This is a genomic window from Paenibacillus sp. AK002, assembly GCF_053903045.1.
This window is the reverse complement of record NZ_CP096377.1, coordinates 2,321,545-2,379,215: the sequence shown is the minus strand read 5'-3', so window position 1 is coordinate 2,379,215 and position 57,671 is coordinate 2,321,545. Positions and strand designations below refer to the sequence as shown.

The following is a 57,671-nucleotide window of genomic DNA, read 5'->3' as shown; positions in this document are numbered from 1 at the left end:
TCCGCCGTCTCGACGCGAGCCAGCTCGGCCCTCCTCTGATAGACCGTCGGAAACATGACGCTAGTATCATATCCGTCCTGATCCTCTACCTCGAGCTGTCCTGTCTGGTCGTACAGTTTGACAGAACCACCCTCTCGGCCGAACATCGACTTCGATACGAAATTGCCGGAGAACACGGGTTTGTTGTATGTCGGCAGCATATATTTGACGATCGCTTCGCGTTCTTGCTCATCGAACAATAGGCCCAGCTCATACATGCCCCACATGGCGGCCAGCAAGCCTTTGGACTGCAGCAGAATGCTGTGCGGCGAGTTGAACAGCTGGAGTCGCCCCGTCTCGATGGCATAGGCAAGCGCATCTCCGCCATCATCGACGGACATCCATTCCTTCGGATAAAGAGCAAACATCCGGTGAATCTCCCGGCCTTCGCCGTCCTTCAGCATGCCTTCGTCCACCCATAGATCCAGGCAATCCACCAGCTTGATATCCAGCCCGCTGTGCCGGACCAATGCTTCGATCGTGCCGGAGTCCTCCAGATGCTCGCCGTAAGCAATGCATGCGGCCGTATCCGGACGCTCTGCCGCCCACGCTTGTGCCACCAGCTCTTGCATCCGCTCATTGGGAGAATAGACGCCGGCCTGAGCGCACATCCACGGCGTTGCAATGGAAGCCTCAACATACCCTGTGGGTGTGTCCGCATTCAGCTCCAGCAGCTTGATGCTGCCGTCATGGGCAATCGCAAAGTCAAATCTGGCATACCGGCTGATCAACCCTTCCTCCGGCAGCGGACATTCGTCCAGCATCTGCCACAGGATCGGCGGAATGCCGATCAAGCTGTAAATATGATGGTTGCGATGGACGTAACGAACGGTTTTGTCCAGCGTCGCCCACAGTACCGCAGCGGCTTCTTCCAGCTCGCGATAGGTCTCTTGACGTATGGTGACGATTTGGTCTATCCAGTAGGCTTCCCCTTCCAAATTCGCCCAGGTAAAGCCAAGCTCTGCGAGCTCCGATACCCGCCCATCCCGATTGGGGTCAGGCTGTCCCGAAACGGTAAACACGCTTTCGCGGCTCATCCGCCAAAACCGCCGGATCTGGAACTGGATTTCGAACCCGAGGAACTGAAGCCGCTGGAATTGCCGCCAATGCCGCCGGACTTGGACGATGTGGAGCGGCGCGTTATCGTGCCCGAAGAGGACGTTGAGGTCTTGGGACGGACATTGGAGTTCACCACCGGTTTGTTCTGGAACGTACCGCTCGAATACGTGCGGGGTTTGTAAGGCTTGCCGTTATTCGCGTAATATCCGCGATGATTGTTGTACCATCCGCTGGAGGAATAGTAGGAGCCGTTGTTGAACAGCATGTGGTAGAGCAGCAGATCATCCCAGCCGAAACCGGAATTGTAGCCGCCATAGTTATTGATTACCGTCGTTCCCCCGCCTGATCCTGCAGATGCTCCTTCCGCCGGCTCTTCCTCGAATTCTTCTGCGCTAGGGAACGGGATGTTCCAGTCCACGTTCTTGTCAAAATACTTCTTTACTTCTTCCGTCGACCAGGATACCAGCTGCGGCTCTTCGGATGAGGTAACCGCTTCCGAAGCGAGATCCTTCGCTGCCGCGCCCGACACCAAAAACGCATTCGCCAACAAGGCGATGCCGAGCGAGCTTGACAAGACTCGAATCGGTTTGCCTTCCGGCGTCAGCCATTTGGAAGCGGGCTGGTCTTTTTTGTCTTTTTCATTACTCAAGATGATGTCTCCTTTCGGACAGAATTAATCGTTCCGCATCGGAACGAGCAGAAGCTCCAGTTTGCCCGTGTCCACGTTTAATCTGCCTTCGATCGTTTCATATTCCCTGCCGCCCGCGACGATATAATTCACGTGCTCCAGCGCAGCGACCATGTTCATCGTCCATGCCCGCTCTTCAATCTGCACCAGCTCACCGTCCGGTCTTTTTTCAAACAAAATAACGTTCATTCCATAATCCATGATGACAACCCCTTCCATCTAAAGCAGTGAGTATTGTTACGCATTATATTGGGAATCGTTTCAAAAATCTATGATGGGCTCTCGGCGCTTGGACGAAAAATTTGCTGCAAAAAGACACAATCCATATAATAACATCGCTACTGATTATTTACACCTTCGAATTACCATTAAAAAACTCTTGAAAACGAACATTCTAGACGCGCAATGCCTGATTATTTACGTTTTATAAGGTGTAGCATCCATTTTCATGATCATCGTCTCTCTTGACATTATCACTAGTGTCATACTTTAGGATGGGTATCATCCCAAACCCAGAAAGGGGTTATACCGATGAATACAAATCCAAAGAGATTTTCTAATGTTAATCATCATGACGATGCGCAGTCGGACGGCTCTATTCTTGCTCCGGTAACCGTGATCGGATTAGGCGCCATGGGCTCCAAACTGGCCCGCACCTTCGTGAGCAACGGATATGTCACCACCGTCTGGAACCGCACGCCTGAAAAAGCCGCCGAACTTGTAGGCTTGGGTGCCTCCGGCACTACGGACATCGCGGATGCCATCGCCGCCAGTCCCCTCTTGATTGTGTGCGTACTAGATTATGATGCCGCCCGCCATATTCTTGAACCCATGAGGGAGAAGCTTTCCGGCAAGGTTGTCGTAAATCTGACAACCGGCACTCCCGAAGAGGCCCGCGCGATGGGGACCTGGATGAGGACCCAAGGCGCCGAATATCTGGATGGCGGCATCATGGCCGTTCCTTCCCTGATCGCCACGCCTCATGCCGTAATACTCTACAGCGGTTCACAAACAGCTTACGAAACATATAAACAAGCTTTGGAAGGCTTAGGTACTAGTCACTATTTAGGGACCGATCCAGCTCTCGCTCCGCTGAATGACCTCGCACTGCTAAGCGGCATGTACGGCATGTTCGGCGGTTTCATCCATGCCGTGGCGCTTGCAGGCACCGAAGGAGCGAAGGCTTCAGACTTCACGACCTCGCTGCTGATGCCTTTTCTGCAGGCCATGATGTCCACTCTGCCTGAGATGGCGAAGCAGATCGACACCGGCGATTATACCGCCAAGGATGCGAGCCTGGCGATGCAAGCAGCTCACGACACCATCGGGGAGGTCAGCAGGGCACAGGGCGTCAGCGCCGAAACATTCGCGCCGATTTTCGAACTGATGAAACGACGGGTAGAGGAAGGTTATGGCGGGGACGACTTCGCCAGCGTGATTGAGCTGATCCGTAAGCGTCGATCGTCTTAACAGGAAGAAGAGAGCTATTATCGGCATCGGCAGGAACTGGCGACGACGTACGACCTGACCTGCATCGAACTTTGGTAACTCTGCGAAGCGATTCTTATCCTCCATACAAATGAAGCATGGATCATCCGGCGAGGACCGATCCATGCTTCTTTTTTTATATCCATGAACCTTGCTTATTTAATCAATTCCCTGATTTCCTGAAAGTTATCGGCAAATCCGATAAATACGTTGTCGCCGATAACGATCGTAGGCACGATCTGTTTTCCAGTCAGACGTCTCACTTCTTCCGGATATTCCGGATTCTGCGTGCAATCAAATTCCGTGTACGGAACCTGCTGCTCCTTGAAGTAACGCTTGGCATGATGGCAATCGCTGCAAGTGGGTATGGTGTAGATTTTCAATGGCTCTGTCATGTCGATCACTCCTTAAACGACAATTATTTTATCTCAATAACAAAAGGCACGGTTACCACTTCACCTTGATGCTGAAATTGTCCCCAGATTTTGTAGATGCCGCTATGCGGAAAGGTAGTCGCAAACTCCGCTTTAGGACCAGTGCTCGATTCGTCAAGAGGATGCACATGGATGTACTTCTCGGCGTCTGCGGACAAAATGACAACATGACCGACCGCGCCTAGGTAAGGCTCCAGATTGCTGATTCCCTGCTTCGTCTGCGCATCCTGAATATGATAGGTGAGCACGGTCTCTTCATTCGATAAGGCATTGCTCAGGCTCAGTTCGATTTCCTTGCCGTTGACTTGTTTGATCAGGCTGGAGTCAGGCTCAATGGCCGAAGTTTCTCCTTCTTCTCCCTCCACCTGAACCCATTCGCTGAGCGTGCTCCCTCCAGCGCCCTTCGGCACGAAATCCGCAATCAATTTATATTCGCCGCCGGCGGGAAACGTGGTGTTCACGGTAAACTCGCCGTTCTCCTTGTAATCGGGATGGATATGGTTGAAAAATGACAAATCGCGATTCACGATGATCAAATGCAGCAGCTTCTCATGATTGACTTCAAATTCCTGGACGGGTCCACCGTTGTTGTCCGTGATCTGAATCGTTAACTCTGTTTCGGTGCCTGCGCTTGCCGGTTCATTCCATGTAAATTCAGCCTGGTAGTTGTTCGAGGCCGTCTCATGCCCGCCTCCGTGCCCACTGTGCCCGTTCTCTTCCGGATTTACGGCTTCCTGATTATGGTTCCCGCCGTGGCCGCCTGTATCCGGGGCCTGCTTCGCATTATCGCATGATGTCATTAATCCAATTGCAAGTATGCTCGTTAAGGTTAGCACAGTACCCTTCTTATTCAACATGCGCTATCACTCCATTCACTTGGATATGTTGTAAGATGACTTATCATCCGTTTCTGAAATTAGTATACCCCCCTATCCTATAATTAATCAACTTTTTTCTAAAATAGCACCTGATCCATTCGCGTTCTCCACGCAAATAACACCATGCCGCCCGCATGGTGTTATCCTCCTACTCTTCACTATCGCCCAAACTAAAGGATCTATTCCTTATGGCTATCGGTGCGTACAGCCGATGATTTCATAAATCTTCTCCATATCCACATGATTCCGCACGATGTCCGCCACACGGTCGTATTCTGCGAGTTTGCGTTCTTCCGCTTGGAACGTTTCCCAAATGGCATCCAGTCCCTTATTTATCCGAATGCCGTTCAGCCAGGACCTGCGAAAGGCATCGTTGTCAAACAAGCCGTGCAGATAACAACCCCAGATGCGTCCATCGGCGGTGGCTAAACCTTCAGGATATGCTTGAATATCTTCTCCGGCTTCCAAAGAATCCCCCGAATCTGCTTCAATCGAAAACAACGTTCGGTGTTCTGATCCGCCAGGCTCCGTGCTCCTTTCGGTGACGCCCATATGGATTTCGTAGGCCCCTATTGCCGAAATAGCCTTCGTATCCGATAAAACGAGCTTCAGAGGATGTTCCTGTGACAAATCCCCTCTTACGCGAACGGTCTTTTTTTGCTTTGAAAAAGCTGTCCGCATCGGCAGCAGTCCAAGTCCCGCCGCTTCCCGTGCGCTGCCTTCCACCGCATGCGGATCCGATAACCGCTCGCCCAGCATTTGATATCCTCCGCAGATGCCAACCAGCTGCACATCCCGCGTCTGCGTCAACCTTAAAATCGCCTCCGCCAGGCCCCGATCCCGGATGAATCCCAAATCGCTGATCGTATCCTTCGTACCGGGCAAAATGATGACGTCCGGCGTGCCGAGCTCATCCACCGATTGGACGAAGCGAACGACGACATCCTGCTCCCAGCGAAGCGCATCAAAATCCGTAAAATTCGAAATGCGCGGATACCGGATAACGACAATATCAAGGTCGCGTTTTTCCTGTCTCTGATATTGAAGCTCATCCAGCACTACGGAATCCTCGGCCTCGATCCGCATGTCCTGAATGTAAGGAAGGACGCCAAGCACCGGTATGCCTGTCCGTTCTTCAAGCCAGTCCAGTCCCGGCTTCAACAGCGCCAAATCCCCGCGGAATTTGTTGATGATAAACCCTCTGACCCTGGCCGCCTCATGGGGCTCCAGGAGTTCGAGCGTTCCTACAATCGAGGCGAACACGCCCCCGCGGTCGATATCCGCAACCAGAATGACCGGAGAATCCGCCCATCCAGCCAAATTCATGTTCACGATATCCCGATCCTTGAGATTGATCTCTGCCGGACTTCCCGCGCCTTCCATGACCACGATATCGTATTTCTCCCGGAGCCGGTCCAGCGCATCCAAGACGATCCCCTTGGCCTTCGGCAGAAACTGCGTCCTGTAATCCATCGCGCTCATCTGCATTTCGGGCACGCCGTGGATCACGATTTGGGAATGCATATCTTTAATCGGCTTGATCAGGATCGGATTCATGTCCGTTGTTGCGGCTATGCCGCAGGCTTCGGCCTGCACGCCCTGCGCTCTGCCGATCTCCTTGCCATCAAGCGTCACGTAGGAGTTAAGCGCCATATTTTGCGACTTGTATGGAGCCGTGCGATAACCATCCTGCAGAAAAATACGGCACAGCGCGGTCGTTACGATGCTCTTGCCTACATCCGAAGCCGTGCCCTGCAGCATGAGCACCGCTCCTTGTCCTTTCCCGATTATCGTGGGTGTTTCCCTTATGTATTCCGTTTCCGTTTCATTCATCTTCTTCACCCTTTTCCCTTACTTAAGCCGTTTACTCACATCATTATAGCAAACCGTTGATGAAGGAGTTCTTCCTGCGTGAAATCAAATAAATCTCCTTGAAACTTTATCAGCCTGAAAATGTTAGCTGTATACTGAATAGTTGCATAACAAACAAGCCGATCCGGAAGGATCGGCTTGTTTGTTATGCCTGTAAAATCAGACGCGGCCTAGGTATGCTCGCTAAGGGATAATATTATCATCACGAGGGATATATTCATCCAGCAATATACTTTTTTAGTTAAATTTGTATTATCTTGGATAAGTGACTAGAGTTGGTTAAGGGAGGAACTTATTGAATGGTAATGCATTTCTCCAAGATTAGCAACATCTATATTCATGTCAAATGGTTCACGGACAATTTTGAATGGGTCCCTCTGCCCTTTCCCCGTATCGTTACGCTGACGTTCCTGTTTTGGTTAGCGTTTACATTGCTGATCTTGTTGCTCACATGCGCAATACACGATCCCTTGGGAAAGATGCGGCCCCTCGTGCGAATCCACGGATGGCTGCACAGGCTTAGGCCCCACACCGAGGTGATTCTGCGTATTGGGCTGGCGATCGGGCTGGTGCTGCAGCTTCTGAGCGGCTCCTACCTCGCCCCCGAATTCCGAACCAATTCCATGTGGATCATCCTCGGCCTATCCGCAGCCGCAGCGTGCCTTCTCTATAAACGCACCTTGCCGGTAAGCGGCGCCATCCTATTCCTGCTCTATATTCAGGCGTCCTTATCCTACGGTCTTTTTCATTCCATCGATTATTTGCTCTATCTCGGCATTGTTTATTATCTGTTTGTGTGCGGCACTCCCATCAAAAGAACGGCAGCCCCGGTCTTGTATATATGCACAGGCATGTCCCTCGCTTGGCTTGCCATGGAAAAGCTGACCATTCCCGAGCTCGCTTGCACGGTTATGGGCAGCTATGGACTTCCTACCTTCGGTTTTACCATTGAGCATTTTGTCATGATTAGCGCTTTTGTTGAAATCGGACTGGCATGGGCGTTCATCGTAGGTATCATGAACCGGTTCACGGCACTGCTGGTATCCGGCATTTTTATTATGACAAGCCTTGTATTCGGTTACAAAGAAGTCATCGGCCATATGATCATTCACACGGTGCTGATCCTGTTCCTGATCGAAGGCACGGGGGAAGTGCGTACCCCTTTTCAGTTCCATCGCTCGCCGGTTAAACGCGGATTGTTTGTGGGCGTTAACTTCTGCCTGTTTCTGTTCAGTTTGATGGCGCTCTATATTTGGATGGGCAAGATGTTATGACAAACTCTGAATCCGTTGGCCGATGGATTTGCCCAGCTCAACCACCGTTTTGGTCTCGCTTGACCTGACGACTGCATCCAGCACCTCTTGATTCCGGTATCCGTCCATGAACCCGGGCACTCCGTCGGCAGGCGCTCCCCGCAATATCGCGGCAAAATCGGCATACTGCTTGACTTTGCAATGCTGCGGCACTTCCATTGCCGTTCTGGCGAGCTGCCCGGGCTCTTCTTCGCGAATCCACACCACCCGCTCCGGATCCAATGTGCTCGCGTGGACCGTGCCGTGGTCGCCATAAATGGACACTTCATGCTGATTGCCTGAACCGAATGCATTGCGTGACGTCTGGAATACGCCCATAATATCACCCTCCATCCGGGCCTGAAAGCTGGCAAAATCATCGACCTCGATCTTGGCCATGGCTCCCGTCACCGGGTCCCGGCGTTCCGGGATGATGGTATGTAGCTGGGCCGTAATTTCTTCGAACTCCCCAAACAGAAAACGGGCCATATCGATCATATGCGAACCGAGATCTCCCAGCGTTCCCGTCCCCGTGATGGCTTTGTTGTATCTCCACATGTAGGGAACCTGCTGGTTCGGCACGCCAAACCCCTGCAAATACTGAATGGAGAAATGACGGATCGTACCCAGCTTGCCCGTACGGATAAGTTCCCTGGCATAACGAAAAGCGGGCGTATATCGGTACGTAAATCCGATCATGGCGGGAACGGGCTGTTTCTCATACAACTCCAGCAAGGAGATGGCTTCTTCGAAGACTCGCGTGAATGGTTTTTCTGCCAAAAAAGGCTTGCCCGCTTGCAAGCATGCGCTGATGATATCAGCGTGCACGTTGTTGGGCGTGACCGAAATGACGGCATCGACGTCAGGATCATCAATTAAATCCTTGAAATCCGTATAGCGTTTCCCGTCCTCGATCCCCAGCTGATCGCCTACTCTGGCCACCGCTTCCCCGTTGACGTCGCTCACGGCCACAAACTGATAGACATTCTCTGCATTCATCCAGCGGATGTGCTCCTGCGCCATCCCGCCCAAACCGATTAAGCCGATTCGAAATTTATTCATCGTTAGAACACTCCTCATATTAGGTCTCTCATTAGGATTGTGCGACAGGAGCGATGGGCGCCACCCGCCCGTAAGCCGTTTTAGCTCCTTCAACTGGAGCGGCCCAGAACACGCCATTGGTAATCACCTGCAGAATTTCGGGCTGGTGGTAGACCGGAAACATTTCGTGGCCCGGACGGAAATAAAACAGCTTCCCTCTGCCGCGCCTGTAACAACACCCGCTTCGGAACACTTCCCCGCCTTCAAACCAGGAGACGAACACAAGCTCATCCGGCGCCGGAATTTCGAACCGCTCTCCATACATTTCTTCCCGCGGAATCTCGATATATTCACCCAGCCCCTGCGCAATAGGATGGCTCGGTTCAACGACCCATAAACGCTCGATCTCGCCGTCGTCGCGCCATTTCAGCATCCCGGTGTTCGTGCCAAGGAGCCTGGAGAAGATTTTGGAGCCGTGACCAGAATGCAGCACGATCAATCCCATGCCGTCCAGTACCCGCTGCCGAACCTTCTCGACAATGTCGTCGCGGACCTCATCATGTGCCAGATGGCCCCACCACAGCAGTACATCCGTGTTCGCCAATCGCTCATCGGTCAATCCGTGATCCGGCTCATCCAGTACGGCGGTGGCTGCTTCCAAACCTTCCACCTGTTCGAGATGATCCGCTATCGCACGATGAATCCCATTCGGATATATGCCGGCTACCTGATCATTATGTCTCTCATGCCGGTATTCATTCCATACCGTGACTTTGATGTTCCCCATGATTGCTCCCTCCTGAGTTCCCTAGTAGTCGATTCAATAAAAGCTTAATCATCACTTCGAGTGCGGATCATACTTACGATCCCTGTTGCCCCCCGATTTTTTTGCGCTTTGTTATATGGTAAAAATCCGGGGACAAAGGGGACCGCTTCGCTTCTCCAATATGATTCCGCCTTCTCCGTTGAAGTCTGATACATGAATACTGATCATAATCCTTTTTCATCCCATGTCGAAATCACGCTGCCCCGCAGCATTTCGATCTGCGGGGCAGCTCATGACGATTGCTATCAATCCTTATTTGACGCTGATATACCGCTGATAGGCTTCCTTGCGGATCTGTACCAGCCGCTCCAGCCCCATATCGTTCAGCTTCTTGACGTATGCGTCCCATTCCGCATCGATATTGCCTTCGGATATCCATTTTGCGCGGGTCGTGCCGACAAAGCCATCGATATCCGTAGTCAGCGTAGGCAGCTCCTGGAATTCTTCTGCGCTGTACATGACGTTCGGGAACGGCGTCGTCACGTAATCACTGCCCAGCTTGTCGATGACCAGCTTCAAGCCGTCGCCCGTGGTCTCATCCAATATGATGTTTTTCTCGAAGCTCGGGCTTACGTACTTGGGACCGAAATCCCTTACGGATTGCTCCCAGTACCAGGCATCGGCACTCGTTCCCTCCGGCGGACTCATGAGCGTAAACGTTCCGTCGTCGTTCTTCTGAATCACCGTGCCGATGGCTCCCCAGAAATTCTGGATGCTCGCTTCATTGGTGTAGAACTGATCCGCCCAGCGGGCCGAAATTTCCGGATGCTTGTTCGACGTGGTGATGAGAAACTCGTTTCTGCGCAGGCTCATGCCCTCAGGCTCGCCGCCCTGGTACCGTTTACCGTCAGGACCGGCAATGGATGGAATCGCGATGTATTGATCCTTCCATTTTCCGAATACCGCGTCCGGTACCCATTGGTTGGAGAAACCGATCAACGCCGCATCCGGGTTCTGATGTTTTGCCGTGGACATGGTGCTGTCCTGCGTGAAGATTTCTTGGTCTATGAGGCCTTCGGCGTACAGCTTATGGGCCCACTTGATCGCTTCTTTGTAGTTCTCCGTCACCGGGTAGAATACGGGCTCGTTATCGATGACCATCATGCTGTTTCCGTTGATGTCGGTGATGCCGAAGGGATTCAGCAGGTCGATGCTGATGTTCCCCGATCCGCTGACCGGAATTTCGTCGGCCTTGCCGTTGCCGTTCGGATCCCCTTCTTTGAACGCTTTGAATACGTTATACAATTCGTCCGTGTTGTCCGGAACGTCCAGTCCGAGCTGATCCAGCCAGGCTTTGTTAATGATCGGCTGGATCGACGCCTTCGGCCTTGACGGCAGCCGCGCCGGCAAGGAATAGATTTTCCCATCCGGGAAGGTGCTCATCTTTTTCATCTCGGGCGTTTCTTCCAGCGCCGCCTTCAGGTTCGGCATGTATTGATCGATGTAGTCGTCGAGCGGACGGAAATACGACAGGTTGTTGACGATGTCGGAATCGCTGAATACGATATCCCCAAAAATGATATCCGGCAGCGTACCGCTCGCCAGCATGATCGATTTTTGCTCGCCCCAATCATTGGAGGACATGATCTGCCAATTGATTTTGACGTTGGTCTCCTTCTCCAAATCCTTGAGCCACTGGTTCTGGAGGAACGTATCCCCCATGTTGCCCCAGCGAACGGTCAGCACGTCCAGCGTAATCGGTTCATTCACGATCGGCAGGCCTTCTTGGTTAAAAGCGGCCTCGGCATCCGACTTGGCGTCCTCCTTCTTGCCGCCGCTGCAGCCCGCCAGGTTCAACAGCAGGATTGCGGTCAACATGATGACGGCAGCCAGCTTGAGGCGATGTCTCCTCTTTGCATTGTTTGTTCCCATTCCACCATTCCCCCAATACTTATTTTTCATCAATTCATCGCGGTGTTACGACTTGACGGCTCCGATCATCACCCCCTGATTGAAATACTTTTGCACAAACGGGTAGATGCACATGATCGGCACCGTGGCGACGATAATGACCGCATAGCGCATAATATTGGCCAGACGCAGCGCAATGGCCGCGGCTTCCCCGGTACCCATCGCGGACTGCATCTGGTTGGTGACCAGAATATTGCGCAGTATGAGCTGCAGCGGGTACAGGTTCGTATCTTTTAAATAGATCAGGGCGTTGAAATAAGAATTCCAATGACCCACGGCCGTCCATAAGGCGATGACCGAGATGACCGCTTTCGAAAGCGGAATCACGATGGTCACGAAATATCGGAGATTTCCGCAGCCATCCAGCTGTGCCGCCTCCCATAAATCCTCCGGGATGCTGCTCTGGAAAAAGGTCCGCGCCACGATGATGTTGAAGGCGGCAACCGAGAACGGCAGCACCATGACAAGAAACGTATCGTACAGCTGGAAATCGCGGATCGTCATGAAGGTCGGAATCAAACCGCCGTTAAAGAACATCGTAAATATAAAGAGCAGCGATATATACTTGCGGCCCACGAGGTCTTTGCGGGACAGCGCGTAAGCTGCGGATATGTTAACCACCAGGCCGATGGCTGTACCCACGATCGTATACACAATCGTATTTCGGTACCCAATCCATATATTAGAGTGCTTCAGCAATTCTTGATAGCCTGCCAGCGTAAAATCATTAGGCCACAGCCATACCTGTCCATTCGCGACCGCTGCCGGCTCGCTGAACGAAGCGATGATGATGAAGTACAGCGGGTAAATCAGCACGATCAGCATCAAGACGGCGAATACATACAGGCCGATTTCCAGCACCCTGTCGGAAGATCGGGTGTTCCTCTGCTGCGGCCCCGTCTTCTCTCTTACTTCCACTACGCCCATAGAACCCTTCCTCTCTTGCGTTACCACAAACTGTTTTCGCTGTATTTTTTCGAAATCTGGTTGACCAGAATCAGCAGAACAAAATTGATGACCGTATTAAACAAATTGATGGCCGACGAGAAGCTGTATTGGCTGCTCAGCATCCCGATTTTGTACACATACGTGGAGATGACCTCGCTGGAGGTTATATTGAGACTGTTTTGCATGAGATAAACCTTCTCGAAGCCGACGCCAAGCAAGCTCCCGATCCGCAAAATGAGCAGCGTTACGACCGTTGGCATCAGCATCGGGATGTCGATGAACCGGATTTTTTGCCATCTGCTTGCCCCGTCCATGGTGGCCGCCTCGTACAGGCTGGGGCTCACCGCAGACAACGCCGCGATATAGATAATGCTGTCCCAGCCCGTATGCTGCCACACGTCCGACCATACGTACACGCTGCTGAACAAGCCGGCCGATCCCATCAGATTCGGCGCTTGTGCACCGAAGAGCCGGAAGATATTCCCGATCAATCCCGAGCCCGGCGAGAACAGAATCAGCATGAGTCCCACCATCACGACCGTCGATATAAAATGCGGCATGTAGGTTACGGTCTGGAAGAAGCGCTTGAACCAATTCTGGCGCATTTGATTGACCATCAAGGCCAGCATGATCGGAATCGGGAACGTCGCAACGCTGTATAAGCTGATGACCAGCGTATTCGTTATGGTGGTCGAGAATTGATAGGAGTTAAAAAACTTCTCGAAATACTTCAGACCGGCCCAGGGGCTGTCCATAATCCCGAGAGCGGGACTGTAGTCCTTGAATGCGATCAAAATGCCGTACATCGGCACGTAAGAAAACAACAAAACCAGCACTACCGCAGGCAGCAGCAGCAAATACAGGCCCCAATTTTTTCTGATCCGCCCGAGGGTTGGGTGTGTGGTTCTATTCAGTTGGCCTGCTTTCAAATCGATTCCCCTTTCTGTTCGCGTCGTCATGAATCCGGTATGTCACGTAAGCAATTTCAGTATACTGCGTTCCGGCGTCATGATTTGGACCTCATGGTGCGCTATCCGGACCTTTGCCATATCCTTTTGCCCGCCGTCCCCGAATCGCCGATTCGATCATGCTAGTATTCGGACTTTACGATGTGTTATCCGGACTTTATGGAAAATGCCCGAGCGTTCGCTCCTGTTTTTTTCGACGTTTCCATTTATAATATCCTTACTGATATAAAAACGCTTTCATAATATAGGCGAACTGAAAGGAATCAGGAAATCCCTATGGTTAAAGCATTGAATAACAAGCCTTATCCCATCCGTCACTATGTGAAAATCATGCTCTTCATCTCGATCTTTGCCCTCGTGGTGGATTTGGTGATCAGCTTCGCCTCCATCTTCATCGTGAAGCAGCAATCCACCCGCTATTTGCAGGATACGGCGAATCTGTACATCCGGCAGATCAATCATGACTTCTCGTATATCAACCACTATATGGGCTGGACGCTCGCGAATGACGAAAGCGTCAAGAACATGGATACCCCCGGCACCGATTACGTGAATTATATTAAGTCGAGCGAAAGAGTGCATAAACAGTTTAATGAGCTTCAAAAAAACTATGGCCAGGAATACAACTTCTTCTTCTATTTAAAGGAACAGGATTTCTTCCAGAACTATGCCCCCATGTCCCTTTCGTATACGGAGTTCCTGGAGCTGAAGGAACAGATCGTCTCCCTCACGGATTCCAAAAACGTATACGAAACGTTCTACTCGAACTGGAACCCGATCCTTGTGCAGGACACGCATTACGTCATTAACATCGTACCCTATCACAACCGGTACTTGATCTGCCTCATCTCCGCAGACGACCTGGTCCGGCCGCTCCAGGAATTGGATTTGGGCGAGGACGGGTTCGTCTCTCTGGTGGATGCCCAAGGAGCAGCCCTTACGAGTCCAGGTGCCGGCGAGGCCGGGGCCAAGCCGCTCGAAGGCGCCAAGGCTTCCTTGTTCAGCCTGTCACAGCCGCGGACTACGGTCACGGAGGGATTCTCGAATGCCTCCTTCAACGTGCAGCTGGTCATCCAGTTCGGCGTGTTCGAGACCATCATGATCGCCCAGCTGCTCATTATGCTGCTGTTCGTACTGCTTACTTGCACGCTCAGCGTGGTCATGCTGTATTTCAAGAAGAAGGTGTTAAAGCCCATTCAGAATTTCTCGGAAAACGTAAGGCGCATCCACGAGGATAGCGAAAATCTGGATTTCATGAGCAGCGAGATCATCGAGCTCGAGCAGGTCAATTCTCAATTCAAACACCTGATCGAACAGATCAAGAAGTTTAAAATCGATATTTATGAGCAGGAGCTCGAAAAACAAAGAATCCAGCTCGATTATATGAAGCTGCAGATCAACCCCCATTTTTTCCTGAACTGCTTGACGAACATCTACAGCATGGCGCAAATGCAAATGTTTAAGGAAATCGAATATATGTCGCTGTCCACGTCCAAATATTTTCGTTACATTTTTCAGAGCGGCGATAACCTCGTGCGGCTTGAGGACGAAATCGAGCACGTCCGGATTTATCTGGAGATTCAGAAGCACCGCTACCGCGATGCCTTTTCTTATCACATCGGGTATGAACAAGAGCTTGCCGGCCTCACGATTCCCCCCCTGGTGCTCCAGACCTTTATTGAAAACGCGGTGAAATACGCCGTATCCAGAGATCAGGTGCTGCAAATTCGCCTGACCGTCAGCTTGCAAGTGGAGGACGATAAGCCTTATGCGGTCATCCGGATCTCCGATACCGGTCCCGGCTTTCCGCAAGACGTATTGGATAAGCTGGCAAACGGCAGGCCGCTGGATCAAAGCGAAGGGAAACACATCGGGATCATGAACACCCTTCAGCGGCTGGAGCTGCTCTACCATCATCGGGCGCAGGTGGAATTTTCAAACCCGGAAGGCGGCGGTGCCAGCGTCGCACTAACGCTGCCCCAGCCACTGCAGGAAAGGAGAGGAGACATTCGATGAATGTATTGCTGGTTGATGACGATTATTTTGTCGTGGCCGCGCTGGAGAAGAAGATTGATTGGAAGGCACTCTCGATCGAACAAGTCCATACCGCTTACAGCGTGGCGCAGGCGAGGGAGATTCTGCAGGGTCATTCCGTTCAGATCCTCATTTGCGACATCGAAATGCCGCAGGGCAGCGGACTGGAGCTTCTCGCCTGGATACGCGAGGAACAATACGGCATACAGACGATCTTCCTGACTAATTACGCCGATTTCAACTATGCGCAGAAAGCGATTGAGCTGCAAAGCTTCGACTATTTCCTGAAGCCGATTGAATTCGACAAGCTCAGCCTCATCATCTCCAAGGCCGTGTACAAAGCTAAGGAACAGCAAAGCGATCAGGAGGCGATACAGGACGGGCAGCTGTGGAAGAAAAACCAAAGAAAGCTGCAAGAGCACTTCTGGAGTAAGCTGATCAAGGAAAAAAAAGCTTCGTCGGACCGGGCCGCCATCGCCGGGTATATCGCGGAGCAGAATCTGTCCTATGCGATGTCGGATCTGTTTCTCCCCCTGCTGATCACGATCTTTCCGTATGATCAAAGCTTGGGCAAAGAAGACAAGGATCTGTTTGACTATGCGTTTCTCAACGTGCTGTCGGAATTGTTCCAGGACCCGCTCTTCACGGTTGAAGCCGCTATGGAATATAAGGATTACAATTGGATGGTCATGCTGAAATGGAATTATCCTCCTGATACCGCAGTCATTGAATCCATCTGCACGTCCTTCATCGAGAAAGCCAACCGGTTCCTTCGGAGCGATGCGTGCTGCAACGTATCGGTTTCGGCGGCTTTGGAGGGGATCAACAAATCCATACGGGACCTGCTGCAAATGAACGAGGACATGATCAAGAAGCGCAACCAGATCATGTTTCTGGAACGGCATTCGCTGCAAGAAGCCGCGTATACCCCTCCCCCGCTTCAAGACTGGGAGGCGCTGCTTGCCGAAAACAACCCGGCCGCCTTTCTCGAAGAAACTCGCCGGTACCTGCAGAATTTGGCCAAGAGCGGCGTCCACAGCGCTTCGGTGCTGCGTTTATTCCGCTTGGATATGGTGCAGCTCGTGTACTCCTACCTGAAGGGCAAAGAGATTCAGGCTCATAAGCTATATACCGGCAAAACCAATGATCAGTTATTTCTGCAGTCGTTAAACTCGATTGAAGACATGGAAAAATACATGGCGTATCTCGTCCGCACGGCAGCCGAATATCATGCTTACGCCGGCCATTCCCATACCGTCGTAGAGGAAATCAAGCATTATATCGGGTGCCATTACGGGGAGGAGCTGACGCGAACGACCCTGGCGGAAATCGTCTTTCTGAACCCGGATTATTTGGCCCGCGTCTTTAAGAAAGAAACGGGCGTATCTTTAGGCACTTATATCATTCAGGCCCGCATCCGGGCGGCCAAACATCTGTTGGAGTCGACTCCGTTGTCCGTGTATCAGATTGCGGCGAAGGTCGGATACGCCAATTATTCCTACTTCTCGAAGCTGTTCAAGCAGGATACGGGCTGGGCGCCCAGCGACTATAGGCGGGTGCTGCAAGGCGGAGGCAGCGGGAAGGTGGATCACGCCAAATGACCGCAGCATGCACTGGCAATCCATGAAGAATGGGCGAATCAACGACGTCAACATAAAAAGTACCGCAGCCTCAAGCATAATCGCTTGGCGGCCGCGGTACTTTCTTTACCATATTCAATAAGTGCTGTCCTTCATCAGGTCATGCAGGGTAAATGTCGAAATCCTTCAGCGTTTCGCCCGTTCTGGCCGATTCAAACACCGCTTCGATCAGGTTCAGGACGCGCAGCACTTCCTCGTTCTTGACGATCGGTTCTGCCTCGCCCCGGGTCACGGCCGCAAAGTTATCGAAGAAGCTGCTGGATTGACGGTATGGCTCCGGCAGGGCACCCGTAATGGTAGCTTCTTCGGAAGGAGGGGCCATCGTTTTGGTCAAGCCTACCCCGGCTTGAATCGGCTTCGGCTCCACTTTCGCGGCATCCTGGTTCCGGGTAACGACTCTTCCGTTTAACGACCAATCCTCAATAATGCCGGTTCCCTCGGTTCCTTTGACATACCAGCGTGGAAGCGTAATGAAATTCGTCGTTCCCACTTCGATCAGAACCGATACGCCGTTCTCGAATTCGATGACCGATTCAAAGCCGTCATCCACCTCATCGCCCAAAATAAAGCTCAAGCGGCTGCTCAGGCTGGTCATCCGGCTGTCCACCATGAACAGGATCTGGTCCAGCAAATGCACGCCCCAGTCCAGCAGCATGCCGCCGCCGTGCGCTTCCAGATGGCGCCAATCGCCCGGAATGCCGTTCGCCCCGTGTACCCTGGATTCGATACGGAACAAATCGCCAATCGTCTTTTCGTTGTACATTTGCTTAATCGTCAGGAAATCCTCGTCCCAGCGGCGGTTCTGGTGAACCATCAGCACCCGACCGGCCGCATCGGCAGCGGAGACCATGTCCTTAAAGTCGCTTACGGACAATGCTACCGGCTTCTCGCAGATGACATGCTTGCCGGCTGCAAACGCCTGAAGCGCCAGCTCCTTATGCACGTCGTTCGGCGTTGCAATAAGCACCACGTCAACCGCATCATCGTTCAACACTTGGTCATAACTCTCGTAGGCAGAATACCCGTCCTCCCGGGACGCCTTCCGGCGCTCTTCCAGAATATCGTAGGTTCCGGTCACCTCAAGAAACGCGTTGTCCTTAATCAGCTTGGCATGGTAGCTGCCCATACCGCCGTAGCCCACGATCACGATCGCTTGTTTTCTTTTTTCCGTCGTCATAGATACATAGCTCCTTTTTTACATCTAAGCAGTAAACGCATACACAACCATTATAATACCATATGCGAAATAACTGTTCTCTTTTACGATATTGTATTCCTGCTGCCATCGCAAGGCTGTGAGTTACATCGCAGCCCGGAATGGAATGAGCAGGATGGCAAAAAAAAGAAGCGTTACCCTGCTTCTATCGCAGGGTAACGCTTCTTGATTTTCGCGAGTTATTCCTTCACGACCAGCTTCAGCGGTGCCGCGATATTCGCTTCTACCTCTTTGCCCTGCAGCACGTCCTTGGCTGCGCCGACGGCGAGCTGACCGATCAGTTCAGGCTGCTGGGCTACCGTTGCCGTCAGATTGCCGGCTTCGATGGACTTCAGCGCATCGTCGTTGCCGTCAAAGCCGATAACCATGATGTCCTTGCCCGAGCTTTGGATCGCTTCGATTGCGCCCAGGGCCATTTCGTCATTGTGGGCAAATATCGCTTTGGCGTCCGGATTGCCCTGCAGCAGATTTTCCGTCACGGTAAGACCTTTGGTCCGGTCAAAATCCGCCGCTTGCTTCGCGACCACGTTCAGCTGCTCATCCGCGATATCATGGAAGCCCTTGCCCCGTTCGCGGGTCGCGGAAGCGCCCGGAACGCCTTCGAGCTCAATGACCTTCGTATCTTTGCCCAGTTGTTCCACGATATACTCGGCTGCCATCTGACCGCCTTTGACGTTATCCGAGGCAACCAGCGCAGCGACCTCACCTTGATCCGCCGAGCGGTCGAGTGTAATGACCGGAATGCCCAAGCTATTCGCCGTTTGCACCACGGTTGAAATCGCAGACGAATCCGTCGGGTTAATCAGCAGTGCATTGACGCCCTGCTGAATCAGGTCGTCGACGTCATTACTCTGCTTAGCCGAGTCGTTCTGTGCGTCAACGACAACGACCTCCATTCCCTGCTTCGCCGCTTCGGCGACGACGCCATCCTTCAAGGAGACAAAGAACGGGTTATTCAAGGTCGAGATGGAAAGACCGATTTTGATGTCTTTTATATCTCCGCTAGCCTTGGGCTTCGCCCATTCCGGCGGCTCCAGCGAACAGCCTGTTATGAAGATCAGCATAAGTGATACGAGCAGCAAAGTTGTTTTTTTCATCGTTCATTCTCCCCCTTAAGCCGATTTTCTACGGTCGAGCAGTACGGCAATCGCAATCACGACGCCTTTGACAACCATCTGATAGAAAGAGTTCACGCCGAGCAGGTTGAGTCCGTTGTTCAGTATGCCAATGATCAGCACACCGATTAACGTGCCGACAATCCGGCCGCGTCCGCCGGTCAGGCTTGTACCGCCCAGCACAACGGCTGCGATGGCATCCAATTCATAAGAGGTACCCGCTGTCGGCTGTGCCGAATTCAAACGGGAGGTCAGAATCGCCCCTGCCAGCGCGGACAGCATCCCTGCCAGGGAATAAATCATAATCTTTACGCGCGGTACCTTAATGCCGGATACAAGCGATGCCTTTTCGTTACCGCCGATGGCATACGTTTTGCGGCCAAACGACGTTTTATGCAGGATGACCCACAGCACGGCAAACGTGATGATCATCGTAATGGCCGGCACGGGAATGCCCAGCAGGTATCCGCGGCCGAACAATTGGAATACAAGGCTGTCGCCAAGCCCAGTAATCGGATTACCGTTCGTATAAACCAGCGTAAGTCCCCGGAATATCGTCATGGTAGCCAAGGTGGCGATAAACGGCGCCATTTTCCCCTTGGTGATCATGAGACCGTTGATCATGCCCATCACCCCGCCAAGCGCAACGCCGATGATGATCGAGAGAATCGGGTCAAACCCCGCTACCATCATATTGGCGACAAATGCGCTGGAGAGCGCGAGAATCGAACCGACCGACAGGTCAATGCCGCCCGTCAGGATAACAAACGTCATACCGAAAGCAATCAGTGCGTTAATCGATACCTGACGCAGCAGGTTCAGAATGTTAAGCGGTTCCAAGAAGCTTGGATTCAGGACGGAAACGATGACGATCAGAATGATCAGTCCGAGCAGCGGACCGAGCTTTTGCGTCAAACCTGAGACCTTGAACCCTTTTTCCGCCTTGGCATCGTTAATAGTTGTCATATTACTGTCCCCCTGTAGCTAGAGTCATGATGTGTTCCTGCGTGGCTTGTTCGCGATCCAGTTCACCGGATATCCTGCCCTCGTGAACGACGAGAATCCGGTCGCTCATCCCGAGCACCTCCGGCAGCTCCGACGATACCATCAGAATCGCCACGCCGCGTTCGGTCAGCTCATTCATCAGCTGGTAAATTTCGCGCTTCGCTCCTACGTCCACGCCGCGGGTCGGCTCGTCCAGGATGAGCACGCTCGGCCCAATGCCGATCCATTTGGCGATAACCACCTTCTGCTGGTTGCCCCCCGACAGATTGCGTGCATGCGTCTCGGATGAGTGGGTCTTGATCTGCAGCCGCTTTGTCAGCGTATCGACGAAATCCTGCTCCTTCTTCCCGGAAATGAATCCTCTGGATGAGAAGCTGAACAGATTGGGCAGCGCCATATTTTCACGGACCGAGAAATCCAGCACCAGCCCTTCATCCTTGCGGTCCTCCGTTATGAATCCAATGCCGTGTTTCACGGCATCATCCGGCTTCTTGATCTGAACCTTCTTGCCGCGCACCCAGATTTCCCCGCTATCCAGCGGGTCCAGCCCGAAGATCGCTCGCATCATCTCGGTGCGCCCCGCGCCCATCAAACCGGATACGCCTACGATCTCGCCGGCTCGAACGGAGAAGCTCACATTCTCGAACCGGCCCTTGCCGGTAATATTTTTCACTTCCAGCACCGGTTCGCCCGGAGACGGATGCCGTGCGGGATATCGCTCGGTCAGCTCCCGGCCGACCATCTTTTTGACGACTTCGTCAAAGTTGGTTTCGGGAATCGGCTTGGTGTCCACGGATTTGCCATCCCTCATGACCGTAATCCGGTCGCAGATCGTGAAGATCTCCTCCATGCGGTGGGAGATGTAAACGATGGATACGCCCTGCTTTTTCAACGAGCGGATGACGCCGAACAGCTTCTCGATTTCCCTTTCGGTCAGGGCCGCCGTGGGCTCGTCCATAATGATGACTTTCGCTTTGGTCATGAGCGCTTTAGCGATCTCAATCATCTGCTGCTGGCCGACGGAGCATTCCCCTGCCTCCTGCGTCAACGGTATCGTCACCGCCAATTTGCCGAACTGTTCCTTCGCAAGCGCCTTCATTTGTTTCATGTTGAGGAATCCCAGGCCGGATGTCATTTCCTTGCCGATAAACAAGTTATCCAGAACCGTCATCTCCGGCCAGATGTTGAGCTCCTGGTGGATGAAGGCAACGCCTCTCTCTTCGGCTTCCTTCGGGTTCGCAAAATAGGTTTCCTGACCGTCGATCAAGATCTTGCCCTCATCCCGGCTGTGAAGCCCGGTTAATATATTCATCAGCGTCGATTTGCCCGCGCCGTTCTCTCCCATCAGGGCATGAACCTCTCCTTCCCGGAGATCAAAGTCCACGCCCGCCAGCACCCGGTTCGTGCCAAAGGATTTATGGATATTCGTCATCTCAATGTTCATGATGCTTCCTCCTCTTTAACCGAAATGAACGCCGGCCTGCAAAATGCAGTTCGCATAGGGCTTGGCTTCGCCTGTACGGATAACCGCCTTGGCGTTTCGAGTCCGTTCCTTGAACTGCTCGTGCGAGCAAGCCTCGATCTCGCAATCCTGAAATTGTTCCTGTATATCATGCAGTGTTTCCTTATTCTCCCGCTTCATTTCTTCAGCAATGACGATTTTTTCAACGACCATATCGTCGGCGATCGCCTCCACCACCTCCATAAAGCTCGGCGTTCCCAGCGTAAGCGCCAGGTCGATCTTCGGAACGCCTGGAGGAATCGGAAGGCCAACGTCCCCGACCACGATGGTATCGGTGTGCCCCAGATCCGCCAGCACTTTCGCGATGTGGCTGTTCAGCATGCCGTTCTTCTTCATGATCAAAGGCTCCCTTCCACTTCGAGACGCGACGGCATTCCGCCCTGCGCTCCGAACTTCATGACCGACAAGGAAGCGGCGCGGTTCGCGAATCTGAGGCTGTCGGTCATGCTCATGCCCTCGGCCAGCGCCACGGCGAATGCGCCGTTGAATGTATCGCCGGCACCCGTTGTATCTACGGCTTCAACCTTGTAGCCCGGAACCACGACCTCTTGCATACCGTCAAAATAACGAACGCCCTTTTTCCCTTCCGTTACGATGAGTTTATTCGGATACCGGCGCAGCACGTCGCCGAGCGGCTCGTCATTAAACAGGATAGCGGCTTCATGTTCGTTTGGCGTAATGTATGCCGCCCGTTCAATAACGACGCTCGGCACCGGACGGGCAGGAGCGGGGTTCAGCATCAATGGCACCTGATACTTGGCGCATATCGCACTCACGTGCACCACCGTTTCTTCCGGAATCTCCTGCTGAATCAACACGATATCCGCCGCCTGGATTGCCTTTTCCGCCTGATCTACGTATTTCGGAGTGATCCGATCATTGGCAGCCTTCACCACCACGATGCTGTTGTCTCCCTCTGCCAAAATGATGTGCGCCGTACCGCTTTCCATACCTGTAACCGGTTCCACATAATCCGTAATAACACCATTCGACTGCAAATTGTTCAAAATCGTTTCGCCGAAGGAATCGTCACCGACGCAGCCAACCATCGTCACCTCTGCACCCAGCCTTGCCGCCGCGACGGCCTGGTTGGCTCCCTTCCCTCCGGGCACCGTCTTAAAGCTGTCGCCTAGCACTGTCTCTCCCGCGCCGGGGCGCTTGGCGGAGGTTACCACCAAGTCCATCGACGCGCTTCCGATTACCACGATTTTTGCCATCACGATTCCACCTTTCTCGTTGTCTGCCGCTCTATGAATTCAACCGAGAATTCGATATTGCTTTTCTCTATGCGCTGCCCTTCGATAAGTCCGATAAGCAATCTGGCCGCTTCCCGGCCCATTTCGTACGCCGGCTGATGAATCGTTGACAGCGGCGGGGCCAGCAGCCTGCTGAGCAGAATATCGTCAAATCCTATAATTTGCACGTCTTCCGGCACCCTTTTCCCCAGCCGAAACGCTTCTTTCACCACGGCGGATGCCATAATATCGTTACTCGCGATTATGCCATCCGTGTCCGGATATTCGCTGAACACTTTCTGGGCGAATTCTTCGGCATCGGTTAAAGAAAACGATGTCGTCTTCAGCACTTGATACGCAGCCGCCTGCTGCTCCAGAACCTCGATGGCTCCTTCAAAACGTTCCTGTGCAGGCCGCACATCCGCCGGACCTTGAATTACCGTTATGGTTTTACTCCCTCGCCGCAAGATTTCCTTGGCCGCTATTCTTCCTCCCTGACGGCCATCCGCGTACACGGAAGGGCGGTCCGACGAGGTGCGGTCCAGAAACACGACGGGAATGTTCAGTCCTGTATACATGTCGGCATCCGGATCGTTGGTCGATGATATGACGCCAACCACATTGTTCTGGACAAACGTCTGAATGTACTCCATTTCCTTCTTCTTGCTCTCGTCGCTGTTTCCGAAGATCAACCGGTAATCATTCTCCTGCATCTCGTCCTCTACCCCGCGGGCAAGCTGCGGGAAATAGGGGTTCATGATGTCGGGAAGCAAAAGTCCTATCAATTTGGATTTCCTCTTGTATAAAGAACGCGCCACTTCATTCGGCGTGTAATTCAGCTCTCGAATGCTCTGTTCCACCTTGGACCTGGTGTCCTCATGCACGTAACCGTTTCCATTTAAAACCCGCGAAACCGTGGCTACGGATACGCCCGCCTGATTCGCCACATCCTTGATCGTTGCCATACCGTCATCACCTCATTCATGTGTAACCGGTTACAGATATAAGATATCACATCTCTTTTCAACGTGCAAGCTTTTACGGAATGGAATATTCTTGTACCGGCACTGGCAAACTCGCCATCAGCAACTGCCATGTCCGGCAATAAATTACGGTATTCTTACAAAACCCAATACTGGATTTTACATCCGGCTCCTATACTCAATGCTGTAAGGCCAAGCTGGAAAGTGAGGTAAAACATGATGATGGAAAAAGAATTCACGCTTCCTTCTCCGGGGCACTCTCTATCGCCGAACGTCAACGAGCCGGAGGTATCAACCGCGGCGAAACCCGTCTCGATCAAGAGAACAAGGCGCAGAGAAATTCTGCTCGCTTATGCATGTTTAGCGCCTTCGCTGCTCATATTCGGCCTGTTCTTATTCTACCCGCTGCTCAAGTCGGTTTATCTTAGCCTGTTCCTGACCGATCCGCAAGGCCGGGTAGCGGAATTCGTAGGATTCGACAACTTCAGGGAAATATTGGCCTCCGACATGTTCTATACAAGCTTTGGCAATACCCTGCTGTTCATCTTGCTGACGGTTCCGACCGGCATGGCGGCTGCGATTCTGCTGGCTGCCCTGACGCACAACAAACTCAAGGGCATGAAAATATTCCGCTTTATCTTCTCGCTTCCGATGGCCGTGTCCGTCGGTACCGGCTCGATGATCTGGATGATTCTATACCATCCGACCTTAGGCATACTGAATTATTTCCTGTCGCTGCTCGGCACGCAGCCCGTCCAATGGCTGACCGATCCGAAATGGGCCATGATCTCCGTCGCGCTTATGACCGTCTGGATGAATCTTGGATTCAACTATATCCTGATGCTGAGCGGCATGCAGGGCGTGTCCGAAGATATCTATGACAGCACCAAGATTGACGGCTCCGGTCCGCTGAGAACGTTCTTCCGGATAACGATGCCGCTAATCTCCCCTACGTTATTCTTCACGTCCGTCGTATCGGTCATCGGTGCCTTCCAAGCATTCGGACAAATCAACATCCTCACCAAAGGCGGTCCGATGAACAGCACCAACGTCATGGTATTCAATATCTACCAGGATGCCTTCGTCAATTTTCGCTTCGGCATCGGCAGCGCGCAGGCACTCATCCTGTTTGCCATCATTCTGCTGCTGACCGTCTTTCAATTTAAATTCGTCGAGAAGAAGGTGCATTACCAATGAACATGCGTCTCATGCCCAAAAGCTTCATCTATATCGCGCTGCTTCTCGGTTCGTTGGCCGTTCTTTTCCCGCTCCTATACACCTTGTCAACATCACTGATGAGCGAGGCCGAATCGGCCGTCTATCCGCCGCCTCTGCTTCCCGAAGCCGTCAATCTGTCCAACTTCGCCAAGGTGATCGATACGATTCCTGTCCTTACCTTTATCGGAAACAGCCTGGTTGTCTCCATTGCCATCATGCTCGGGCAGATCGTGACCGCAAGTTTGGCGGCATACGCTTTCGCCTTCCTGCGATTCCCGGGAAAAACGCTGCTGTTCAGCCTCTTTCTCGCGACGATGATGATCCCGTGGGAGGTGATCATGATTCCGAATTACTTGACGGTCAAAAGCCTGAACTGGCTGGACACCTATCAAGGGCTCATCATTCCATTTCTAGCCACGGCCTTCGGAACCTTCCTGCTCAGACAGACCTTCCTGCAGCTGCCGAAGGAGCTGTTTGAAGCGGCCCGCGTGGACGGCTGCGGACATGTCCGCGTTTTCCTGAGCATGGTGCTGCCGTTATCCATCCCTGGAATCGCCACGCTGGGCGTGTACTCGTTCCTGAATAATTGGAACATGTACCTGTGGCCGCTTCTGACAACCAACCGGGTCGAGATGCGAACCGTCCAAATCGGGATCGGCATGCTGCAGTTCGAAGAGATGAATTCATGGAATCTGATACTCTCCGGCGTGCTCCTGCTGCTGCTGCCTTCCCTGCTGCTGCTTGCGCTCGGGCTGAAACCCCTTGTGCGCGGCATCACCGCAGGTGCTTTGAAGGGCTAATGGCCACAAAGCCGGCCTCAGTAGACCACATTGGATCAGCCTTGCGTGCCGGTTATCGATATAAAACGGGCCCACGCAATTTCTGATAGATCAAACCATACTTTATTTTCAAAAACCATTTTCAAAAAGGGAGAGATTAACCGATCATGAAACGTTTTGGTAAAAGGTCCTTCGCGCTGCTCCTGCTTTCCTGCTTCATGCTGATCAGCGCCGCTTGCAGCAATACGCCAGCCGCCGGAGAAACGACCGTTGCCGCCGGCAGCGAACCGGCCAAGGAACCTGTTAAGGTCGTTTGGTGGCATTCCATGAGCGGTGAGCTCGGGACCGTCGCGGACAAGCTGATTTCCGATTTTAACGCAGCCCACCAGGATATTCAGGTAGAGGGCGTGTTTCAAGGCACGTACGATGAAAGCTTGAACAAGCTGAAGGCTTCATTGGGATCGAACAGCGGACCGACCATGATTCAGGTGTACGAAATCGGCAGCCGTTTCATGATGGACACCAAGGCGATCCGTCCGGTTCAAGACTTCATGGATGCTGAAGCATACGACATTTCTTCCTTGGAACCGAATATCAAAAATTATTATACATTCGACGACAAATTGTATTCGATGCCGTTTAACTCCTCCAACCCGATCCTTTACTACAACAAAGATGCCTTTAAAGCGGCCGGTCTGGATCCGGAAAATCCTCCAAAAACCTACGAAGAGGTAGCGGAAGCGGCTAAAGCGCTAACGAAAGGCGGCCAAACCGGCGCATCCTTCGCAATTTACGGCTGGTTCATGGAGCAGTTCCTTGCGAACCAAGGCGTTGAGCTGCTGAACAACGGCAACGGCCGCACTTCTCCGGCAACCGCTTCGCAAGTCAACAATGCCGCTGCCGTGAAAACGCTGGAATGGTGGAAGCAAATGCTGGACGATAAAGTTCTGCTGAACCTGGGACGTAAAACGGATGACACCAAAAAAGCCTTTGCAGCCGGCCAGGTCGCCATGACGCTGGACTCCACGGCTTCGCTCCGCGGAATCGTCAGCGCAGCGGAAGGCAAATTCGAAGTCGGCACGGCATTCCTGCCCAAACCGGCTGACGGCGGCGAAGGCGGCGTTATCATCGGCGGTGCAAGCCTGTGGCTGATGAACAACAAATCGGAAGAAGAGCAGCAGGCCGCCTGGGAATTCATGAAGTATTTGGCCGAGCCGCAAACCCAAGCCTACTGGCATGTCAACACGGGTTACTTCCCGGTCACGACCAAAGCTTACGAAGAGTCCCTGGTAAAAGAGAACCTGGAGAAATATCCTCAATTCCAGACCGCGGTGGATCAACTGCATCAAACGACCGCCAACCTGGCAACGCAGGGCGCTGTCATGGGCGTGTTCCCTGAGGCCCGCCAGCTGACGGAAACGGCCATCGAGGAAGTGCTGAACGGTCAGAAAACACCGCAGGAAGCATTGGATAAAGCTGCTCAGGAGATCAGCTCCAAGATCGAGACCTATAATAAAACGGTAAAATAAACGCCCGGGCATGCCGCGTAAGCATGCGATGAAACCTAATTCGAATTGCACATCATTAACACCCTTCATGCTGTCTCATGGGGCTCTCTGCAGTCATTCCATGAATCATGCATAAAGGGTGTTTTTCTTTTTCTCGTTCAACCCAAAACCTTCCATATTTGCTCAGCTTGTATAGGGCTTTGCCCAAGTCACTCAGCCCGGCTCCGGAATACACTGTTACAAAGTGGAGGTGAGCAAAGTGATGAACAATCTTCCGTCCACCGTATCGATCATCCCGGTGCCCTTCGACCGGGGAGCTACCCGCCGCGGCGCCGGACAGGGACCGGACGCCATATTCGGAGCCGGTCTGAAACGCAAGCTTAACGCGCTCGGTGTAACCTACCAGGTCGATGATTTTGCTGCGCTCCCCGAGCGCAAGGATGAAGCGCACCATCCCCAATTAAAACATTTGACAGAAGTCGTGACGATGAACGAGCAGCTGGCAGCGCGCGTATCCGCCCTGGCAGTAGCGGGCACCTTCCCTCTTGTGCTCGGCGGCGACCATAGCATAGCAATCGGCACGCTCGCCGGACTTACCCGGCATTACCGCAACTTGGGCGTCATCTGGATCGATGCCCATTCCGATCTCAATACGCCGGATACTACCCCGACCGGCAATATCCATGGCATGTCCCTGGCTGTCAGCTTGGGAAAAGGCGATCGGCGGCTAACCTCGATCGGCGGCGTTAAATCAACCATTAAGCCGGAGCATGTGGTGCTCATCGGCGCGCGCTCACTTGATCAGGGCGAGCGGGACTTCATCCGCCGGGAAGGCATCGCCTGCTTCACGATGCAGGATATCGACCGCATGGGCATGTTCCGGGTCATGGAGGAAGCCATCCGCATTTCGTCAACGGGAACGGATGGCGTTCATCTTTCCTTTGATATTGACAGTGTCGATCCGAAGATCGCACCGGGAACAGGAACGCCGGTACAAGGCGGGCTCAGCTACCGGGAAGCGCACCTGGCCATGGAGATGCTGTCGGAATCCGGTATTCTGACGTCAGCCGAATTCGTGGAGAACAACCCGCTGCTGGACCGCGGGCAGAAGACGTCCCGGCTGCTTGTCGGTTTAATCGCCTCCATGCTGGGCGAAAGCATCTTATGACATTTTCATGACATGGCATCACGCTTGATTATGAGAGGCCTCTTGCGCGGGCATGCTGTATTTTCCGCGTTGCGGTTTCTTTAGATTCCCAAGGAGGTTACGCCATGGACCCTTCCAACCCTCATATCGAGAAAGCCGAAAGGTACGGCGCGAGAAACTACCACCCTCTTCCCATCGTCATCGCTTCAGCTGAAGGCATTCATGTGACGGATTCGGACGGCAAACGGTATATCGATATGTTAAGCGCCTATTCGGCACTTAACGCAGGTCATTGTCATCCCCGCATCATCCGGGCCTTAAAGGAACAGGCGGATCGGGTGACCCTGACCTCGCGCGCATTTCATCATGATCAACTAGGCGATTTTTACGAGAAGCTGTCCGCTTTAACCGGCAAAGGGATGATTCTTCCCATGAATACGGGAGCCGAGGCGGTTGAGACGGCGCTTAAGGCAGCGCGTCGCTATGCTTACCGGAAGAAAGGTATTCCGACAGATCAGGCTGAAATCATCGTATGCGAGGGCAATTTCCACGGCCGCACGATCACGGTTACCTCCTTCTCCTCATCCCGCGAATACCGCGAGGACTTCGGTCCGTTTACGCCGGGATTCAAAGTCATTCCCTATGGCGACCTTGAGGCGCTGGAGCAGGCGATTTCGCCGAATACAGCCGCTTTTCTCGTGGAGCCGATCCAAGGCGAATCCGGCATCGTCATTCCGCCTGACGGATACCTAAGCGGGGCACTGGAGCTGTGCAGGCAGCACAACATCCTCATGCTAGCGGACGAAATCCAGACCGGCTTCGGCAGAACGGGCAAACGCTTTGCCTGCGACTGGGAGGAGGTCGAGCCGGACATGTACATTCTTGGAAAAGCGCTGGGCGGCGGCGTCTTTCCCGTCTCCGCCGTGGCGGCGGACGCGGATATTCTGGATGTATTCGAGCCGGGTTCCCACGGCTCCACCTTCGGCGGAAATCCGCTCGGATGCGCGGTGGCCATCGCCTCCATGGACGTGTTCATTGAGGAAGGGCTGGAGGTTCGCTCCCTGGAGCTCGGCGAATATTTTCTCCGGCAACTTCGATCCATCCCGCATCCCGATATCCAGGAGGTGCGCGGCAGAGGTTTGTTCATCGGCATGGAGCTTAAGGTCCCGGCCAGATCCTATTGCGAGAAACTGAAAGATCTCGGCCTGCTCTGCAAAGAAACCCATGAAACCATTATCCGCTTCGCCCCTCCGCTCATCATCACCAAAGCGGAACTGGACCAGGCGGCGGCGATCGTAAGGCAGGCGTTTGCGTGATAAATCGATACCGTCATGCACTTGCGCAAAAAACAGTTTGTTCACCCCCCGGCTCCAAGGCATGGGGTGCGGCAAACTGTTTTTTGCGGTTTCTTTCCGCTCCTAGCCAGGCAGAAGCTGAAGCGTTGACTGAAATATCATATAGCGGTGCCATGCCTCATTTCCTGTATAATGGATTGTATAATATTGGATTTGCGATTCTGATAAGAAACGTATCGTTATTCCCTTCTCGGCTCATTTCAGCGTATGACGGGTAATGATTCCCAGCCATGTTTTATCAGGGTTGATGATAACTTAACAAGGAGGTTCACTCATGAGAATAGCCATTTGCGGGGGCACCGGCTTCATTGGCCAAGCATTGTGCAAGCGCTGGCTGCGCGACGGACATGACATTATCATCGTCACCAGGTCGAAGCCGGAGATCCCCGCCGTGCAGCAGAACGGGTCATTATCCTACTTGACCTGGGATGAGATGAAATCCCATCCGGAGCGGTTCGAGCGCTTGGACGCACTCGTTAACCTTGCCGGCTCCTCCCTGAGCCAGCGCTGGACGCAAGCAGGCAAGAAGAGTATTCTTCAGTCCCGGCAACGAACCGTATCTGCCGTAGCGGACCTGATGCAGCGCCTGGAGCACAAACCTCCGGTCATTCTTCAAGCATCGGCAATGGCCATATACGGCACATCCGAGTTTGAAGCGTTTGATGAGGACAGTCCGGCCACGATCATGGATTTCCCGTCCGAGGTTGTGCAGCAATGGGAGCAAGCAGCCGATTGCATCCCGGTAGACCGGTTAATCAAGCTGCGCATCAGCGTCGTGCTGGGCGATCAAGGCGGTGCCCTCCCCAAGATGCTGCTGCCGTATAAATTAGGGGTCGGCGGCAACATCGGCAGCGGCAAGCAATGGCTCTCCTGGATCCATATCGACGACATCGTGGAATTAATCGATTATTGCATCCGGCACGAAGACATTTCCGGAGCCGTGAACGCCGCTTCCCCGCATGCGGTCACGAACGAGGAATTTGGCCGTAGCGTCTCCAAGGTCTATCGCCGTCCGCATTGGCTGCCCCTGCCTGCATTCATGCTCCAAGCCATCCTGGGCGAAATGTCGCTTATTCTGTTAAAGGGCCAGCGGATCCTTCCGGCCAAAGCCCAGCGCCACGGCTTCAAGTTCCGGTATCCGGAATTGACGGCCGCCTTGCAGCAGATCAAAGGAAGCTGAATCACCCTCCTTGAACATAAAAACAATCGCTCTCTTGAGATCAAGAGAGCGATTGTTTTATTCGTGAACGTTATTGGACCGGAGATAACTCACTCTCCGTGACCCATTTGTGGTTCTTGACTTCCTCTCCGGATGTTGACGTAAAGTCCACCATATAGACCGTCGTTTGCTCGGCGGAATCGATAACGGCTGTCGCTCCGTTCATCCCCTCCATATGATCCGCATTCACGACGGCTTTCGCTCCCGGCTCCAGGGGCTCCTTGCCCGCATCCTTCAGCTCTTCATGAATGACCCATTTATGATCCTTCACTTCGGGCCCGCCGTTCGTCGGCGTATACGATATCGTGTACACCGTCGTATCGTAAGCTCCGACTATCGTTGCTTTGGCCCCCTTCATCCCGGGCATGTGGTCGGATTCGATGATCGCTTGGGTCCCGGCCGCATAGGCAGGATTGTCCGCCGTCTTCAACCCTTCCGGAACCTCGCCCGATCCGGAATGGTTCATGCTGCCGTGATCCATGCCTTCCATGCCGCCGGTGGTATCCACGCTCTCCGCTTGATCCGGATTCGCGCCATCCGTATTTCCGCAGGCGCCCAGCACGAGGATGAGGAATGCAAAGGCAACCAGAATAAGCGGCTTTAATCGTTTTTTTTCTGACATATGACGAACTCCTCTCTTATATTGAATATTCATAGCATAACAGCGACTTGTGAAGAACTTATGTAGCTGTCTATGCATTACATCACTATACCCATTTTTTCTTTATATCTTATCTTGTGATATATAATAGAGAGACAACCCAAGATACATCCAACCTATATTAAAGGCAGATGACACTGCCTTAGGAACGAAGGAGAACCATCTCCCATGCAAATCGATGACGATGTTTTCATCCCGTTATTCAAGCGGGCCAATTCCATATTAAATCGTACCTTGAGCCGTATTGAACAACAGGAGCTGAGCATCCGTATCCATTACTGGGGGTTCATGCCACGCCACTACGACAATACGGAGCACAAGCATTCATTTTTTGAAGCTTGTTACGTGTTAACAGGCAACGGAACCTATATCGAAGGCGAAAGAGAGTTTCAGCTCCATCCGGGCACACTGTTTCTCTCACGGCCGGGCGTCCAGCATCAAATAAGAAGCAAGGACGGCCTGGCCTTATGCTATGTCGCCTTTGAACCGGAAGAAACGGCAAACGGCGAGTTTTATGCGGCCGCGTTCCGGTTGTTGGCCAAACAAGGCAATCCGGTGGTTACAGAAGGTGCCCGGCAGGCGTCCGGATTATTATGGCTTTCGCTGTTATCGCTGTTTCATACGGGTTCCGGCAAACAGCACCCGCCGCAAATGCTGAACAGTTTGGCCGCATCACTGATAGTATCCTTTCTGGCCGTCCATGGCCCGGGCTTCCACCATGAGCCTTCCGGCGCCGAAGCAAACGATGAAGGAACCTCCATGTTTCATCAGGCCGAACTGTTTATCAAGGACAACCTCAACGAACCGCTCTCGCTGGAGCGCGTGGCGGGCCATCTCCACATCACGACCCGTCATTTAACCCGGCTGTTTCGCAAATACGGCCATCAATCCTTTGTCCATTATGTACAGGAGCAGCGCGTGCAGCAGGCAAAGCATATGCTCCTCCATACGGATCGCCAGATCAAGGAGATTGCCGTCTGCTGCGGATTCGAGTCCGTGCATTACTTCACCAGGGTATTTACGTCCAAACTTGGCGTAACCCCGGCCCGCTTCCGGCGCTCGCAGTTTTCGGAAGGACGCTACGACTCCGAGGTTTAGCGCCCAAGGGCCGCCGATGTCCTGATCGTACAAAAACACTTCCTCTTTTTATAAAGACGTATCCTCCCTTGCCTTCTACAATGAAGTCGTAACAGACATTCCGGAAGGGAGGATACATCCAATCCATGAAACCTGCAACTGCCTTTCAATCACATCCGATCAATCCTGTGGATTTTCGCCACGAGCCCTTGTTCATGAATCAGGGGATCGACTCCTGGAACTCGTTCATCATGTCGACCCACAAACAAAAATCGCAGCTTCATCCCCCTGAAAAGCGAGGCGTCTACATTACGCTCGACGGAACGCACGGTGCCGATTTCGATAAACTGCTGATCCAGCTTCAGCAAGCCTGCGAACAAGAGGGCATCGCCTTCTCGAGCGATTCGACGTCCCATTACGTAAAACCCGAAGCCGAGCTCCGGGCCGAGATGGCTCCTTATCTGACCGATAACCGGGCATTCGGCTATAAAGCCTCGGATGTCCGTCCCATTCAATATTTTCTGCCGGACGCAAAGGCTGCCTTGCAAAAAAGCGCGCGTCAATTTGACGCGATGTGCGGCATTCACGTGCTGCACGGCCCGGGTGCCTCGCTGCTGGAAGGCAGGACTCCCGATCTTCGCTTCTACGCCGATTACTCCCGCGAAAACCAGCAGCGGCGCCATGCCGAGCATATGGGCAGCTTCGGCCTCGGCATCTCGAGCGATAAGGTTGAGACCTACAAGAACTGCCTGTTTCTCGAATGGCCCGTCTGGGAAACTTACCGCCGGGACTGGCTGGACCATCATGTCCAGCATTCGGTCAACCAAGCGTACTATATGGATTTGAATCGTTCGGAAGCTCCCGTCTGGCTGCCTGCAGCGAAATTGGCAAGCGTGCTGCATCAAGCGGCCCGGCAGCCGTTTCGGGTCAAGCCGTTTTTTGCCCCGGGGATATGGGGAGGGCAATACCTTAAGGAATTGTGCGGCCTTCCCGAAGAATGGCCGAACTGCGCCTGGAGCTTTGAACCCATCGCTCCCGAGAACACGCTGCTGCTGCGCGTGCAGGATGTCACCTTCGAGGTTCCGTTCACTTTGTTGATGGAGGCAGCCCCCCAGGAAATTATGGGAACGCGTAATTTCGAGCTGTTCGGCGATTATTTTCCGATCCGGTTTGACTATCTGGATACGATGAAGGGCGGCGAGCTGTCGCTTCAGGTGCATCCGTTGCAGGAATATGCAGAGGCGCAGTTCAATGAACATATGACACAGCAAGAGTCGTACTACATCATGCGTAATGTCCCGGGAGCCAAGGTGTATTTGGGACTGAAGGAAGGGATCACCGGCGGACGGCTCCTTGAAGCCGTCGAGAATGCCCATCTTCAGGAAGAGCCGCTTGAGCTTTCCGACTACGTTAACGAGTACCACTCGCAAACAGGGGATCTCTACCTTATTCCACCGGGTACGGTCCACTGCTCCGGCAGGGATAATCTCGTGCTGGAAATCTCCTCGACCACCTGGTGGTTTACGTTTAAGATTTACGATTATCTGCGGCTGGACGCCGATGGCAAGCCACGCCCGATGAACCCTGAGCATGCGCGCCACAATATCAATGACGCCATGAATACGCCGGCGGTAGAGGACGGGCTTATCGCCAGGCCATCCGTCGTAAGCCGTCAAGGCGGCAGCACGGAGGAACTGCTGGGACAACGGGAAGATCTTCTGTTCCAGGTCAGCAGGCTGAATTTGCAGGATACGTGGAAAGCGGATACCCAAGGAGAGTTCGTTATGTACAATCTCGTGGAAGGCGACCGCGTCCGCCTTGTACCGGCAGCGGACGAGGGTGGGGCCGTTGAATGGGGCTACGCGGAATCCTACATCGTTCCGGCATGTATAGGCGAATACCGATTGGAGAACCTGTCCGGATCCCCATGCACCTTGATTGCGGCCAGGGTCAATCCGGAATGGAATCTCCCGCTGCTTCCACCTTCCCGGAGAGCGGCAAACGGAGAGTTTTCATGAACCGCCCTGATTGGGACGATACGGGAAGCCCGTCTCCCCCTGCCCCCATCACCATAACGCTAGATGCCGGGGGAACCGCTTTGAAGGGGGCGCTGCTCGTGAATGGGCAGCTTGTCCCCGGCTCGTTCCTCATCCAGCCTTCGGCATCGCAAGGAACGGCTGAGGAAGCGATCGCCAGCTTCGCCGGCGCCTGCCATGATTTGTTACGCTTTTACGCCTCGGCCTTCCGGCCGGTGGACTATCGCGATTCGATCCGGATCGGCTTTGCCTTTCCGGGGCCCTTCGATTACGCAAAAGGCGTTGCCCTTCTTCAAGGCATCGGCAAATATGATGGGCTGTACAAACTGTCGGTTCGGGATCTGCTCCGTTCGAAGTTCCAGAGCCTCAAACCATCCTTTCCGGGTGCCATGATGAATCGTTTGACCGCTGCCGATATCCGATTCGGGAACGACGCCTTCATGTTCGGGCTGGGCGCCTCCATCCGGTTCAGGGCGGAACGTCTCGTATGCCTGACGCTCGGTACGGGCCTCGGTTCGGCCTTCGTGGAGAATGGCCGGATCGTAGCCGGCAAGGACGGTATCCCTGGCAGCGGCATGCTGTATGCGGAGCCTTACCGGGACCACATCGTGGACAGCTATTTCGGGAGAAGAGGCATTCTGAGGATGGCCTCGGAGCGGGGACTCCTGACGGACGGAATCGACGTTGCCGATCTGGCCGAAGCGGCAACGCGAGGTAATGGGCAGGCCCGCGATTTATTCCGGGAATTCGGCAGCAATCTGGGAGGAATGCTGCGGCCCTATCTATCCGGATTCCGGCCGGATCGCTTGGTGCTGGGCGGACAGATCTCGGGCAGCCTGCCCTTATGGGAAAGGGATATGCAGCTGGCCTTGGGTACGCACAGCGTTCCAATCGACTGTCTCGAGGACGGTACGTCCGCTGTGTTTTACGGCATAGAGAAGCTGTTTGACGATACGGCGAGCGATCGATCCGCTCCATATTATCATTAGGAGGTCCTATCATATGAACAAGAACATATCACGCCAAGGAAGCCATAGACCCGCCCGTCCCTGGACGATCTATGCCATCCATCATTCTCACACGGATATCGGTTACACCGAGCGCCAGGAGCGGATCGAGCAGTACCATGTCGATTTTATCCGCCAGGCTCTGGGCATTACGGATGCCGCACACCGCGGAGAACGTCCCGAATGGAAATCGTTCCGCTGGACTTGCGAAACATTCTGGGCGGTTGAGAAATTCCTCGAATCGGCCACGACGGAAGAAAAGGAGGCTTTTCAGCAAGCGGTAATCCGCGGTGATATCGAACTGTCCGGAACCTATCTCAACATGACGGAGCTTCCGGACTTCGACCTCCTTCTGCACAATCACGGCAAGGCGCAAAGGTATGCAAACACGTTCGGACATCGGATCGACAGCGCCATGACCGCCGACATCAACGGGTACAGCTGGGGTTATGCGGAAAGCCTGCTGCAAAATAACATCGAGCATCTGTTTTCCTGCATCCATACGCACCACGGCATGTATCCGCTGGGCCGCAAACAAACCCCGTTCTGGTGGGAAAGCCACAGCGGCGGCAGGCTGCTCGTATGGAACGGCGAGCATTACATGTTCGGCAACGAGCTCGGGTTCTGCCCTGACGCACTCGGCAAATACATCATCAAGGATGAGCTTCAGCATAATTTGATGGAGCCCGAAGAGCGGCACAACGACATTGCTGCCCTGCGGATTAACCGGTATTTATGGAATCTTGAGCAGGAGTCCTACCCGTATTCCTTCGTTCCCGTCATGGTCTCCGGCCTGGGCACGGACAATGCGTCCCCGAATGCCGACATTGCGGAGTGGATAAGCGCATGGAATGAACAATACGGCGACCAAATCACCATTAAAATGGCCACGCTCTCCGAATTTTTTGCCGTCTTGAAGCAGGAGGATCTGTCCGCGCTTCCGGTGCACCGCGGGGATTGGCCGGACTGGTGGACCGATGGGGTCGCCTCCACGGCGATGCATACCCAGATTTACCGGGATGCCCAGCGCACGCTTCGCAAAGTCAAGCGTCTCGATCCGGGCCATGCAGCGGCAAGCCTCGCCGAGATCGAGGAGGCATCGCAGGCGCTGACCATGTATGCCGAGCATACCTGGGGCTACCATTCCTCCGTGTATGAGCCTTGGCATCCGCAGGTGCAGATGCTGGAGGTGCGAAAGCAAGCCTATGCGGCGGAAGCCAGCAAGCTGGCTTACCGGGCGCTGGATAAAACGCTCGTTGCCCGTCAGGGGGCACTGCTTGCCCCCCATCGTCCCTTACGCTACGAGGTGATCAACACGGAACCGGCCGCAGCTACGCTGCAGGTTGCCGTACCGCTGGATGGCTGGGAACACGTGATTTTGAAGAAAACGTTCGAGCTCATCGACGAAACGACCGGGCAGCCGCTTCCGTACCAATTGACACATACGGGGGCACTTGTTACGGAGCTCACGCTTGAAGCGGGAGAGTCCCGGATATTGTTTATTCATACGCCCGAATCGTCAGATATTTTCGCTGCTTCCGGGAACATGGCAACCGCGCGGAATACCGAACCGATCGCATGCGAAGGCATCGCCGACATTTGGACCCAGCCCTTGACTCCCTATCCGATCGTGGTGGGCAAGAGTTCGCTCGAATCCGACTTCTTCCGGATCGAATGGGAAATGAACAAAGGCATTACGGCCTGGATCGATAAGACACGCTCGGCGGGCCTGCTGGACGGTGAACGCGAGCACGGGGCATTCACTCCTGTCTACGAGGTAACGCCGGCACAGGATGAGCATAATCCATCCGAAATATGCTCGACCCGCCGCCGCATGGGACGCAACCGGAAGGGCACCAACGTCCAGCGGGATGCCGGGCGCTTAACCCGCGCGACCGTGCTGGACAACGGACCGCTGTTTGCCCTGGTCGAGCTGGTGTTCGACGTGAAGGGGCTCAGCTACTATGCCCTCCACATCAAGATGTTTGCCAACCAGCCTCGTGTCGAGGTGTCCGTCCGCTTCCACAAGGACAGCGTTTGGCTGCCGGAAAATGTCTATGTGGCACTGCCGTTCTCGCTGGGGACGGAAGCCGAGTTATACGCCGAAAAAGCCGGATGCCATATCCGGCCTTGGAAGGATCAAATTCCTGGAAGCTGCCTCGATTACACCAGCGTGCAGGAGGGAATATTCTGGCACTCGGCTAAAGACCGGGAAGCGTTGACCCTGTCCATGACAGACACGCCGCTCGTACAGCTCGGAACGCTGGAGCACGGGCCGCGCCAGCTTCACGCCATGCAGCCGGCGGACAGCCGTCCTTCCACGTATGCCTGGATATTGACGAACTACTGGGAGACCAATTTCAAGGCTACGCTTGGCGGCTTCTACGAGTTCCGCTATGCGGTAGAACGCCATCGCCAGCTGGACCCCCAGCAAACGGCGAAGACGCTGCACGCCTCAACCGGACAATTCACGATCCATCGGATCCATTGATTCATGATGAAGAACAGCTGCCCTGGTAACCAGGGCAGCTGTTCTCATTAATACAAGGAGGCGGTCTGTCGATCCGGCCTCTCCCGTCTTTTGATTATTCGGTTATAGCGGGATTACGTCCAAGCCCACATGAATCCGTCGCGATCCCAGGCAATCCGGCCGCCATGCAGTTTGCGGAAAGCCTTCTTCACGTCCTTGGAGAGCGAAGCATTTCCATTCTCGTTCACGAAAACAAATTCTTCCCCGAAGTTCTCGCGTACATAACGGATGGCTTCCGTCTGATACAAATTGCCCGTAAACCGGATTTCCTCCACCATCCATTCGGCCACCTGCTGTGCTGTATATGCCATATGTGCATTCTTCCCTTCTGTATCCATTCCCTTATTATAACAGAATGGACGACAGAGTCGATTCGCATGGAAGCCGCCCGAAGGGCAGCGGTGCATATTTGGCCATCGCGATAGCGAAAGCAGATTACATCAAGATCCATGACAGCAATAAAAACTGGATGGAACCCGCAATCTCGATCATGCCGACCTTCATCGGTTTCATTATTTTTCCGGCATACCGCAGTGTCTTCACAAACGGAAACAAGAACGGCAGGCACATCCACGGATGCCCGAGGAAGATCGGCAGAATCAGCATCACCGAATGATACGTGATGGCATATGCCGTCCAGCGCCTGTTTTTCCGCTCCCGAAATACGGATTTGACGAAGAATACGGTTCCCGTGAAATATAGGAAATTCAGAGCAACAACAGCGGCTAGCAGCTGATCGAAGCCTCCTCCTCCCAGCATGTATGCAGCGGCGCCTCCGGTACAGAACAGCAGAATCGCACAAATATCGTTCAGCAGCGCACGCTCCGCTTTGCGGAGGACATGCCAGACATTAACCATGATCAGCAAGAGAAGGATCGGCGCAAACCAGAGCATCGACGGCTTGAGAACAAGTACCGGAACCAGAAACACAGCGGCAACAAGGGCATAAACGGTCCCCCAGGATATCCAGGTTTTGCGTTTGGCCGTAGTCTTTAAGGATTGCAGAAACGGATAGGACGCCATATATAGAAATAACCACGCCAAAAACAGCGGAAGGTGCAGAAGGGCCGGCTTGGCAGCCACCATTCCGATGAAATAAGGTACAGAGACCATGGCCCAGCCTCCATGCTCCCGCGGAATCACAATCCTCGTCTTTTTCATGCCTCTCTCCCTCTCCATCCATCAGCTCGCACCGACAACGATTCATCTCTTGTCAGCCGCTCGAAGCATTGCCGGACGAATGGTATGTAATATCGCTAAAGGTACCTACATAATGAATGATGTCGCCCGATTCGTCCCTTACGGCATTAATGGTCAACAGCTCCAAATATTCCTCTCCGTTTTTCCTGCGGTTCCAAATCTCCCCCTGCCAGCTTCCGCGCTCCATGATCTCAGACCACATCGCGCGATAAAACGCCGACGATTGCCTTCCGGACTTCAGCACGCTCGGATTTTTGCCGAGCACTTCCTCCTCCGAGTATCCCGTTAACTTCGTGAATGCCGGATTGACCGCACTGATCCTTCCGCTTGGATCCGTTACCAGAATCCCTTGGCCGGTGGAGTTAAACACCTCGGATTGCACGGCAAGTTTGTCCTGGTAATACATCCATACAACAACGACGAAGCTCGCAAGCGCAACCTGCGACAAAGCCATGAAGCCGATGGAATACTGCCCTGTAACCGAATGGATAAAGGAAAGCATCAGCGGAGGAAAGAATCCGCCAAGGCCGCCCATCATGGACACGATGCCATTCACAATGCCGGCCTGCTTATTGAAATAAAGGGGCACGAGTTTGAAAATGACCCCGTTCCCGAGACCCGCACCAACGGCTATGGTTAAGCAGCCGGCCGTATACAAGCCGATGGACGGAGAGAATGCCAACAGGATAGCCGCAGCCGTCAGCCCCAGGAATACGCCCATTAATAAGAACAGCGGTTTAAATCGGTCTGCAAGCCAGCCCCCGACGGGACGCAAAAAAGTCGCGATCATGATGAACCCGGCCGTCCGCATCCCGGCATCCACCTTGGCCAGCTCAAAATGAGAAACCAGGAAGTTCGGCAAGTACACCGTAAAGGCTACGAACGAACCGAAGGTAATGAAATAAAAAAGCGAGAAAAACCACAGCTTTTCATTCTTATATACACCCTTGATCTGTTCCATGACCGGTGTTTTCACCTTGATTTCTTTGCGGTCGCCTAAAAAAACATTGAATAATGCAAATATCAGCAGCAGGATCAAATACAGCTGGACGGTTTTGGACCATCCGATCCCCGTCGCGATGACCGGTGCGGCAAACGTGGTAATGGCTGTACCGATGTTGCCCATCCCATAGATCCCATTGACCAGTCCCAGCTTCTCTTTTGCATAGTATTTCGGCAATGAGGTCACGCCCACCGAGAACACGGCCCCACCGATCCCAAGGAACAAGCCGCCGATGACCAGATGCGTAAAGGATGAAGCCGAGCTGATAAAATAGACCGGAAACAGCAGCAGGATGAAGCTGGATATAAAAACAATTCGTGCTCCGACCACGTTGGCGTAATAACCGAGCGGTATCCGCAGAACCGAGCCCAGCACCACCGGAATGGCCGTCAGAATGGCGAGCCGGTCTGCCGGAATGGCGATATCTTCTCTTATGAACGGCAGGAGCGCGGAGATGATGACCCATACCATAAAACCAAGCACCAGATTCATTGTTTGCAGCGGAAGCTGCAGCTTTTTGATCATTCCCATCACCTTTTCCAAAGCGTAATGAATGGCATATTGATCCCCAGCTCCTATTGTACGTGCACCTATTCACAATGCGAATAGGGAAGTTCCCTGAATCTCTCCGGGGAACTTCCCTATACCTTACCGCAATCACCCTGCTTATGCGTCATTATTAAAAATCCAGCAGTTTTTTCTTCAGCGCATATTCCACTAACTCCGGACGGCTCTTCAATTTCAGCTTTTCCATGATTTTGGCCTTGTGCGCTTCCACCGTTTTGACCGATACAAATAGTTTTTCCGCGATTTCCTTGTTGCCATAGCCCTTCGCGATCAGCGGCAGGATCTCAATCTCCCGTTGGGACAGGCTGTTGAACGGATCCTGCTCCGCGCTCTCGCTGTCTTTCTTGATAAATTCCCGGACCAGGGACGTGGCCATCTGGGGGTGGATGTAGGTTCCTCCCTTATGAACCATGCGGATGGCAGAAATCAATTCATCATCCGGCGCATTTTTGAGCACGTAACCCGAAGCGCCGTTCTTCAAAACATGGAACAAGTAATCGTCATCGTCATACATGGTCAGGATCAAAATTTTCGTTTCGGGAAATTCACTGCTGATCTTGCCTGTCGCAATCAATCCGCTCTCGCCGGGAGGCATGCTTAAATCCATCAACAGCACATGCGGCCGATGCTTGACCACCATGGCGTATGCCTCAATGCCGTCTGCCGCCGTCGCGACGACCTCCATATCCTCTTGGTAATTCAGAATCATGGAAAATCCGCTGCGGACCACGGCATGATCATCCGCGATCACAATTTTCATATTCCCCTCACCTCCGCCTTGCCGCTGCTCGTAAGCGGGATCTTCAGCTGAACCGTCGTCCCCTCGCCGGGAGCGGAAACCAAAGTAAACTGGCCATCGACGAGTTCTGCGCGTTCGCGCATTCCGTACAGCCCTAATCCGGTTCCCTTGGCTTCGTCAATGATCATGTTAAACCCGACGCCATCGTCCCGGACGGTTAACTGAAGGCAGCCGTTCTCCTCGCATAATCGGACATGTACCTCGTCCGTTCCCGAATATTTCAAGGCATTTAACACCGCTTCCTGGCAAACCCGGTACACCACCGTTTCAATCTCGCTGCCATAGCGGGCCGCCGCCAACTCTGCAGAGAATTCAACCAGCATGCCGTAATTCTTCCCGATCCATTTGAAATGGGAGCGGAAGGCAGCCTCCAGCCCCAAATCATCGAGGGAAGCGGGCCGGAGCTCAACCGACAAATGCCGGATATCATCCAGCAGCCTCGTTAAAGACGCCTCGGTCTGGTGCAGCTTCTTGAGCACATCCTCGCCCACATTCATATATTTAACGACGCGCAGGTCGACCAGCGAGCTTAAGAGCTCCTGAGCCACGCTATCGTGCAGCTCGCGCGAGATCCGCTTGCGCTCGTCCTCCTGTGCCTTGATGACGTATTTCAGCATATTCGTCCGCTGCAGCATTTCCTGCGTTTTCTGCTGCTTCGTCAGATCGAGGAGCATCATCACCCGGATGCCGCGGGCTTCATCGATGGTATGGTAACTGGCCGCATAAGGAACAATTCCTTCGGACCGCGTCTTCAGATAGACTTGGAACGACGAGAATTCTCCATCCGGATAATCCAGATAGCATTTGGAGCAGGAGATGAGATCCTGTTCGTCGGTGTACCCTTCGCAGGTCTGGCAGAAGGACCCGTCCAGTCCGGAGTGCATCCTCTCGATCACTTCAATGTCAAGGATATTCTCCGCAGCCGGATTCATCGCGACCACGCTGCCGTCCTCGTCCATAAAAAAAATGGCTTCCATGCTATTCTGATACATGTTTCTCAGCAATTCGCTCAGATGCTCATCCGTCATTTGAATCACGGCCGTGATACCTCCTTGGCATAAAAAGCGCCAAATTCCGTTCCTATACCTTCCTGAAACGACGCAAAGGCCTTGTGATCCAGCATGTTCTCCTTACGATATCCCACAAGCAAAACCCCCATGACGCGCGTGCCTTCCCACAGCGGTATGGCACCGAGGCTCTTCAGCTGCTCTGCAACGATAATCGGATAATTATACAAGTCCCTTGATTCAATATCCGCATTCACATTCGGGATCAGCATCGGTTTCCCGGTCTTAAACACCATGCCGGCGATGCCCTTGCCGGAATGCAGCACGATGCGCTTGTACCTCTCGTTGATGTTTCCCGAGGCATACTGCCAGGTCAATACAAATCGGTCTTCAGCCGGCTGCACCAATGCCATGGACACGAAATCGAAATGAAACCGGGTCCGAAGCTTATCCATCTCACGTTGGTAATTATAGATCGGCTGATTCTTCATCCCCATTACTCCTCTGACGTAGAAAAGAAGGCTAAAGAAGCCTTCTCTCGTCCTACGACTCAAATTTGCGGTGCTTTCTATACAGGATATATCTTCTGCCCACATAATTCAACGGAACACTCCACACATGGACCAGACGGGTAAACGGCCACAAGCCGAAAATACCAAATCCCGCAAGAATGTGAATTTTGAACGACAGCGGCACATCCTCCATCAGCGAAGCCTCCGGACGGAACATAAACAATCCGCGGAACCAGACCGAGACCGTTTCCCGATAATTGAATTCCGGCTGCACCGCGTTTGTGACCAGCGTGCTGTACATCCCCATGAAGACGATAAACAGCAGGAGGACATTGACCACCATATCGGAAGCGGTGCTGAGTTTTCGGACATTTCGGATGGCAAATCGTCTGGCGGTTAACAAGATCATGCCCCCCAGCGTTAAAAAGCCGAATGCGCTTCCGATATACACCGCGCCGATATGGTACATATGGTCGCTGATGCCGAGCGACTCCATCCAGGATTGGGGGATGGCCAGGCCGGCCACATGTCCCCCGATAACCGGAATGATGCCAAGATGGAACATGAGGCTGCCCAGCTTGAGATGTTTTTTCTCGATAAACTCGCTGGATTTTGCCGTCCAGTTAAACTGGTCCGTACGATAACGGTAGATATGACCGACGATAAATACAACGATGCATACATAGGGGAAAATGACCCACAAAAATTGATCAATCATGTTCATGAGTGGCAGCCTCCTGACTGAGACACGCCTTGAACGTGTCGCGAAGCCCTTGAACAAGATAAGCATACGGGCTGTTATACTTCTCCAAGGCTTTCAGCAGATGATAGGTGCCGTCTTCCATGACGGCCATCATCAAATTCAGGCTTTCCGCGGCTTCCTTCTCGCGGCCCTGCCAGGGCGCCGCGTACAAAAACTCGCACATCAGCGGAAGATAATCCGACAATTCCGAGCCTTCGATGCCAAGGCCAAACATCTCATACGTCTCCTTAAGCCTGGCGAGCATCTGCCCGCGTTCCCGGCCGTCCTCGAATTTGTAATAGGTCATATACAATGTGGATTTCGCCTGAAAGTCGAAGGTCTGGACATACAGCTCTTCAATCTCCTCCATGCTGTATTCATGCATGATCGTCCAATACGTTCTGACGGATTCATAAGCCGGATCGGCGGAGTCAAGCGCTTCCTCCATGACAGACGGATGGAAATCCAGCTTTTCCGGATACGTGAGCTGCTGAGCAAAAAAACCGAAAACATGTTTACAATCATGCAGCTTTCCGAGATTAATCACGCCAGATCCCTCCATAGAAATTTTCTTCGTACAGCTCCTTGCCGGTTTTGCCCTGCAGACCTTCCGGACCGCAGCCGCCGCAGCTCGCGCCGAATCCTTCGGAGCCCTGGGAACGGTAGACATCCATATGGCTTTCTTTATGGGAAGTCGGAACAACGAACCGGTCTTCGTATTTCGCGATGGCAAGCAGCCGGTACATCTGCTTCATTTGATGGGCAGTCAGGCCGACCCGTGCCAGACGCGTCTCATCAAACTCGGCCCCCGACGATTGTGCGCGCATATAAGAACGCATCATCGCCATTCTTTGCAGGGCTTCCTTCACCGTGACCGTGTCGCCTGCCGTGAGCAGATTCGCGAGGTACTGGATCGGCGTGCGCATCTCCTCGATCGCCGGGAAAATCATGTCCGGATTCTCGATGGAATCCCTGCCTTCAAAATAGTTCATGATCGGGCTGAGCGGCGGCACATACCATACCATCGGCAGCGTCCGGTACTCCGGATGAAGCGGGAAGGCCAGCTTGTATTCGATCGCAAGCTTATAGACCGGCGAGTTTTGGGCAGCTTCGATCCATTCTTCCGACAAGCCGTCTTTGCGCGCCTGCTCGATGGTCCCAGGATCGTGGGGATCCAGGAACAGATCGAGCTGCGCCTGATACAGATCCTTCTCATCCGGCGTGGAGGCTGCTTCCTGTACGCGGTCCGCGTCATAGAGCAGCACGCCCAAGTAACGGATACGGCCTGTGCAGGTTTCGGAGCATACCGTTGGCAGCCCTGCTTCGATTCTCGGGAAACAGAAGGTGCATTTCTCGGCCTTGTTCGTTTTCCAGTTGAAGTACACCTTTTTGTATGGGCAGCCGGTCATGCAGTACCGCCAGCCGCGGCAGGCCTCCTGGTCCACCAGCACGATGCCGTCCTCGTCCCGCTTATACATGGCACCGGAGGGGCAGGAGGCGACGCAGCTCGGGTTCAGGCAGTGCTCGCACAGGCGGGGCAAATACATCATGAACGCCTGCTCAAAGTTGAATTTGATCTCTTCCTCGATCTTTTCGATATTCGGATCCTTCGGACCGGTCACGTGGGCGCCCGCCAGATCGTCTTCCCAGTTCGGGCCCCATTCCAGATTCATCGTTTCGCCGGTCACGGCCGATTTCGGACGAGCCACCGGCTGGTGTTTCTTCTCCCCGGCATTCGTCAGATGTTCATAGTTATACGTCCAGGGCTCATAGTAATCTTTCATTTCCGGCATATCCGGATTGTAGAAAATTTTGCCGAGCGCGATTTTGGACAGCTTGCTGCCGGACTTCAGCTGCAGCTTGCCCTTTTTCAGCGTCCAGCCTCCCTTGTATTTCTCCTGGTCTTCCCAGCGGATCGGGTAGCCGACCCCCGGCTTCGTTTCCACGTTGTTGAACCACATGTATTCCGCGCCCGGACGGTTCGTCCAGGTGCTCTTGCAGGTGACGCTGCACGTATGGCAGCCGATGCATTTATCCAAATTCATGACCATGGCGACCTGCGCTTTAATCTTCAAGCCAATCCACCTCTTTCATTTTGCGGACAGCCACGTACACATCCCGCTGGTTGCCGATCGGTCCGTAGTAGTTGAAGCCATAGCTGAGCTGGGCGTAGCCCCCGACCATCTGGGTCGGCTTCACATGGATTCTCGTCGGCGCGTTGTGGCTGCCGCCGCGATCCTTCGTGATTTCCGAACCCGGCACATTGATGTGTTTGTCCTGCGCGTGATACATGTACATCGTGCCTTTTGGCATCCGGTGGCTGACAACGGCACGGGCGGTGACGACCCCGTTGCGGTTGTATACTTCCAGCCAGTCGTTGTCCTGGATGTCGTTTGCCGCCGCGTCGTCATTGTTGATCCATACCGTCGGGCCGCCGCGGAACAGCGTCAGCATGTGCAGGTTATCCTGATACGTGCTGTGAATGTTCCATTTGCCGTGCGGCGTCAAATAGCGGAGCACCAGCGTATCCTTGCCCCCGGTAATCTGCTTGTCGCGCGGTCCGAACACCATCGGCGGAAGCGTCGGTTTATACACCGGCAGCGCTTCGCCGAACTGCAGGAAGATTTCATGGTCGATATAAAAATGCTGCCTGCCGGTCAGCGTGCGGAACGGCACGAGCCGCTCGATGTTCGTCGTGAACGGCGAGTACCTTCTTCCCATTTTGTTCGAGCCGCTGAACACCGGCGTCGGAATGACTTCCCTCGGCTGGGCCGTGATGCTCTGGAACGTGATGCGCTCCGCCGCGCGGTCCGCGGAAATATCCTTCAGCTGCACGCCGGTATCCTGCTCCGCCGATTCCCATGCCCGCTGCGCTACTCTTCCATTCGTAGCCGAAGAAAGATTCAGAATGGCATCCGCCGCATTTCTTGCGGTATGAAGCTTCGGCAGGCCATTTTTGATGGAGTCGTCATAATAAGTTCCGTTCAAGCGCTTCAGCTCTTCGTACTCCTCGGCAACCGAGAAGCTGACGCCGTGCGCCCCGACTTTGCCTGTGGCCAGGTTCGGCCCGAGCGTCACGAATTTATCGTAAATTTTCGTATAATCGCGTTCGACCACCGTCAGGTTCGGCATCGTTTTGCCCGGAACCGCTTCGATCTCGCCCTTGCGCCAATCCTTCACCTCACCGTACGGCTGGGCGATCTCGCTTGCCGAGTCATGGGCCAGCGGGCTTGTCACAAGATCCTTGTATACGCCGGGCAGATGCGTTTGGGCCATGTCCGAGAAGACTTCAGCGATCGTTCTGTAAATATCCCAGTCCGAACGCGATTCCCAAAGCGGATCCACCGCCGGGTTGAACGGATGGACGAAGGGGTGCATGTCGGTGGAGGATAAATCGGTTTTCTCGTACCAGGTCGCTGCCGGCAGCACCACATCGGCATACATCGGCGTCGAGGTCATCCGGAAATCGAGCGCGACTAGCAGATCCAGCTTGCCTTCCACGTCCTCGCGCCACACCATTTCCTCCGGCTTATCCTCTTCGTTCGGCGTCGAGAGCAGGCTGTCCGAAGCGCCAAGCAAATGCTTCATGAAGTATTCCTGCCCTTTGGCCGAGCTTGAGATCAGGTTCGAGCGCCATACGAACAGCGATCGCGGGAAGTTTTCCGGCGCACCCGGATCTTCGGCCGCAAATTTCGTCTCCCCTGACACGATTTGTTCAAGCGTGTGTTTCACGATGTCTTCATTGCTCGTTTTGCCTTGCAGCGCCGCTTCCTCCGCAAACGTCAGGCTGTTCTTGTTGAACTGGGGATAGGACGGAAGCCAGCCGAGCCGCGCGGCAAGCACGTTGTAATCCGCCGGATGCTGGTACCGGATCTCCCCGCCCGTCGGCGATTTCAGGGAATCGGCCCCCATTTCTTCGTATTTCCACTGGTCGGTCGCAAAATAGAAGAACGAAGTGGCATTTTGCTGACGCGGCGGTCCCTGCCAGTCTTTAGCGAAGGCAACCGTGGACCACCCCTCGATCGGACGGCATTTCTCCTGTCCTACGTAATGCGCCCAGCCGCCGCCGTTCACACCCTGGGAGGCCGTCAGAATGACCAGGTTCAGAATGGAGCGGTAGATCGTGTCGCTGTTGAACCAGTGGTTAATGCCCGCACCCATGATGATCATGGAGCGGCCGCCGGTATCCAGCGAATTCTGCGCGAATTCTCGGGCGATTTGAACGACGACCGACGCTTTCACGCCGGTAATGTTCTCCTGCCAGGCCGGGGTGTAGTCGAATTCGGCATCTTCATACCCTGAAGCCGCAAGCCCGCTCTCCGCTTGCCCTATCCCATATTGGCTCAGCATCAGATCATATACCGTTGCGGCGAGACGCTCGGTTCCGTCGGCCAGCTGAATTTTCTTCGCTGGAATTTGGCGTTGGAAGGTGCCGTTGGCCCGGTTATCAAAGAACGGGAACCGGATCTTCTGCCGCTCCGCTCCCTGGGACTCCACGGAAAGCGCCGGTGCAATGACCGACCCGTCTTCGCGTTCCAGAATCAGGTTCCATTTCTTGTCCTGCTCCCAGCGCTGGCCCATCGTACCGTTCGGAACGATGATTTCATTCGTGTTCTCGTCGATAATCACCGGTTTCCACTCGGCATGCTGCGAGGCATCGCCCAAATCGCTTGCCCGGAGGAAACGGCCTGCCTTGTAGCCTCCCTCAAACTCATCCAGGAGAATCAGGAAAGGCATATCCGTATATTGTTTCGCATAATTCAGGAACATCGGCTCCTGACGCTCATGATAGAACTCCTTCAAAATGACATGCGTCATGGCTTGTGCAATCGCCGCATCGGTTCCGGGATTCGGAGCCAGCCAGTTGTCGGCGAATTTGACATTCTCCGCATAGTCCGGCGCGACCGACACGACCTTGGTGCCTTTGTACCGCACTTCCGTCATGAAATGGGCGTCCGGCGTACGCGTTAACGGCACGTTCGAGCCCCACATGATCAGGTAGCCCGCATTGTACCAGTCGCTCGATTCCGGCACGTCGGTCTGCTCTCCCCAAATTTGCGGGGAAGCCGGCGGCAGATCGGCATACCAGTCGTAAAAACTCAGCATTTCGCCGCCCAGCAGGGAGATGAACCTTGCTCCCGAAGCGTAGCTGATCATCGACATCGCCGGAATCGGGGTGAAGCCGGCGATGCGGTCCGGGCCGTATTTGCGGATCGTATAGATTAACTGGGCGGCGATCAGCTTCGTGGCTTCCTGCCAAGATACACGAACGTGACCGCCCTTTCCCCGTGCTTGTTTATAGGATTTGGATTTCGTCGGATCTTCGACGATGCTGGCCCAAGCGGCGATCGGATCGCCGTGCTCGTTCAATGCCTCTTTCCACATATGCCACAGCCGGCCGCGCATGTAAGGGTATTTCACCCGCAGCGGGCTGTATTCATACCAGGAAAATGACGCCCCGCGCGGACATCCCCGCGGTTCGAATTCCGGCATATCCGGCCCGCAGGACGGATAATCGATCTGCTGGTTTTCCCAGGTGATGATCCCGTTCTTTACGAACACTTTCCAGCTGCAGGAGCCTGTACAGTTCACGCCGTGAGTGGTCCGCACCACTTTGTCGTGCGACCAGCGCTTGCGGTACATATCCTCCCATTCCCTGCTTTTCTCCTCCAGAACGGACCAATTGCCAGAGTAGCTTTCCATCCTCTTGAAGAACTTCAGCCCCGACTTTCGTCTCATAGGACACTTCAACTCCTTCTGCTTGAATGACAATGATTGGGGAATCAATGTGCCGTTCTTCGTATAGCTTCATTATGAGCGGCCTCACCCTCGGTTCCTATTAGGGAAACTCCTATATTCCTTCGAGAATTCCCTTGGTTAACGTCAGGCGGCGATTCGCGCACGGATCGTCTTGTAAAACGAAAAAAAGGTGTCCCGCAAGACCTGATGATCTTGCGGGACACCTTGGGATTCTGTTGCGACCGCTGGATGTTCAGGATCATTCCCCGATCTTCACCGGGACCCCCGTTTCGGCCGACTGCAAAGCAGCAAAGGTAATTTCCATGGTTTTAAACGCATCCTCGTAGGAGGATAAGATTCCGGAGGCATCGCCGGTGCGAACCGCGTGGATGAACGCTTCACTCTCCCGAAGATACGGATTAGCCCTATTCCGGTATTCCGTCGTTCTTCCTTTTTCCTTGACGATGAGCTTATCGGATTGAATGCCGATGATCCCCTGCTCCGTATAAATATCCAAGCCAGCCCGATCCGACTCCGGCAGCATGCAGGTATTGGAGATCGTTGCCACGGCGCCGGATTTTAATTTCAGCGTCGCAGTGCCCACATCGTGTACCGTTACCCCCTCATGAACATCCTTCATCGCTCGATGGGCAAAAGCCGCATACACTTCATCCGCTTCACCCAGCAGGCAGCGAAGCAGGTCAACCATATGGGTGGTTTGCTCAATGAATTGCCCTCCCGAGCCTTCCTGCTGTCTCCACCAGTACACCTGCGGCATGTCTCCCATCCAGTAGCCAAGCGCCATCCCGATCTTCCGGCCTTCCAGCAGCTCGGCTGCCTTGATGGCCGCATCCGTATAACGGAAATGATACCCTGCAGACGTAATTAAACCGGCCTTCTTCACCTCATGCAGAATCTGCCGTGGCGTATCCAGGCTCGTGCCCAGCGGCTTCTCGACCAAAAAAGGAATGCCCCGTTCCACCACCTGGGCTTCGATCTCTCCATGCGCAAACGGCGGAACGCAGATATAAACCGCATCGGGCTTGGTTGCATCCAGCATCTGCTCAACGTTGCTGTACGCCTTGGCGCCGGCATAGCCCCGCACCGCTTGTTCCGCTTTCTCCTGACTCGTCCCGACAAAGGCGGCAACGTTCACTCCGTCCATGTTGGACACAATATCTGCATGCACTCTGCTGAACCAGCCTGTACCGATCATTCCTATGTTGAATGCCATCTGATCCTAAAACCTCCCCTTCCATTAGAGACGATGCCCTGTTCTTCTTCATTATCATAGTACCGGAAAAGCCCGGCAAGCATCATGTTTCGTCGGCCTTGTCCTCAATTCCTTTATTTGAATAAAAAAAGCCCGCTCTTCGGTCTTGGACCGGGAGCGGACTCTGCCTATCTGAAAATCATCCATATCACAATAAACGCTATTAACGAAACAAGATAAATGATGAGCAGCTTCGTGAGATTGGTTCTCGTTTTCCGCTCATAGTTCGGGTTTTCCTTCTTATTCTCCTGAGATAATCCTACCAGAAGCGTTGATATTCCTCCAATTAATGCCAGCGCGATGACGATAATATACATAACCAACCACAAACAACCCCATTCGATTATTCATTATATACAATCTATTATAGAACCTGAGGCTTCAGGATCAACCTATATCATCATGAAATGGTCGTTTCTGCCTCATTATAATGAACAATCGGCCGATGCACACCATCCAATTGCGCGACAGTTGTGACCATCCAATTGGATGGCGGGTCACCCTCCATTGCGGCTTTCAACCTTCGCGCGCCGTCCATTGATGCAGCCGTTCCAGTGCCTCTTCGGCTTCAGGCATCGGAAACAGGGGCCACACATGCATCATGTTCTCGTATTCCCAGTACTCGGCATCGACGCCTTCCCGGGCCATCTTATCGCGCAGCAGGCGAGCGTCCGGCAGCAGGGAATCGTCGGTTCCTGCGAGAATGACCGTGCGGGGAAGGCTTCCCATATCGCCAAACAAAGGACTGACCGCAGGATGGTCCATCGGAAGGCCTCCTGCATACATCCTTCCTACCGCTCCGAGCCCGGCCGGCTGGAGAAAGACGTCGCGCTGCGGGATGCCGAGCGCGGATATCTGCGGATTGTCCGTGGCTGCATCCACCCATGGCGAGATCAGAATCAGCCCCTCCGCTTGCAGCGGCGTCTCCTTGACCGACTGGGCCATGTCGAGAGCCAGCGCGCCGCCGGCCGAATCGCCCATAAGAAATACCGGGCTCCCGGCGTGGGCACATACGTGCACGTAAAACTCGCGCATCAGCCCCGTCAGCTTTTTCGCATCGGCAGCCGGAACGGTGGGATAATTGGGTAGGATGGCGGTGAATCCGGTTCGTTCCGTCCACTGCCTTGCAAACGCGAAATGGGGCGGCAGAATCTCTTCGATATAGGCTCCGCCGTGCAAATAAACGACTGTCCCCTGTTCCTTCCTTCCATGCGATACATAATAATTCATGCTTACGCCCGATCCGCTATGGAAACGGCGGGTCTCAAATCCTTCCTGATCCTCTGACAGCGCAGGATATGGAGGCAATGTTTCGATATACTGCCGAATCGTTCCGGCATGTTCCCATTTATGATGAAATCCCTCGGCGGTCAGCTGCTCTTTTATAGCCGCGCTCTCTTTACTCGGCATATGGTTTTCTCCCCTTTGCTGGACGTTATCGATATAGGGCAGGCTGGTGCGTGTCCTGCTTCAATATATCACCGCACGCGGCATAGCCGCTGTGGCAATTGATACAGAAGCGTTCATCCAATGGGGTTGTTCGAGATAAGGCTGCTTTAGGCTCTGAGCCGGCAAGACGATGATATCCTATGTAAAAGCCCGAATTCTACCGGGCCGAATCCCTCAGTAATTGATCCGCGCTGTGCTGCAGAAGAAGGCAGAAGGAGCGGTTATGTCCGATAAAAAACGACGATGCGTCATAGCGATGACGGGCAGGCTCATAAGTAATCAGAGCGCGATGCTTCATATTTTCCATGAGCAGGTCAGCGAACCGCTCCGCAGGACCCTTTGAGAAAAAGGTTAGATAGGCGTACAGGGAATGATCCACGGGCTCATCGAGAGGACTTACCCCCGCGCAGGAAAACTCGGTCTCCAAGCCCGCCTGCTGCAGCGAAATCAATATCGGATACAGCTGGTCGTCGACAGGGGTATTGCCGAACAACCGCGTGCGTTTGGGCTGTTTGCGCACCTTGGGTCTGTTGATCCACTCGTTTAGCTCCTGCCTTCTCCGCCTCCACTGTTCCGGGGTATGTGCGCTCAGGAGCAGCTCTCCGCCGGAATCCTGTCGTTCCTGGTTCATCCCGTCCATCCCCCTCATTGACATGGTATCTTGCTGCTACTTTTAGTGTAGTCCCATTTCGTTTGAAGTCAAATAAGCCGGACGGCTGGTCCGGCTTGCGTTAAGGCATGCGCTAACGGGTTTCCCGATGCAGCGTCACCCGCTTCAAACGCGGACAATATTTGCGCAATTCCATCCGCTCCGGGTGATTTCGTTTATTTTTGGTCGTTGTATAGTTACGGTCCCCCGTTTCCGTGCATGCCAATGTGATTGTCACTCGCATATTCAACACCTCCTACCTTTGGTTTTAAATCGTAATTATTACGATTAATTAAGTATACTCTATTCCTGTTTTTGCGTTTTGTCAAGCGACTTACAGCCGCCATTTCGGGAAGTCAGTAAGGTTGCCCCGTCCAATTCACAGTCCGATATCCCGTCCATATTGAAGGGATGGCTCAAGATTTGTCATCGTAATGATGAAATTATGAAAAGCCTTTATTTATGCTAAATGATATGATTAAGGTTACAGACAGAAACCGCCTGAATATGTCACGAAAGGATGAGGAAGGTGTGGAAGCCGGATCGTAACAGCACACGACCTCTATATCAGCAAATTGCCGATGATCTGGAGCAAAGAATATCTTATGGTGAGTTTCCACCGGGCAGCTTACTCCCATCCGAACGAAAGCTCGCGGAGCAGTTAGGGGTTAATCGAAGCACCGTGGTTCTGGCTTACTCGGAGCTTCGGGCGCTTGGAATTATAGAGAGCCGTTCCGGAAGCGGAACGCGGGTCAGCAACTCCAAATGGGGAGCCACGCCCAAGCATACGCCGAACTGGCGCCGTTATGCGGAGGGAGGGAATTTCCTGCCGAATCTCCCTTTTCTTCGCCGGATTCGGGAAGCGCTGGCGCATGATCCCTCATTGATCGATTTTGCCAGCGGAGAGCTTGCCGGCGATTTGGCACCGATCCAAGAAATGAATACGTTAATGAGTCAAAAATCGAACACGTCCTATTTCGGATATGACAACCCGCAGGGATATGGGCCGCTCCGGCAGGCTTTGGTTACGTATCTGAAAAAGTATCGGGGAATCCAGACCACCGAATCCTCCATATTGATCACGTCGGGGTCTCAGCAGTCGCTGTATCTCATTACGCAGTGCTTGTTGTCCCCTGGCGATGCGGTGGCCATTGAAGACCCGTCGTACTGCTATTCGCTGCCGATGTTTCAATCGGCCGGCCTTCGCTTGTTCAGACTCCCTGTCGATGAACGAGGGGTGCGGCCGGAGGACATCCGCTCGCTGTACAAGAAACACCGGATCAAGATGATTTTCATTAATCCGAATTTTCAGAATCCGACAGGCACCGTCATGGCTCAGGAGCGAAGATCGCAGCTGCTGGATGCAGCCAGTGAACTTGGACTTCCCATCGTGGAGGACGATCCCTTCAGTTTGACCGCCTTCCAGTGCTCGCCGCCGGCCCCTTTGAAATCCGTGGATTCCGTCGGATCGGTGCTGTACATCGGGTCACTCTCGAAAATAGCCGCGTCCGGCCTCCGCGTAGGCTGGATGGTTGCCCCGAATTCCATTGTGGAGCGGCTTGCAGACGCCAGGCAGCAGATGGATTTCGGGCTGAGCGTGGTGCCCCAAAGCCTTGCCGTCCAGTTTATCGACTCTTCCTATTTTGCTCCCCACCTGGACAGGCTGCGAGCGAGCTTGCTGTACAAGCGGGATTTGCTGATCGAGGCCCTGCAGAAAGAGCTGCAAGGCCTCGTTCATTTCCATGTGCCCGCGGGCGGCCTGCATCTCTGGTGCAAGATCGTGCCGGAAGTGAATGACAGCAAGCTGCTGGAGGCCGCCATTCAAAAAGGCGTTATTTTCGCGCCGGGAAGCGTGTACGGTTCGGCTTCCGGATATGTGCGATTCACTTACGCCCGTGCCAGGGCCGAGGATATCCCTTCCGGAATCTCCAAGTTCGCCCAAGCCCTGCACGCTGCCATTCAATAGGGACAGTGCCGGGATAGAAAGTCGGGAGAGAAGCTCCTCTCCCCTTAAGCCGGAAAAAGGTTAGCTTACCGGAGGCTAACCTTTTTTTCATGTTCTCTTTCTAATGAAAAAAGCCGGGAATATTCCCGGCTGGAACGGTTTATATTATTCGCCGGTCTTGGCGAATTGTTGGATGCGCTCCCCGATTTGGTCCCGAACGCGTTGGAAAACCGCCCATTTCTCCTCATCGGTTCCCTGAGCCTTGGCAGGATCGTCAAATCCCCAGTGTTCACGGCGAACATGCGGGGGCGTCATGGGGCAACGATCAGCAGCATCGCCGCACAAGGTGACCACCAAATCGGATTGATTTAACAATGTCGGATCCATGATATCCGAAGTTTGGTTCGAAATATCGATCCCCACTTCGTTCATAGCTTTGACGGCATTCGGGTTCACACCATGAGCTTCGATGCCGGCGCTGTAAACATTCCAATCCTCGCCCAGATGCTTTTTGGCCCATCCTTCAGCCATTTGGCTGCGGCAGGAGTTGCCTGTGCACAAGAAGTAAAGCGTCTTTTTCTCCATCTTTTGTCCTCTCCTCTTATCCTGATCGTTTACAATAGGGTCAACCAGATATACAAACCCAAGAGTGTTATGAATAACGTCGGGATGGTCAATATGATCCCTGTTTTGAAGTAGGTTCCCCAGCTGATCTTCACGCCTTTGGCAGAAAGGACATGCAGCCAAAGCAAGGTTGCCAGCGAACCGATCGGCGTAATTTTGGGGCCTAAATCGGAACCGATCACGTTCGCATATATTAATGCCTCTTTAATGGCTGCCGACGTATGGGTTGCATCGATGGCTAGTGCATCGATCATCACCGTCGGCAAATTGTTCATAATAGACGAAATAATGGCGGCAATAAAACCCATGGCCATGGTAGCGGCAAATAACCCTTGATCCGCTGCGCTCTGTATGACGCCGGCCAGCAGATCCGTAAGGCCTGCATTGCGCAAGCCATATACGACGACATACATGCCAATCGAGAAAAACACGATCGCCCAGGGCGCCCCTTTAAGCACTTCCTTTGTTTGCACAGCCGGACTTTTTCTCGCCATCAACAGGAACAATATCGCGATAACGCCGGCGACGATCGATACGGGAATACCTGCAAATTCACATACAAAGTAACCGATGAGCAGTACGCTTAATACGATCCATGACAAACGGAACATGGCAGGATCCTGAATCGCGGTGGATGGCTGCTTCAGTTGGGCAGCGTCAAACTTCCGCGGGATGCTTTTGCGGAAAAACAAGTAAAGCACAAGAACGCTCGCTGCCAATGAGAACAGATTCGGAACCAGCATGCGACTGGCGTATTCGATGAACGAGATGCCGAAGAAATCGGCAGATACGATGTTTACCAGGTTGCTGACGACAAGCGGAAGCGAGGTGGTGTCCGCAATAAAGCCGCTTGCGATGATAAATGGAAATACCTTTCGTTCATCGAAATTGAGCGCCCGCACCATGGCAAGCACGATCGGCGTCAGGATGAGAGCCGCTCCGTCATTCGCGAAGAATGCGGAAACAACCGCTCCAAGCAAGGAGACGTACACAAACATCCGGATGCCGTTTCCCCGGGCGGCATTGGCCATATGCAGCGCTGCCCATTCGAATAACCCGATTTTATCCAAGATCAACGAGATAATGATGATTGCAACAAAGGCGAGCGTTGCGTTCCATACGATCAAGGTGACGTCCCACACATCCTGAAAATCCACGACTCCAACGAGAAGCGCCAGCAGAGCGCCTCCGCAAGCCGACCATCCAATGGATAGGTTTTTGGGCTGCCAGATGACAAAAATTAACGTGAAAATAAAAATGATGCTGGCCAGGACAACAGAAACCAATGTTCAAACCTCCAATGACGTGTTGAGCTGGAATATAGTTATGTTTTGCATCGATCAATATATAACTATATCCTTATATAATAAACGAAAATCCTACTCTAGCAGCCGCCTTAGCGTCGTTGCGAACGCTGGCTGACTGTGGGTT

General features: G+C 53.5%; 51 protein-coding genes (2 of these 51 only partly in view). 15 read left to right on the top strand and 36 right to left on the bottom strand.

The genetic code is table 11. The annotated features are described in order from the left end of the window. The 3 genes in view from M1D70_RS10415 to M1D70_RS10405 are tightly spaced (at most 24 nt apart) and all read right to left on the bottom strand, a layout consistent with a single transcriptional unit that may run on beyond the window. Positions 1 to 1,076, bottom strand: partial view of a glutathionylspermidine synthase family protein gene (locus M1D70_RS10415; RefSeq protein ID WP_456289819.1) — the 5' portion only. 124 nt of this gene lie to the left of the window's left edge; only the first 1,076 of its 1,200 coding nucleotides appear in the window; the start codon lies at positions 1,074 to 1,076; its stop codon lies off the left edge, out of view. Continuing rightward, positions 1,073 to 1,747, bottom strand: coding sequence for a hypothetical protein (locus tag M1D70_RS10410; RefSeq protein WP_009592614.1), 675 nt, complete (start codon positions 1,745 to 1,747; stop codon positions 1,073 to 1,075). The genes M1D70_RS10415 and M1D70_RS10410 overlap by 4 nt, the downstream gene beginning before the upstream one ends. A gap of 24 nt (positions 1,748 to 1,771) precedes the next feature. Beyond that, positions 1,772 to 1,987 carry a hypothetical protein gene (locus tag M1D70_RS10405; RefSeq protein ID WP_015734394.1) on the bottom strand — a complete coding sequence of 72 codons (216 nt, stop codon included), beginning with the start codon at positions 1,985 to 1,987 and terminating at the stop codon, positions 1,772 to 1,774. Between the two features lie 330 nt (positions 1,988 to 2,317). Between M1D70_RS10405 and M1D70_RS10400 the strand changes: the two genes are divergently transcribed. Next, positions 2,318 to 3,256 carry an NAD(P)-dependent oxidoreductase gene (locus M1D70_RS10400; RefSeq protein WP_456289818.1) on the top strand — a complete coding sequence of 313 codons (939 nt, stop codon included), beginning with the start codon at positions 2,318 to 2,320 and terminating at the stop codon, positions 3,254 to 3,256. A gap of 173 nt (positions 3,257 to 3,429) precedes the next feature. Here M1D70_RS10400 and M1D70_RS10395 read toward each other — a convergent pair whose 3' ends face one another. The 3 genes from M1D70_RS10395 to M1D70_RS10385 form a co-directional block, all read right to left on the bottom strand. Then, complete coding sequence (locus tag M1D70_RS10395) at positions 3,430 to 3,669, bottom strand: glutaredoxin family protein (protein WP_009592566.1); 240 nt, start codon at positions 3,667 to 3,669, stop codon at positions 3,430 to 3,432. Between the two features lie 23 nt (positions 3,670 to 3,692). After that, on the bottom strand, positions 3,693 to 4,565 hold the full coding sequence (locus M1D70_RS10390; protein WP_009592641.1) for a hypothetical protein: 873 nt from the start codon (positions 4,563 to 4,565) through the stop codon (positions 3,693 to 3,695). A 213-nt stretch (positions 4,566 to 4,778) separates the two neighbouring features. Continuing rightward, positions 4,779 to 6,347 (bottom strand): cobyric acid synthase, encoded by a 1,569-nt coding sequence (locus M1D70_RS10385; protein WP_456290413.1) that lies wholly within the window; start codon positions 6,345 to 6,347, stop codon positions 4,779 to 4,781. 410 nt (positions 6,348 to 6,757) lie between these two features. Between M1D70_RS10385 and M1D70_RS10380 the strand changes: the two genes are divergently transcribed. Next, complete coding sequence (locus M1D70_RS10380) at positions 6,758 to 7,732, top strand: hypothetical protein (RefSeq protein ID WP_456289817.1); 975 nt, start codon at positions 6,758 to 6,760, stop codon at positions 7,730 to 7,732. On the opposite strand, the gene M1D70_RS10375 is transcribed toward M1D70_RS10380, so the two are convergent. The 5 genes from M1D70_RS10375 to M1D70_RS10355 all read right to left on the bottom strand — a co-directional run bounded on the left by M1D70_RS10375 (position 7,727) and on the right by M1D70_RS10355 (position 13,405). Continuing rightward, positions 7,727 to 8,812, bottom strand: coding sequence for a Gfo/Idh/MocA family protein (locus M1D70_RS10375; protein ID WP_456289816.1), 1,086 nt, complete (start codon positions 8,810 to 8,812; stop codon positions 7,727 to 7,729). The two genes, M1D70_RS10380 and M1D70_RS10375, sit on opposite strands and share 6 nt — an antisense overlap. Positions 8,813 to 8,843: 31 nt before the next feature. Then, entirely contained in the window at positions 8,844 to 9,578 is a 735-nt protein-coding gene (locus tag M1D70_RS10370) for a ThuA domain-containing protein (protein WP_009592639.1), read from the bottom strand. A 291-nt stretch (positions 9,579 to 9,869) separates the two neighbouring features. Beyond that, positions 9,870 to 11,489 (bottom strand): extracellular solute-binding protein, encoded by a 1,620-nt coding sequence (locus M1D70_RS10365; protein WP_009592633.1) that lies wholly within the window; start codon positions 11,487 to 11,489, stop codon positions 9,870 to 9,872. 45 nt (positions 11,490 to 11,534) lie between these two features. After that, entirely contained in the window at positions 11,535 to 12,455 is a 921-nt protein-coding gene (locus M1D70_RS10360; protein WP_009592568.1) for a carbohydrate ABC transporter permease, read from the bottom strand. A gap of 20 nt (positions 12,456 to 12,475) precedes the next feature. Then, on the bottom strand, positions 12,476 to 13,405 hold the full coding sequence (locus M1D70_RS10355; RefSeq protein ID WP_009592560.1) for an ABC transporter permease: 930 nt from the start codon (positions 13,403 to 13,405) through the stop codon (positions 12,476 to 12,478). A 315-nt stretch (positions 13,406 to 13,720) separates the two neighbouring features. Here M1D70_RS10355 and M1D70_RS10350 point away from each other — a divergent pair, with 315 nt between their 5' ends. Both M1D70_RS10350 and M1D70_RS10345 read left to right on the top strand, forming a co-directional pair. Next, the gene (locus M1D70_RS10350; RefSeq protein WP_009592577.1) at positions 13,721 to 15,460 is read left to right on the top strand and encodes a sensor histidine kinase; all 1,740 of its coding nucleotides are present in this window, start codon (positions 13,721 to 13,723) and stop codon (positions 15,458 to 15,460) included. Continuing rightward, positions 15,457 to 17,079 carry a response regulator gene (locus tag M1D70_RS10345; RefSeq protein ID WP_456289815.1) on the top strand — a complete coding sequence of 541 codons (1,623 nt, stop codon included), beginning with the start codon at positions 15,457 to 15,459 and terminating at the stop codon, positions 17,077 to 17,079. Before M1D70_RS10350 ends, M1D70_RS10345 begins: the two co-directional genes overlap by 4 nt. Positions 17,080 to 17,218: 139 nt before the next feature. On the opposite strand, the gene M1D70_RS10340 is transcribed toward M1D70_RS10345, so the two are convergent. From M1D70_RS10340 to M1D70_RS10310, 7 genes are all read right to left on the bottom strand, one after another. Further along, on the bottom strand, positions 17,219 to 18,295 hold the full coding sequence (locus M1D70_RS10340) for a Gfo/Idh/MocA family protein (protein WP_456289814.1): 1,077 nt from the start codon (positions 18,293 to 18,295) through the stop codon (positions 17,219 to 17,221). 218 nt (positions 18,296 to 18,513) lie between these two features. After that, positions 18,514 to 19,431, bottom strand: coding sequence for a ribose ABC transporter substrate-binding protein RbsB (gene rbsB / locus M1D70_RS10335; RefSeq protein WP_100536151.1), 918 nt, complete (start codon positions 19,429 to 19,431; stop codon positions 18,514 to 18,516). Positions 19,432 to 19,446: 15 nt separating this feature from the next. Continuing rightward, the gene (rbsC, locus tag M1D70_RS10330) at positions 19,447 to 20,415 is read right to left on the bottom strand and encodes a ribose ABC transporter permease RbsC (protein ID WP_009592570.1); all 969 of its coding nucleotides are present in this window, start codon (positions 20,413 to 20,415) and stop codon (positions 19,447 to 19,449) included. A gap of 1 nt (position 20,416) precedes the next feature. Continuing rightward, positions 20,417 to 21,898, bottom strand: coding sequence for a sugar ABC transporter ATP-binding protein (locus M1D70_RS10325; protein ID WP_009592592.1), 1,482 nt, complete (start codon positions 21,896 to 21,898; stop codon positions 20,417 to 20,419). Between the two features lie 15 nt (positions 21,899 to 21,913). Continuing rightward, the gene (gene rbsD / locus M1D70_RS10320; RefSeq protein WP_009592571.1) at positions 21,914 to 22,312 is read right to left on the bottom strand and encodes a D-ribose pyranase; all 399 of its coding nucleotides are present in this window, start codon (positions 22,310 to 22,312) and stop codon (positions 21,914 to 21,916) included. Between the two features lie 2 nt (positions 22,313 to 22,314). Next, positions 22,315 to 23,193 (bottom strand): ribokinase, encoded by an 879-nt coding sequence (gene rbsK, locus M1D70_RS10315; protein WP_009592631.1) that lies wholly within the window; start codon positions 23,191 to 23,193, stop codon positions 22,315 to 22,317. Then, a complete protein-coding gene (locus M1D70_RS10310) occupies positions 23,193 to 24,176 on the bottom strand; it encodes a LacI family DNA-binding transcriptional regulator (protein ID WP_456289813.1) in 984 nt (327 codons plus the stop codon). The genes rbsK and M1D70_RS10310 overlap by 1 nt, the downstream gene beginning before the upstream one ends. Before the next feature lie 234 nt (positions 24,177 to 24,410). On the opposite strand from M1D70_RS10310, the gene M1D70_RS10305 reads away from it, so the two are divergent. The 6 genes from M1D70_RS10305 (at position 24,411) to M1D70_RS10280 (ending at position 31,381) form a co-directional block, all read left to right on the top strand. Continuing rightward, positions 24,411 to 25,391, top strand: a complete 981-nt coding sequence (locus M1D70_RS10305; RefSeq protein ID WP_456289812.1) for a carbohydrate ABC transporter permease — start codon at positions 24,411 to 24,413, stop codon at positions 25,389 to 25,391. Continuing rightward, positions 25,388 to 26,212 carry a carbohydrate ABC transporter permease gene (locus M1D70_RS10300; RefSeq protein WP_009592559.1) on the top strand — a complete coding sequence of 275 codons (825 nt, stop codon included), beginning with the start codon at positions 25,388 to 25,390 and terminating at the stop codon, positions 26,210 to 26,212. The genes M1D70_RS10305 and M1D70_RS10300 overlap by 4 nt, the downstream gene beginning before the upstream one ends. Before the next feature lie 146 nt (positions 26,213 to 26,358). Next, positions 26,359 to 27,720: an ABC transporter substrate-binding protein gene (locus M1D70_RS10295; RefSeq protein ID WP_009592627.1), complete on the top strand. Its 1,362-nt coding sequence runs from the start codon at positions 26,359 to 26,361 to the stop codon at positions 27,718 to 27,720. 241 nt (positions 27,721 to 27,961) lie between these two features. Continuing rightward, a complete protein-coding gene (gene rocF, locus M1D70_RS10290) occupies positions 27,962 to 28,867 on the top strand; it encodes an arginase (RefSeq protein WP_456290412.1) in 906 nt (301 codons plus the stop codon). Between the two features lie 104 nt (positions 28,868 to 28,971). Beyond that, the gene (locus M1D70_RS10285) at positions 28,972 to 30,162 is read left to right on the top strand and encodes an ornithine--oxo-acid transaminase (RefSeq protein WP_456289811.1); all 1,191 of its coding nucleotides are present in this window, start codon (positions 28,972 to 28,974) and stop codon (positions 30,160 to 30,162) included. A 313-nt stretch (positions 30,163 to 30,475) separates the two neighbouring features. Beyond that, on the top strand, positions 30,476 to 31,381 hold the full coding sequence (locus M1D70_RS10280) for a TIGR01777 family oxidoreductase (RefSeq protein ID WP_456289810.1): 906 nt from the start codon (positions 30,476 to 30,478) through the stop codon (positions 31,379 to 31,381). Between the two features lie 70 nt (positions 31,382 to 31,451). On the opposite strand, the gene M1D70_RS10275 is transcribed toward M1D70_RS10280, so the two are convergent. Then, a complete protein-coding gene (locus M1D70_RS10275; protein WP_456289808.1) occupies positions 31,452 to 32,042 on the bottom strand; it encodes a YdhK family protein in 591 nt (196 codons plus the stop codon). A gap of 207 nt (positions 32,043 to 32,249) precedes the next feature. On the opposite strand from M1D70_RS10275, the gene M1D70_RS10270 reads away from it, so the two are divergent. From M1D70_RS10270 to M1D70_RS10255, 4 genes are all read left to right on the top strand, one after another. Then, on the top strand, positions 32,250 to 33,179 hold the full coding sequence (locus M1D70_RS10270) for a helix-turn-helix domain-containing protein (protein WP_456289807.1): 930 nt from the start codon (positions 32,250 to 32,252) through the stop codon (positions 33,177 to 33,179). A 125-nt stretch (positions 33,180 to 33,304) separates the two neighbouring features. Then, positions 33,305 to 35,176: a class I mannose-6-phosphate isomerase gene (locus tag M1D70_RS10265; protein WP_456289806.1), complete on the top strand. Its 1,872-nt coding sequence runs from the start codon at positions 33,305 to 33,307 to the stop codon at positions 35,174 to 35,176. After that, complete coding sequence (locus tag M1D70_RS10260) at positions 35,173 to 36,183, top strand: ROK family protein (RefSeq protein WP_456289805.1); 1,011 nt, start codon at positions 35,173 to 35,175, stop codon at positions 36,181 to 36,183. The genes M1D70_RS10265 and M1D70_RS10260 overlap by 4 nt, the downstream gene beginning before the upstream one ends. Before the next feature lie 13 nt (positions 36,184 to 36,196). Further along, positions 36,197 to 38,692 (top strand): glycoside hydrolase family 38 N-terminal domain-containing protein, encoded by a 2,496-nt coding sequence (locus M1D70_RS10255; RefSeq protein WP_456289804.1) that lies wholly within the window; start codon positions 36,197 to 36,199, stop codon positions 38,690 to 38,692. Positions 38,693 to 38,805: 113 nt separating this feature from the next. On the opposite strand, the gene M1D70_RS10250 is transcribed toward M1D70_RS10255, so the two are convergent. The 14 genes from M1D70_RS10250 to rpmG form a co-directional block, all read right to left on the bottom strand. Then, on the bottom strand, positions 38,806 to 39,042 hold the full coding sequence (locus M1D70_RS10250) for a DUF6953 family protein (protein ID WP_009592569.1): 237 nt from the start codon (positions 39,040 to 39,042) through the stop codon (positions 38,806 to 38,808). 124 nt (positions 39,043 to 39,166) lie between these two features. Continuing rightward, positions 39,167 to 39,892, bottom strand: coding sequence for a YwiC-like family protein (locus tag M1D70_RS10245; RefSeq protein WP_456289803.1), 726 nt, complete (start codon positions 39,890 to 39,892; stop codon positions 39,167 to 39,169). Between the two features lie 52 nt (positions 39,893 to 39,944). Further along, the gene (locus M1D70_RS10240) at positions 39,945 to 41,459 is read right to left on the bottom strand and encodes a nitrate/nitrite transporter (protein ID WP_009592596.1); all 1,515 of its coding nucleotides are present in this window, start codon (positions 41,457 to 41,459) and stop codon (positions 39,945 to 39,947) included. Positions 41,460 to 41,613: 154 nt separating this feature from the next. Beyond that, entirely contained in the window at positions 41,614 to 42,261 is a 648-nt protein-coding gene (locus tag M1D70_RS10235) for a response regulator transcription factor (RefSeq protein ID WP_456289802.1), read from the bottom strand. Beyond that, positions 42,258 to 43,337, bottom strand: a complete 1,080-nt coding sequence (locus M1D70_RS10230) for a sensor histidine kinase (RefSeq protein WP_119849160.1) — start codon at positions 43,335 to 43,337, stop codon at positions 42,258 to 42,260. The genes M1D70_RS10235 and M1D70_RS10230 overlap by 4 nt, the downstream gene beginning before the upstream one ends. Further along, positions 43,334 to 43,798 (bottom strand): GAF domain-containing protein, encoded by a 465-nt coding sequence (locus M1D70_RS10225; protein WP_009592601.1) that lies wholly within the window; start codon positions 43,796 to 43,798, stop codon positions 43,334 to 43,336. Before M1D70_RS10225 ends, M1D70_RS10230 begins: the two co-directional genes overlap by 4 nt. 52 nt (positions 43,799 to 43,850) lie before the next feature. Beyond that, positions 43,851 to 44,543 carry a respiratory nitrate reductase subunit gamma gene (gene narI, locus M1D70_RS10220; RefSeq protein WP_456289801.1) on the bottom strand — a complete coding sequence of 231 codons (693 nt, stop codon included), beginning with the start codon at positions 44,541 to 44,543 and terminating at the stop codon, positions 43,851 to 43,853. Beyond that, positions 44,530 to 45,108 carry a nitrate reductase molybdenum cofactor assembly chaperone gene (gene narJ / locus M1D70_RS10215; protein ID WP_456289800.1) on the bottom strand — a complete coding sequence of 193 codons (579 nt, stop codon included), beginning with the start codon at positions 45,106 to 45,108 and terminating at the stop codon, positions 44,530 to 44,532. The genes narI and narJ overlap by 14 nt, the downstream gene beginning before the upstream one ends. After that, positions 45,101 to 46,636: a nitrate reductase subunit beta gene (gene narH / locus M1D70_RS10210; RefSeq protein ID WP_456289799.1), complete on the bottom strand. Its 1,536-nt coding sequence runs from the start codon at positions 46,634 to 46,636 to the stop codon at positions 45,101 to 45,103. The genes narJ and narH overlap by 8 nt, the downstream gene beginning before the upstream one ends. Then, positions 46,626 to 50,300 (bottom strand): nitrate reductase subunit alpha, encoded by a 3,675-nt coding sequence (locus M1D70_RS10205; RefSeq protein WP_456289798.1) that lies wholly within the window; start codon positions 50,298 to 50,300, stop codon positions 46,626 to 46,628. Before M1D70_RS10205 ends, narH begins: the two co-directional genes overlap by 11 nt. Before the next feature lie 259 nt (positions 50,301 to 50,559). Next, on the bottom strand, positions 50,560 to 51,534 hold the full coding sequence (locus M1D70_RS10200; RefSeq protein WP_456289797.1) for a Gfo/Idh/MocA family protein: 975 nt from the start codon (positions 51,532 to 51,534) through the stop codon (positions 50,560 to 50,562). Between the two features lie 555 nt (positions 51,535 to 52,089). Then, on the bottom strand, positions 52,090 to 52,983 hold the full coding sequence (locus M1D70_RS10195) for an alpha/beta hydrolase fold domain-containing protein (RefSeq protein WP_456289796.1): 894 nt from the start codon (positions 52,981 to 52,983) through the stop codon (positions 52,090 to 52,092). Positions 52,984 to 53,179: 196 nt separating this feature from the next. After that, positions 53,180 to 53,653, bottom strand: a complete 474-nt coding sequence (locus tag M1D70_RS10190; RefSeq protein WP_456289795.1) for a hypothetical protein — start codon at positions 53,651 to 53,653, stop codon at positions 53,180 to 53,182. Positions 53,654 to 53,765: 112 nt separating this feature from the next. After that, positions 53,766 to 53,915, bottom strand: a complete 150-nt coding sequence (rpmG, locus tag M1D70_RS10185; RefSeq protein ID WP_009592608.1) for a 50S ribosomal protein L33 — start codon at positions 53,913 to 53,915, stop codon at positions 53,766 to 53,768. Between the two features lie 285 nt (positions 53,916 to 54,200). On the opposite strand from rpmG, the gene pdxR reads away from it, so the two are divergent. Then, the gene (pdxR, locus tag M1D70_RS10180) at positions 54,201 to 55,637 is read left to right on the top strand and encodes a MocR-like pyridoxine biosynthesis transcription factor PdxR (protein ID WP_456289794.1); all 1,437 of its coding nucleotides are present in this window, start codon (positions 54,201 to 54,203) and stop codon (positions 55,635 to 55,637) included. A 144-nt stretch (positions 55,638 to 55,781) separates the two neighbouring features. Here the strand turns inward: pdxR and arsC are convergent, their stop codons facing one another. From arsC to M1D70_RS10165, 3 genes are all read right to left on the bottom strand, one after another. Then, positions 55,782 to 56,201, bottom strand: a complete 420-nt coding sequence (gene arsC / locus M1D70_RS10175) for an arsenate reductase (thioredoxin) (RefSeq protein WP_456289793.1) — start codon at positions 56,199 to 56,201, stop codon at positions 55,782 to 55,784. Between the two features lie 29 nt (positions 56,202 to 56,230). Continuing rightward, the gene (locus M1D70_RS10170; protein WP_456289792.1) at positions 56,231 to 57,526 is read right to left on the bottom strand and encodes an arsenic transporter; all 1,296 of its coding nucleotides are present in this window, start codon (positions 57,524 to 57,526) and stop codon (positions 56,231 to 56,233) included. 143 nt (positions 57,527 to 57,669) lie between these two features. Further along, positions 57,670 to 57,671: a 2-nt sliver of an ArsR/SmtB family transcription factor gene (locus M1D70_RS10165; protein WP_009592629.1), read on the bottom strand. 322 nt of this gene lie beyond the right edge of the window; just 2 of its 324 coding nucleotides fall inside the window; the start codon falls outside the window, past its right edge; the stop codon is cut by the window's right edge — 2 of its three bases fall inside, at positions 57,670 to 57,671.

Bases quoted from the DNA above. Each gene is read 5' to 3' on its own strand.
- M1D70_RS10350 (WP_009592577.1), top strand. From the start codon at position 13,721: ATGGTTAAAGCATTGAATAACAAGCCTTATCCCATCCGTCACTATGTG.
- M1D70_RS10370 (WP_009592639.1), bottom strand. From the start codon at position 9,578: ATGGGGAACATCAAAGTCACGGTATGGAATGAATACCGGCATGAGAGA.
- M1D70_RS10340 (WP_456289814.1), bottom strand. From the start codon at position 18,295: ATGACGACGGAAAAAAGAAAACAAGCGATCGTGATCGTGGGCTACGGC.
- M1D70_RS10325 (WP_009592592.1), bottom strand. From the start codon at position 21,898: ATGAACATTGAGATGACGAATATCCATAAATCCTTTGGCACGAACCGG.
- M1D70_RS10365 (WP_009592633.1), bottom strand. From the start codon at position 11,489: ATGGGAACAAACAATGCAAAGAGGAGACATCGCCTCAAGCTGGCTGCC.
- M1D70_RS10200 (WP_456289797.1), bottom strand. From the start codon at position 51,534: ATGGCATTCAACATAGGAATGATCGGTACAGGCTGGTTCAGCAGAGTG.
- M1D70_RS10395 (WP_009592566.1), bottom strand. From the start codon at position 3,669: ATGACAGAGCCATTGAAAATCTACACCATACCCACTTGCAGCGATTGC.
- narI (WP_456289801.1), bottom strand. From the start codon at position 44,543: ATGAACATGATTGATCAATTTTTGTGGGTCATTTTCCCCTATGTATGC.
- M1D70_RS10195 (WP_456289796.1), bottom strand. From the start codon at position 52,983: ATGCCGAGTAAAGAGAGCGCGGCTATAAAAGAGCAGCTGACCGCCGAG.
- M1D70_RS10250 (WP_009592569.1), bottom strand. From the start codon at position 39,042: ATGGCATATACAGCACAGCAGGTGGCCGAATGGATGGTGGAGGAAATC.
- rbsD (WP_009592571.1), bottom strand. From the start codon at position 22,312: ATGAAGAAGAACGGCATGCTGAACAGCCACATCGCGAAAGTGCTGGCG.
- M1D70_RS10270 (WP_456289807.1), top strand. From the start codon at position 32,250: ATGCAAATCGATGACGATGTTTTCATCCCGTTATTCAAGCGGGCCAAT.
- M1D70_RS10360 (WP_009592568.1), bottom strand. From the start codon at position 12,455: ATGGGCGTAGTGGAAGTAAGAGAGAAGACGGGGCCGCAGCAGAGGAAC.
- M1D70_RS10385 (WP_456290413.1), bottom strand. From the start codon at position 6,347: ATGCTGCAGGGCACGGCTTCGGATGTAGGCAAGAGCATCGTAACGACC.
- M1D70_RS10295 (WP_009592627.1), top strand. From the start codon at position 26,359: ATGAAACGTTTTGGTAAAAGGTCCTTCGCGCTGCTCCTGCTTTCCTGC.
- M1D70_RS10235 (WP_456289802.1), bottom strand. From the start codon at position 42,261: ATGAAAATTGTGATCGCGGATGATCATGCCGTGGTCCGCAGCGGATTT.
- M1D70_RS10280 (WP_456289810.1), top strand. From the start codon at position 30,476: ATGAGAATAGCCATTTGCGGGGGCACCGGCTTCATTGGCCAAGCATTG.
- M1D70_RS10245 (WP_456289803.1), bottom strand. From the start codon at position 39,892: ATGAAAAAGACGAGGATTGTGATTCCGCGGGAGCATGGAGGCTGGGCC.
- M1D70_RS10275 (WP_456289808.1), bottom strand. From the start codon at position 32,042: ATGTCAGAAAAAAAACGATTAAAGCCGCTTATTCTGGTTGCCTTTGCA.
- M1D70_RS10375 (WP_456289816.1), bottom strand. From the start codon at position 8,812: ATGAATAAATTTCGAATCGGCTTAATCGGTTTGGGCGGGATGGCGCAG.
- M1D70_RS10225 (WP_009592601.1), bottom strand. From the start codon at position 43,798: ATGAAGAATCAGCCGATCTATAATTACCAACGTGAGATGGATAAGCTT.
- M1D70_RS10285 (WP_456289811.1), top strand. From the start codon at position 28,972: ATGGACCCTTCCAACCCTCATATCGAGAAAGCCGAAAGGTACGGCGCG.
- M1D70_RS10305 (WP_456289812.1), top strand. From the start codon at position 24,411: ATGATGATGGAAAAAGAATTCACGCTTCCTTCTCCGGGGCACTCTCTA.
- M1D70_RS10260 (WP_456289805.1), top strand. From the start codon at position 35,173: ATGAACCGCCCTGATTGGGACGATACGGGAAGCCCGTCTCCCCCTGCC.
- M1D70_RS10345 (WP_456289815.1), top strand. From the start codon at position 15,457: ATGAATGTATTGCTGGTTGATGACGATTATTTTGTCGTGGCCGCGCTG.
- M1D70_RS10400 (WP_456289818.1), top strand. From the start codon at position 2,318: ATGAATACAAATCCAAAGAGATTTTCTAATGTTAATCATCATGACGAT.
- arsC (WP_456289793.1), bottom strand. From the start codon at position 56,201: ATGGAGAAAAAGACGCTTTACTTCTTGTGCACAGGCAACTCCTGCCGC.
- rbsC (WP_009592570.1), bottom strand. From the start codon at position 20,415: ATGACAACTATTAACGATGCCAAGGCGGAAAAAGGGTTCAAGGTCTCA.
- M1D70_RS10300 (WP_009592559.1), top strand. From the start codon at position 25,388: ATGAACATGCGTCTCATGCCCAAAAGCTTCATCTATATCGCGCTGCTT.
- rbsK (WP_009592631.1), bottom strand. From the start codon at position 23,193: ATGGCAAAAATCGTGGTAATCGGAAGCGCGTCGATGGACTTGGTGGTA.
- M1D70_RS10255 (WP_456289804.1), top strand. From the start codon at position 36,197: ATGAACAAGAACATATCACGCCAAGGAAGCCATAGACCCGCCCGTCCC.
- M1D70_RS10405 (WP_015734394.1), bottom strand. From the start codon at position 1,987: ATGGATTATGGAATGAACGTTATTTTGTTTGAAAAAAGACCGGACGGT.
- M1D70_RS10240 (WP_009592596.1), bottom strand. From the start codon at position 41,459: ATGATCAAAAAGCTGCAGCTTCCGCTGCAAACAATGAATCTGGTGCTT.
- M1D70_RS10190 (WP_456289795.1), bottom strand. From the start codon at position 53,653: ATGAACCAGGAACGACAGGATTCCGGCGGAGAGCTGCTCCTGAGCGCA.
- M1D70_RS10380 (WP_456289817.1), top strand. From the start codon at position 6,758: ATGGTAATGCATTTCTCCAAGATTAGCAACATCTATATTCATGTCAAA.
- rbsB (WP_100536151.1), bottom strand. From the start codon at position 19,431: ATGAAAAAAACAACTTTGCTGCTCGTATCACTTATGCTGATCTTCATA.
- M1D70_RS10205 (WP_456289798.1), bottom strand. From the start codon at position 50,300: ATGAGACGAAAGTCGGGGCTGAAGTTCTTCAAGAGGATGGAAAGCTAC.
- M1D70_RS10310 (WP_456289813.1), bottom strand. From the start codon at position 24,176: ATGGCAACGATCAAGGATGTGGCGAATCAGGCGGGCGTATCCGTAGCC.
- M1D70_RS10390 (WP_009592641.1), bottom strand. From the start codon at position 4,565: ATGTTGAATAAGAAGGGTACTGTGCTAACCTTAACGAGCATACTTGCA.
- rpmG (WP_009592608.1), bottom strand. From the start codon at position 53,915: ATGCGAGTGACAATCACATTGGCATGCACGGAAACGGGGGACCGTAAC.
- M1D70_RS10265 (WP_456289806.1), top strand. From the start codon at position 33,305: ATGAAACCTGCAACTGCCTTTCAATCACATCCGATCAATCCTGTGGAT.
- rocF (WP_456290412.1), top strand. From the start codon at position 27,962: ATGAACAATCTTCCGTCCACCGTATCGATCATCCCGGTGCCCTTCGAC.